This is a genomic window from Ornatilinea apprima (assembly GCF_001306115.1).
Classification (GTDB): domain Bacteria; phylum Chloroflexota; class Anaerolineae; order Anaerolineales; family Anaerolineaceae; genus Ornatilinea; species Ornatilinea apprima.
This window is the reverse complement of the sequence record NZ_LGCL01000015.1, coordinates 57,672-115,342: the sequence shown is the minus strand read 5'-3', so window position 1 is coordinate 115,342 and position 57,671 is coordinate 57,672. Positions and strand designations below refer to the sequence as shown.

At 57.6% G+C, this 57,671-nt stretch carries 48 protein-coding genes and 1 pseudogene (1 of these 49 only partly in view); 36 read left to right on the top strand and 13 right to left on the bottom strand.

Annotation, left to right across the window (positions count from 1 at the left end; translation table 11 throughout):
• Together ADN00_RS03760 and ADN00_RS03755 are read right to left on the bottom strand one after the other, a co-directional pair.
• Positions 1–1,614, bottom strand: partial view of a heavy metal translocating P-type ATPase gene (locus ADN00_RS03760; RefSeq protein ID WP_075061619.1) — the 5' portion only. The gene continues 501 nt to the left of window position 1, outside the view; 1,614 of the gene's 2,115 nt are visible here — the first part of the coding sequence; its start codon is at positions 1,612–1,614; its stop codon lies off the left edge, out of view.
• Positions 1,615–1,892: 278 nt separating this feature from the next.
• Positions 1,893–3,872: an alpha-amylase family protein gene (locus tag ADN00_RS03755; RefSeq protein WP_075061618.1), complete on the bottom strand. Its 1,980-nt coding sequence runs from the start codon at positions 3,870–3,872 to the stop codon at positions 1,893–1,895.
• Between the two features lie 143 nt (positions 3,873–4,015).
• On the opposite strand from ADN00_RS03755, the gene ADN00_RS03750 reads away from it, so the two are divergent.
• Positions 4,016–4,978, top strand: a complete 963-nt coding sequence (locus ADN00_RS03750; RefSeq protein ID WP_075061617.1) for a tetratricopeptide repeat protein — start codon at positions 4,016–4,018, stop codon at positions 4,976–4,978.
• 67 nt (positions 4,979–5,045) lie between these two features.
• On the opposite strand, the gene panC is transcribed toward ADN00_RS03750, so the two are convergent.
• The 4 genes from panC to ADN00_RS03730 all read right to left on the bottom strand — a co-directional run bounded on the left by panC (position 5,046) and on the right by ADN00_RS03730 (position 9,121).
• Positions 5,046–5,879 (bottom strand): pantoate--beta-alanine ligase, encoded by an 834-nt coding sequence (panC, locus tag ADN00_RS03745; protein WP_075061616.1) that lies wholly within the window; start codon positions 5,877–5,879, stop codon positions 5,046–5,048.
• Positions 5,880–5,891: 12 nt separating this feature from the next.
• The gene (locus ADN00_RS03740) at positions 5,892–6,851 is read right to left on the bottom strand and encodes a ketopantoate reductase family protein (protein ID WP_152966246.1); all 960 of its coding nucleotides are present in this window, start codon (positions 6,849–6,851) and stop codon (positions 5,892–5,894) included.
• Positions 6,820–7,698, bottom strand: coding sequence for a 3-methyl-2-oxobutanoate hydroxymethyltransferase (gene panB / locus ADN00_RS03735; RefSeq protein ID WP_075061615.1), 879 nt, complete (start codon positions 7,696–7,698; stop codon positions 6,820–6,822). The genes ADN00_RS03740 and panB overlap by 32 nt, the downstream gene beginning before the upstream one ends.
• Positions 7,699–7,795: 97 nt before the next feature.
• Positions 7,796–9,121 (bottom strand): UDP-glucose dehydrogenase family protein, encoded by a 1,326-nt coding sequence (locus ADN00_RS03730; protein WP_075061614.1) that lies wholly within the window; start codon positions 9,119–9,121, stop codon positions 7,796–7,798.
• 251 nt (positions 9,122–9,372) lie between these two features.
• On the opposite strand from ADN00_RS03730, the gene folD reads away from it, so the two are divergent.
• The 13 genes from folD (at position 9,373) to ADN00_RS03665 (ending at position 24,698) form a co-directional block, all read left to right on the top strand.
• Positions 9,373–10,254, top strand: a complete 882-nt coding sequence (gene folD / locus ADN00_RS03725) for a bifunctional methylenetetrahydrofolate dehydrogenase/methenyltetrahydrofolate cyclohydrolase FolD (RefSeq protein ID WP_075061613.1) — start codon at positions 9,373–9,375, stop codon at positions 10,252–10,254.
• A 143-nt stretch (positions 10,255–10,397) separates the two neighbouring features.
• Positions 10,398–11,786 carry an 8-oxoguanine deaminase gene (locus ADN00_RS03720; protein WP_075061612.1) on the top strand — a complete coding sequence of 463 codons (1,389 nt, stop codon included), beginning with the start codon at positions 10,398–10,400 and terminating at the stop codon, positions 11,784–11,786.
• A gap of 29 nt (positions 11,787–11,815) precedes the next feature.
• The gene (locus ADN00_RS03715) at positions 11,816–12,553 is read left to right on the top strand and encodes a GntR family transcriptional regulator (RefSeq protein WP_075061611.1); all 738 of its coding nucleotides are present in this window, start codon (positions 11,816–11,818) and stop codon (positions 12,551–12,553) included.
• A gap of 91 nt (positions 12,554–12,644) precedes the next feature.
• Positions 12,645–13,595 carry an aspartate carbamoyltransferase gene (pyrB, locus tag ADN00_RS03710; RefSeq protein WP_075061610.1) on the top strand — a complete coding sequence of 317 codons (951 nt, stop codon included), beginning with the start codon at positions 12,645–12,647 and terminating at the stop codon, positions 13,593–13,595.
• Between the two features lie 112 nt (positions 13,596–13,707).
• The gene (locus ADN00_RS03705; protein WP_075061880.1) at positions 13,708–14,688 is read left to right on the top strand and encodes an ornithine carbamoyltransferase; all 981 of its coding nucleotides are present in this window, start codon (positions 13,708–13,710) and stop codon (positions 14,686–14,688) included.
• Between the two features lie 29 nt (positions 14,689–14,717).
• Positions 14,718–15,677 carry a carbamate kinase gene (arcC, locus tag ADN00_RS03700; RefSeq protein ID WP_075061609.1) on the top strand — a complete coding sequence of 320 codons (960 nt, stop codon included), beginning with the start codon at positions 14,718–14,720 and terminating at the stop codon, positions 15,675–15,677.
• Positions 15,678–16,067: 390 nt separating this feature from the next.
• A complete protein-coding gene (locus ADN00_RS03695; RefSeq protein ID WP_075061608.1) occupies positions 16,068–17,375 on the top strand; it encodes a BMP family lipoprotein in 1,308 nt (435 codons plus the stop codon).
• Positions 17,376–17,444: 69 nt separating this feature from the next.
• Positions 17,445–18,914 carry an ABC transporter ATP-binding protein gene (locus tag ADN00_RS03690; RefSeq protein WP_075061607.1) on the top strand — a complete coding sequence of 490 codons (1,470 nt, stop codon included), beginning with the start codon at positions 17,445–17,447 and terminating at the stop codon, positions 18,912–18,914.
• Between the two features lie 11 nt (positions 18,915–18,925).
• Positions 18,926–19,987, top strand: a complete 1,062-nt coding sequence (locus ADN00_RS03685) for an ABC transporter permease (RefSeq protein ID WP_075061606.1) — start codon at positions 18,926–18,928, stop codon at positions 19,985–19,987.
• Positions 19,977–20,975 carry an ABC transporter permease gene (locus ADN00_RS03680; protein ID WP_075061605.1) on the top strand — a complete coding sequence of 333 codons (999 nt, stop codon included), beginning with the start codon at positions 19,977–19,979 and terminating at the stop codon, positions 20,973–20,975. The genes ADN00_RS03685 and ADN00_RS03680 overlap by 11 nt, the downstream gene beginning before the upstream one ends.
• On the top strand, positions 20,968–22,233 hold the full coding sequence (thrC, locus tag ADN00_RS03675) for a threonine synthase (RefSeq protein ID WP_075061604.1): 1,266 nt from the start codon (positions 20,968–20,970) through the stop codon (positions 22,231–22,233). The genes ADN00_RS03680 and thrC overlap by 8 nt, the downstream gene beginning before the upstream one ends.
• A gap of 34 nt (positions 22,234–22,267) precedes the next feature.
• Positions 22,268–23,221, top strand: coding sequence for a glycosyltransferase family 2 protein (locus ADN00_RS03670; RefSeq protein WP_082389899.1), 954 nt, complete (start codon positions 22,268–22,270; stop codon positions 23,219–23,221).
• Positions 23,222–23,228: 7 nt separating this feature from the next.
• The gene (locus ADN00_RS03665; RefSeq protein WP_075061602.1) at positions 23,229–24,698 is read left to right on the top strand and encodes a pyridoxal-phosphate dependent enzyme; all 1,470 of its coding nucleotides are present in this window, start codon (positions 23,229–23,231) and stop codon (positions 24,696–24,698) included.
• A 59-nt stretch (positions 24,699–24,757) separates the two neighbouring features.
• On the opposite strand, the gene ADN00_RS03660 is transcribed toward ADN00_RS03665, so the two are convergent.
• Positions 24,758–27,016: a xanthine dehydrogenase family protein molybdopterin-binding subunit gene (locus tag ADN00_RS03660; protein ID WP_075061601.1), complete on the bottom strand. Its 2,259-nt coding sequence runs from the start codon at positions 27,014–27,016 to the stop codon at positions 24,758–24,760.
• A 206-nt stretch (positions 27,017–27,222) separates the two neighbouring features.
• Between ADN00_RS03660 and ADN00_RS03655 the strand changes: the two genes are divergently transcribed.
• From ADN00_RS03655 to ADN00_RS03590, 15 genes and pseudogenes are all read left to right on the top strand, one after another.
• Complete coding sequence (locus ADN00_RS03655; RefSeq protein ID WP_075061600.1) at positions 27,223–27,810, top strand: hypothetical protein; 588 nt, start codon at positions 27,223–27,225, stop codon at positions 27,808–27,810.
• Between the two features lie 41 nt (positions 27,811–27,851).
• Positions 27,852–29,273: a dihydropyrimidinase gene (hydA, locus tag ADN00_RS03650; protein WP_075061599.1), complete on the top strand. Its 1,422-nt coding sequence runs from the start codon at positions 27,852–27,854 to the stop codon at positions 29,271–29,273.
• Between the two features lie 20 nt (positions 29,274–29,293).
• Entirely contained in the window at positions 29,294–30,886 is a 1,593-nt protein-coding gene (locus ADN00_RS03645) for a hypothetical protein (protein ID WP_075061598.1), read from the top strand.
• Entirely contained in the window at positions 30,887–31,471 is a 585-nt protein-coding gene (locus ADN00_RS03640) for a hypothetical protein (protein WP_075061597.1), read from the top strand.
• The gene (locus ADN00_RS03635; protein WP_075061596.1) at positions 31,468–32,859 is read left to right on the top strand and encodes a proton-conducting transporter transmembrane domain-containing protein; all 1,392 of its coding nucleotides are present in this window, start codon (positions 31,468–31,470) and stop codon (positions 32,857–32,859) included. The genes ADN00_RS03640 and ADN00_RS03635 overlap by 4 nt, the downstream gene beginning before the upstream one ends.
• A 98-nt stretch (positions 32,860–32,957) precedes the next feature.
• The gene (locus ADN00_RS03630; protein ID WP_075061595.1) at positions 32,958–34,130 is read left to right on the top strand and encodes a coiled-coil domain-containing protein; all 1,173 of its coding nucleotides are present in this window, start codon (positions 32,958–32,960) and stop codon (positions 34,128–34,130) included.
• A gap of 16 nt (positions 34,131–34,146) precedes the next feature.
• A complete protein-coding gene (gene selB / locus ADN00_RS03625; RefSeq protein WP_160317457.1) occupies positions 34,147–36,042 on the top strand; it encodes a selenocysteine-specific translation elongation factor in 1,896 nt (631 codons plus the stop codon).
• 166 nt (positions 36,043–36,208) lie between these two features.
• Positions 36,209–36,526, top strand: a complete 318-nt coding sequence (rplU, locus tag ADN00_RS03620) for a 50S ribosomal protein L21 (protein WP_075061593.1) — start codon at positions 36,209–36,211, stop codon at positions 36,524–36,526.
• 5 nt (positions 36,527–36,531) lie between these two features.
• Complete coding sequence (rpmA, locus tag ADN00_RS03615; RefSeq protein ID WP_075061592.1) at positions 36,532–36,795, top strand: 50S ribosomal protein L27; 264 nt, start codon at positions 36,532–36,534, stop codon at positions 36,793–36,795.
• A 77-nt stretch (positions 36,796–36,872) separates the two neighbouring features.
• Positions 36,873–37,097: pseudogene (gene rpmE / locus ADN00_RS20235) on the top strand (50S ribosomal protein L31); the annotation flags it as partial.
• Positions 37,086–37,349 carry a DNA-directed RNA polymerase subunit alpha C-terminal domain-containing protein gene (locus ADN00_RS20230; RefSeq protein WP_236691479.1) on the top strand — a complete coding sequence of 88 codons (264 nt, stop codon included), beginning with the start codon at positions 37,086–37,088 and terminating at the stop codon, positions 37,347–37,349. The pseudogene rpmE and the gene ADN00_RS20230, both read left to right, overlap by 12 nt.
• A gap of 173 nt (positions 37,350–37,522) precedes the next feature.
• On the top strand, positions 37,523–38,095 hold the full coding sequence (locus ADN00_RS03605; protein ID WP_075061590.1) for a thymidine kinase: 573 nt from the start codon (positions 37,523–37,525) through the stop codon (positions 38,093–38,095).
• 19 nt (positions 38,096–38,114) lie between these two features.
• Complete coding sequence (gene hpt / locus ADN00_RS03600) at positions 38,115–38,678, top strand: hypoxanthine phosphoribosyltransferase (RefSeq protein WP_075061589.1); 564 nt, start codon at positions 38,115–38,117, stop codon at positions 38,676–38,678.
• Positions 38,668–40,206, top strand: a complete 1,539-nt coding sequence (locus tag ADN00_RS03595) for a CCA tRNA nucleotidyltransferase (protein ID WP_075061588.1) — start codon at positions 38,668–38,670, stop codon at positions 40,204–40,206. Before hpt ends, ADN00_RS03595 begins: the two co-directional genes overlap by 11 nt.
• Complete coding sequence (locus tag ADN00_RS03590; RefSeq protein WP_075061587.1) at positions 40,196–40,963, top strand: alpha/beta fold hydrolase; 768 nt, start codon at positions 40,196–40,198, stop codon at positions 40,961–40,963. The genes ADN00_RS03595 and ADN00_RS03590 overlap by 11 nt, the downstream gene beginning before the upstream one ends.
• A gap of 44 nt (positions 40,964–41,007) precedes the next feature.
• Here the strand turns inward: ADN00_RS03590 and ADN00_RS03585 are convergent, their stop codons facing one another.
• The gene (locus tag ADN00_RS03585; RefSeq protein WP_075061586.1) at positions 41,008–41,439 is read right to left on the bottom strand and encodes a response regulator transcription factor; all 432 of its coding nucleotides are present in this window, start codon (positions 41,437–41,439) and stop codon (positions 41,008–41,010) included.
• A gap of 276 nt (positions 41,440–41,715) precedes the next feature.
• Here ADN00_RS03585 and ppdK point away from each other — a divergent pair, with 276 nt between their 5' ends.
• The 4 genes from ppdK (at position 41,716) to ADN00_RS03565 (ending at position 47,953) form a co-directional block, all read left to right on the top strand.
• The gene (gene ppdK, locus ADN00_RS03580) at positions 41,716–44,463 is read left to right on the top strand and encodes a pyruvate, phosphate dikinase (protein ID WP_075061585.1); all 2,748 of its coding nucleotides are present in this window, start codon (positions 41,716–41,718) and stop codon (positions 44,461–44,463) included.
• Positions 44,464–44,743: 280 nt separating this feature from the next.
• Positions 44,744–45,715 carry a pyruvate dehydrogenase (acetyl-transferring) E1 component subunit alpha gene (pdhA, locus tag ADN00_RS03575; RefSeq protein ID WP_075061879.1) on the top strand — a complete coding sequence of 324 codons (972 nt, stop codon included), beginning with the start codon at positions 44,744–44,746 and terminating at the stop codon, positions 45,713–45,715.
• Positions 45,716–45,719: 4 nt separating this feature from the next.
• Positions 45,720–46,691: an alpha-ketoacid dehydrogenase subunit beta gene (locus ADN00_RS03570; protein ID WP_075061584.1), complete on the top strand. Its 972-nt coding sequence runs from the start codon at positions 45,720–45,722 to the stop codon at positions 46,689–46,691.
• A complete protein-coding gene (locus ADN00_RS03565) occupies positions 46,691–47,953 on the top strand; it encodes a dihydrolipoamide acetyltransferase family protein (RefSeq protein ID WP_075061583.1) in 1,263 nt (420 codons plus the stop codon). The genes ADN00_RS03570 and ADN00_RS03565 overlap by 1 nt, the downstream gene beginning before the upstream one ends.
• A gap of 95 nt (positions 47,954–48,048) precedes the next feature.
• Here the strand turns inward: ADN00_RS03565 and ADN00_RS03560 are convergent, their stop codons facing one another.
• Complete coding sequence (locus ADN00_RS03560; RefSeq protein ID WP_075061582.1) at positions 48,049–48,591, bottom strand: 2'-5' RNA ligase family protein; 543 nt, start codon at positions 48,589–48,591, stop codon at positions 48,049–48,051.
• Positions 48,592–48,602: 11 nt separating this feature from the next.
• Positions 48,603–51,017 carry a lytic transglycosylase domain-containing protein gene (locus tag ADN00_RS03555; protein WP_075061581.1) on the bottom strand — a complete coding sequence of 805 codons (2,415 nt, stop codon included), beginning with the start codon at positions 51,015–51,017 and terminating at the stop codon, positions 48,603–48,605.
• Positions 51,018–51,160: 143 nt separating this feature from the next.
• Between ADN00_RS03555 and mtnA the strand changes: the two genes are divergently transcribed.
• From mtnA to ahcY, 3 genes are read left to right on the top strand one after another with little or no spacing between them, the layout of a single operon-like run.
• A complete protein-coding gene (gene mtnA / locus ADN00_RS03550; protein WP_075061580.1) occupies positions 51,161–52,210 on the top strand; it encodes an S-methyl-5-thioribose-1-phosphate isomerase in 1,050 nt (349 codons plus the stop codon).
• A gap of 21 nt (positions 52,211–52,231) precedes the next feature.
• Positions 52,232–53,197 (top strand): carbohydrate kinase family protein, encoded by a 966-nt coding sequence (locus tag ADN00_RS03545; protein ID WP_075061579.1) that lies wholly within the window; start codon positions 52,232–52,234, stop codon positions 53,195–53,197.
• A gap of 22 nt (positions 53,198–53,219) precedes the next feature.
• Positions 53,220–54,479: an adenosylhomocysteinase gene (gene ahcY / locus ADN00_RS03540; RefSeq protein ID WP_075061578.1), complete on the top strand. Its 1,260-nt coding sequence runs from the start codon at positions 53,220–53,222 to the stop codon at positions 54,477–54,479.
• A gap of 169 nt (positions 54,480–54,648) precedes the next feature.
• Here the strand turns inward: ahcY and ADN00_RS19950 are convergent, their stop codons facing one another.
• The 3 genes from ADN00_RS19950 to recA form a co-directional block, all read right to left on the bottom strand.
• A complete protein-coding gene (locus ADN00_RS19950; RefSeq protein ID WP_075061577.1) occupies positions 54,649–55,527 on the bottom strand; it encodes a C39 family peptidase in 879 nt (292 codons plus the stop codon).
• Positions 55,528–55,532: 5 nt separating this feature from the next.
• Positions 55,533–56,096, bottom strand: a complete 564-nt coding sequence (locus tag ADN00_RS03530) for an NBR1-Ig-like domain-containing protein (RefSeq protein ID WP_082389853.1) — start codon at positions 56,094–56,096, stop codon at positions 55,533–55,535.
• A 107-nt stretch (positions 56,097–56,203) separates the two neighbouring features.
• Entirely contained in the window at positions 56,204–57,304 is a 1,101-nt protein-coding gene (recA, locus tag ADN00_RS03525; protein ID WP_075061575.1) for a recombinase RecA, read from the bottom strand.
• Positions 57,305–57,671: the final 367 nt, after the last annotated feature.

The following is a 57,671-nucleotide window of genomic DNA, read 5'->3' as shown; positions in this document are numbered from 1 at the left end:
AACGCCGAGCGCGCGCACGCGCTTGAGGGCAGCCGATATTTCGGGACGCAGGGTGTCGGCGGCGGCCATCAGTCCCAGCAAATCTTCGCCTTCAAAGACGTAGAGCAGGCTCTTGCCCTGGCCGGCCAGGTCAAGGGCAGCCTGCGGCGGATCACCGGCCAGCAGGCGCGGCCCGCCGACGCGGATGGAACGGTCCTCCACCAGGGCATTAACCCCCACCCCGGCTTGAGCGGAGAAGTCGCGCGGTTCGGCCAGAGGGATGCCGCGGCGCAGGGCTTCCTGGCGCACGGCCTGCGCCAGCGGATGCTCGGAATAGCGCTCGGCGCTGGCAGCCAGGCGCAGCAGTTCCTCTGGGCTTCCGCGCAGGGCGATCACGTCGCTGATCTGCGGCTGGCCAAAGGTAAGCGTTCCAGTTTTATCCACCAGCAGAGTATCGACGCGGTCGAGCAGTTCCAGGTAGCGCCCGCCTTTCACCAGCAGCCCGCCGCGGGCGGCGCTGCCGATGGAGGCCAGCATGGCGATGGGCGTAGCCAGGGCGAAGGAACACGAGCAGGCTACCACCAGCACAGCGGCAGTGGCGAGCGGGTCGCGGCGCAAGAGAAAAGTGAGCAGGGCGATGGCGGCCACCACAGGCAGGTAATAGCCGGCGAAGCGGTCGGCGGTACGCTGTACCTGGGCTTTGTTGCCTTCGGCTTCTTCCACCAGGCGAATTACTTTCCCAAAGGTTGAGTCTCGCCCCACGGCGGTGGCTTCAACGCGCAGGCTGCCGGAAAGGATGACGGAAGCAGCGTAGACCCGGCTGCCGGCTTCCAGCTCAAGCGGCATGGCCTCGCCGGTGATGGCTGCCTGGTTGACGGTGGCGCTGCCGGCGACAACGCGCCCGTCCACGGGGATCTTCTCGCCGGGGCGTACAATTACGATATCGCCGGGGTGCACGTTTTCAATTGCCACTTCCAATTCGCTCTCGTCTTTCCACAAGCGGGCGGTCTGCGGGGCGAGATCGTGCAGGCGGCGCAGTGATTGGCGCGCCCGATCAGTGGTGAAATGCTCGGTCAGGTCGCCAACGCGCATGAAAAACACCACCACGGCGGCGGTGACCCATTCTCCAACGGCAATGGCGGCGATCACACCCAGGGTCATCAGGGTGTGCGAAATCACCTTGCCTTGCAGGGCGCTGCGCAACACATTTTTGAAGACCGGGAAACCGGCGATGAGAATGATGGGCAGGGCCGCGTACCAGGGGATTTGGCGGGTGATCTTTTCAAACAGGCCCAGCCATTCGCCCACCACCAGAATGAACAGCACGCTGCCAAAGACGAGCGCCACCAGCCAGGTAACACGCTGGGTGGCTGCCTGCAGTGTCTGCTGGCGGGTGGGGGGCTGGCCGGCGGCGGGGTCGAGGATTTCGTAACCGGCGCCGGCAACGGCTTTTTTAATCGCGGCAAGAGAAGGCTCAACCCCGGCAGTGGTTTCAATGACGGCTTTCTCGGTGGCCAGGTAAACCTGCACGCGCGAGACGCCCGGCACGGCGGCGATGGCGTGCTCGACGTGCAATGCGCAGTCGGCGCAATCCATACCTTTGACCGATAATTCAACTTTGGTTAAAGACGACATAAACACTCCTAATAGAGTGTTTCGATTATAGCTGAAAGTCAGGAAAATGGATGGAAGGAAAGCTGGACCGTTAATAGAAGGACAGGCGCTGGCTCGACCCGGATGGGATGGATGGGCGAACCAACGCCTGACGAGCTTATTATAGCGCGAATTGGGGGATGATCATATGAACAGACGTGAAAACCCGGCAGACTTTCTACAGTCTCCCGATTCGGCGGTCAGACGAGCGGGTTTGTCTTCCTGTTAGCGCTAATCGCGCTGGCAGTGCCGCAGTTGCGCTATTCTTCCACCATGCGCGAACCGTGGTAGAGGCGGAAACCCAGGTAGGGCAGGTTTTCCACCCGCAAAACGGCAGACAGGCTGGACAGCGGTGAGCCGAGCGGCGCGGAGAAGTCGAAGCAAACCCACTGGTTGGCGCCATCGGGCAGCGGAATTTCGACCGGCGGCAGGGGCTGACCTTCGGAAGCGCCTGTGTCCAATGAGACCAGCGCAACCAGCCATTCGTCCTGCGCGGAGATTTGCCACCAGGCGTATTGCTCATTGATGAAGCGGGACTGCATCTGCCCGGCGCTGAGCATGGGACGGAAGAAGTCGTAGATGTCTTCCAGGGTGTGGTAGGCACGGTTGTAGTCGCGGTCGCCAACCCAGGTGAGGTTGACGTCGCTGACATTGGCGCGGTACAGCCCATAGGAAAGGTCTTGCGCGCCGATGACCTCATATTTGGGACGGCGGGACAGCCCGCAGCCGAGGAAGCGCGAAAGAAAATGGCGCAGGCGCATGCGGCGGCTGCCGGAGATTTTGACCAGCGGCTCGCCCCAAATGTGCTCGTTGCCGGTGTCGTGGGTGTCCACGCAGAAGGGAACGGCAAAGCGGGCGGGACGGGCCTGGTTGATGCGCTGGAGCTGGTCGTGAATCCAGAAGGCGGTTTCAACGAGGGCGCGGTTGGGGTGCTGGAGCATGTCGGTGCCGAGGATCAGGTCGAACCCCAGGGCGGCGTAGCTGTCCAGTTCCAGGCCCATGCGTTCGGCAAAATTGCCGATATACGGCCTGCCGCCCGCGCGCGAGCGCCGCACGCACGTCTCGAGGATGGCCGGGGTGGGGCGGTCTGAGCATGGGCGGGCGGGGTCTTGCGGCTGGACGGAATCGAAGATGTGGTCAACTGAATCGTAGCGCACAAAATCGAAGCCAAACTCATCGCGCCACTTGCGGAAGATGGAGCTAAAGAAATCCACTGCGGCAGGGTTGATCTGCCCCTCGCTGCCCGAAGGGCAGCGGTTGGGCGGCAGGTCATTGTAGAGTTTGAAAGGGGTCATCACATGATAGGCGTAGCGGCCGTGATCTTCGCCGGAACGGCTGCGATAATCGAAGACGGCATAGTTGCCGGAAACGTTGTATTCTTTGAAGGCGGGCACGCCGTCACCGCTCCACACCTGCGAGGGGATGGGCCAGAAGCCCTGGCCGATCAGCTCGCCAATCAGGCGGAAGTAGAGCTGGTCTTTTTGGGCGCGCAGAGATTGAGAATCACCATCGCGGATTTCGAGCGAATCCAGGTTTTGCTGGCGCAGGGCGGTTTGAACGATGTGCTCCACCTGCCCAGTGATGCGAGCCTGCTGGCTTTCTTGAAGCATCTCTTTGCTGGAGAGGCCGCCAGCCAGAGAGGCGCGGTCCGCGGAGAGCTGGTACCAGCGGAAGAGAGCGGGGCGCATGAAGACCAGGCGCGCGTACTGGGCGACGTGCGGCTCAAGATCAAAGCCGACTGTTTTCCGCAAAATGTGGGCGGCCTCAATGAAGGCGCGCAGTTGATCGGCGGGAGAAAAACCGAGCGACAGCCATTTAGGCGAAACCACGTTGGGTGAAATGGTTTCCACGCTGCGTACGGCATAAATATTCTCAAAATCGTAGTCGGTGAAGGGGCCAAGGTGGATGGCGCTGGCGCGCACAATGGGCAGGAGTTTGGCTGCGTCAATGAAGTTTCCCATGCTGGTTCCGCTGCCGGTGGCGCGAATGTTGAAGAAACAAAAATCGCTGTCAGCCATCCAGGCGGAGTTGTCGCGGGCGGCAGCCGGGCTGTCGCAGCCGTTGGCGGCGGCCAGGCGGGCAAAAAAGTGCACCAGGGCTTCGTCGGAAATTTGCAGCGCCTGCGGGCAGGTAAAGGCCAGGTACCCGTGAAGCTGGTAGGTCTCGAAAAGACGTTGGGTTTCTTCCGGCTCTATTGAAGAATCCGGCAGAGCGGCGCGCATTTGGTTCCAAATGGTCATCTTCATCCCTCCTGCAGTTGGTTCCGCGATTCTAATGCAAGAATTATAATTCGTAGATACCGTTAAGCACAGAAGCGCGGCAGGTTTGTGAAAGACAGGCCAAGGGCAGCCGCCGCATGATTGAATGGAAGAAGGAAAAAACCATGACGAACACAGGCAACTCGACCGGCTCACCGCGGTCCATTAACGCAAAGCTCGATCAACTGGAAGGGGCGATTGGTTCCCTGTCTTTTGGGACGGATGAACAGGCCCTGGAAATTTTGGAAGGGATGGATGAAATCAACGCGCTGCTCGCCCACGGGCAGCAGGCCGGTGACCAGCTGGACGCGGAATGGGTACAGTGGGATTACATTTGCCAGCAGGTCAAAAAGAATGCAAATCTGCTGGTAAAGAAGATTGGCGGCCCGGCGGGTCTGATGAAGCGGCGCAGCGAGCTGCAGGCGGATGAAACCGCCTGGTGGTGGAATCTGGACGAATACCTGGCGCATAAACGCAAAGCAGCCTGGCGGAAAACGCTGATTGGGTTGGGCGGCGGCCTGCTACTGCTGGCGCTGCTGGCGGGCGCGTATCAACTCTTTTTGGCTCCACCGCCCGAAGTGGCGGCGAGCTACCGGCACCGCACCAGCGCCGAGTCGGCGATGCAAAACGGCGACTTAACCGCCGCGCTGGCGGAAATTGACCTGGCGCTGAGCTACACACCGGACGATTACGAACTGCTGACCATCCGCAGCGTGCTGCTGGAAAAAAACGGAGACTTGCAGTCCGCGGAGGAGGCGCTGGCGCAGGCGCGGGCATTGGCCCCGGCTGAAGTGAATGTGCTGATGGCGCAGGGACAAACCAGCCTGTATTTGCAAGACGCGGCGGGCATGCGCGCGGCCGGAGAGCGGCTGGAAGAAGGCTACCCCGCTTCGCCGTACGGGCCGATCTTTTTGGGATCGGCGGCGGAACTGGAGGGGGACTATCCCAGCGCGCTGCAGTATTTGCAGGAGGCGGCGGCGCGCGCCGAAGCGCAGGGCGATGCCAACCTTTCGGGTAATCTGCGCGTGCGCGTTGCCATGCTGACACAGAAGTCGCTGGCGCCGGTTGACCCGACGCTGACCCCTTGAGATGTTGAAACGGGAATCGAAAAGCAGGCCGTCCCTCACATGGAACGGCCTGCTTTTTTGGGACTGTTTATTGGAGGATGATATTGTCGATCAGACGGGTTTTGCCAACGTAGACCGCCATTGAGATCAGGGTCTGGCTGATGACGCCGCTTTGCTCTGCGAGGGTGGAGGGATCGGCGCAGGAGACGTACTGCACGCGGGCAAGCGGTTCGGCTGCGAGGACGGAGAGAACGGTCTGGCGCAGGGCGTCTGCGTTGCGCTGGCCCTGCTCAAAAGCGGCGCGGGCGGTCTGCAACGAGCGTGAGAGTACCAGCGCGGCCTGGCGCTCAGCAGGGGAGAGGTAGGTGTTGCGGCTGGACATGGCCAGGCCGTCGGGTTCGCGCACGATGGGGCAAATGTGCAGCTCAACCGGCATGTTGAGGTCTTGCACCATGCGGGTGATGACCACGGCCTGCTGGGCGTCTTTTTGACCGAAAAAGGCATGCTGGGGTTGGACGGCATTAAAGAGCTTGGCCACCACCGTGGTTACCCCTTTGAAATGGCCGGGGCGCATTTTTCCTTCGAGGAATTGGGTTACGTCGGTTACCTCCACCCAGGTCTGGTAGCCGGCCGGGTACATCACCTCTGGAGTGGGGGCCCAAACCAGGTCTACGCCTTCGGCTTCCAGCAGGGCCAGATCGTGCTCCAGGTCGCGGGGGTAGGCGGCCAGGTCTTCGGTGGGGCCAAACTGGGTGGGGTTAACAAAGATGCTGACGGCAACACTGGGGCAGGCGGCTTTGGCGGCGCGCACCAGCGAGAGATGACCCTCGTGCAGGAAGCCCATGGTGGGCACAAAGCCGAGGGGGTTGGCCAGGGCCTGGCGGTGCTGGCGAAGGTCTTCAAGGGTGGATACGAGTTTCATAATCAAGTTCCTTTAAGCATGGTTTGGAAGGGTATCAGCGAGGCGGCCGGCATCCACTTTGGCGCGGACGAGGTGGTAGAGCGTTTCGTGGGTAGGCAGCCAGAGCTGGTTCTGGCGCGCTGAATGCAGCAGCGCGCCGGTGATGGCGTCGATTTCAGTGGGCGCGCCGCGGCGGATATCCTGCAGCATGGAGGACTGGTTGGTGGCGGTGCGCCGCAAGACCGATTCCACTTCGGCGAGCGGATCAGTGTAGGGCAGCTCGACGGCGGCGGCGCGGGCGGCCTGCGCGGCTTCTTCCACGGCCATTGCCAGCAGGCGGCGGGCGTGGGGTAGCTCGAGGATCTGGCCGTTGGGCACTTCCAGCAGGGCGGTGAGGGGGTTAATGGCGGCGTTGATGAGCAGTTTGCCCCACAGCAAGCCGGTGAGCTGCTGGGTAAAGGCCAGTTGAAAACCAGCCGCCCGCAGTGCAGCGCACAGCCGTGTGGATTCAAAACTAGCGGGCAGGGTGAGGTTGCCTTCTCCGCCGGGGCGGAAGCAGCCGGGCGCTAGCAGAGTGGCGCCGCTGGTGGTGGAGCCAGCCGCGACACGCTCCGCGCCAAGCGCCCCGGCCAAAATTTCGGCGTTGCCCAAGCCGTTCTGCAGGGTGAGAACCCTTGCGGAAGGGGCCAGGCAGGCGGCCAGGTCGGCGGCGGCCTGGGCGGTTTGCCAGGACTTGACCAGCACAATGGCGGCAGGAACGTTGGAGAGATCCTGTGCGGACGAGGTGGCCGGGACGGGCTGGCAAGAGACGGCGAGATCGCCGGTCTGCTGGCAGATGCCTTTGGCCTGAATGGCGCGCACGCCCTCTTCCCAATGGTCAAGGATGCCAACGCGCTGCCCGGCCCGCGCCAGGCGAAAGGCGAACAGGCAGGCTAAAGCGCCGCTGCCATAAATGAGCAGGTCAATCGAGCCGGGCATTGGTGAGCCATTCACTAAAGGCCTGCCACTCCTCCGGCTGCATGGCAGTGCTGTTCTCCGGCGTGGGGAAGGCGCGGGAGTCGATTTCTTCGCGGAACTGGGTGAGGGCGGTATGAATCTGCTGGTTGAGGTTGGCATACTGGCGGGCGAAGCGCGGCACAAAGCGGTCGAAGAGGCCGAGCACGTCGTGGTAGACGAGCACCTGCCCGTCGCAGTTTGCGCCGGCGCCAATACCGATGGTGGGAATTTCCAGACGCTGGGTGATGGCGGCTGCCAGTTGTTCGGGGATGGATTCGAGCACGAGGGTAAAGCAGCCCGCTTCCTGCAAGGCCAGGGCATCCTGGAGGAGTTTTTGGGCGGTGAGGGCGGTTTTGCCCTGCATTTTGAAGCCGCCAAAGACCTGAACGCTCTGCGGGGTGAGGCCAATGTGCCCGCACACAGGAATGCCAGCCTGAACTATGCGGCGGATAGCCTCGGCCCGTTCCTGGCCGCCTTCCAGCTTGACTGCGTCCATGCTGGCTTCCTGTAAAAAGCGCCCGGCGTTGCGCACGGCTTCATCGATGCTGGCCTGATAAGACATGAACGGCATATCACCGATCAGAAGGGCTTTGGAGGCTCCCCGGGCGACGGCTTTGCAGTGGTGGAGCATATCCTGCATGGTGACGGGCAGGGTGTTTTCATAGCCCAGCACAACCATGCCCAACGAGTCGCCAACCAGAATCGAATCGAACCTGGCAGCGTCGGCGGCCAGAGCGGAGGGGTAATCGTAGGCGGTCAGCATGCTGATCGGCTGGCCTTTTTTCTTCTTTTGAAGGAAAGTGGTGGTGGTTACCTTCTTGCGGTCGGCGGGCAGGGTGGACATAAATACGAAATCTCCTGGATCTTACAAGCAACCATCCTGTGTCCCGCGGGCGGCGATGACACAGGATGTGGTTGTGTGTGATTGAAACGGCGCGAGCTTAATCGTGGTTGTTGTTGGTCATGTGGGTGCCACGGCCAACGCCAAAATAGACAAAGCCCATTTCTTTTAACTGATTGGGGTCCCACAAGTTACGGCCATCCATGATGATGGGCTGGCGCATGGCTTTGTGCAGGCGCTCAAAGTCGATCTGGCGGAACTCGTTCCACTCGGTGGCCAGGATGATGGCGTCGGCGCCTTCGGCAACCTGATAGGGATTATCACACAAGACGATGTTTTTCATCATCGCGCTGGCATTTTCCATGGCCTGCGGGTCGTACGCTTTCACTACCGCGCCTTCGTTCTGTAGCAGGTGAACGATCTCCAGCGAGGGGGCTTCGCGGATATCGTCGGTGTTGGGCTTGAAGGAAAGGCCAAGCACGCCGATGACTTTTTCGTTGAGGTTGCCCAGGGCTTTGCGCAGTTTGAAGATGATGCGGCGGCGCTGGTTGCGGTTGATATCCATCACGGCCTGCAGCAGCTGTGGCTGGGTTCCGTGCAGCACGGCCATGTGGGCCAGGGCTTTCACGTCTTTGGGGAAGCAACTTCCACCCCAGCCGAGGCCGGCATCCAAAAAAGCGCGGCCGATGCGGTTATCGTACCCCATGCCGGTAGCCACTTCGGTAACATCCGCTCCCAGTTCTTCGCAGATATTGGCAATTTCGTTGATGAAGGAAATGCGCGTGGCCAGAAAGGCGTTGGAGGCGTACTTGATCATTTCGGCGGTGCGCAGGTCGGTGATGAGAATGGGGCAGCGCAGGGTGTTGTAAAGTTGGGCAACCTGGTTGGCGGCATCGCGGTTGGTGGAACCCAGAACGACGCGGTCGGGTTTCATAAAGTCGTTGAGGGCCGAGCCTTCGCGCAGGAATTCGGGGTTGGAGACAACGCTGAACTCGAGGGGCTTGCCGGCGCGGCGTTTTTTGATGATGTCGGCCACCCAGTCGCCGGTGCCGACGGGCACAGTGGACTTGTTGACCACCACGATGGGGTGATTGACCAGGTCGGCAACCGCTTCGGCGGCAGAGCGCACATACTGCAGGTCAGCCTCGCCATCCACGCCAGAAGGGGTTCCAACGGCGATGAAGGCGAAATCGGCATCTTCCAGCGCTTCTTCAAAGTTGGTGGTGAAGGTCAGGCGGCCGGCTTTGCGGTTGGCACTTACAACCTGTTCCAAACCGGGCTCGTAGATGGGCATGATGTTCTGATTCAATTTCGAAATACGGGTTTCGTCTACATCCAGGCACATCACGTCATTCCCCAGATCGGCGAAACAGGTTCCGGTTACTAGGCCAACGTATCCAGTGCCGATTACACAAATTTTACTCATTTTGAAACCTCTCCATCGAGTTGGTTTTTATGAAATTTCCCCTGAAGACAGGAACAATACAATACAAGTGTTATTTTATCTCAATTTCAGATTGAAAAATGAAAAAAGGGCAATTCCAGCCAGTGTGGGGTTATTTTCTCATCTTAATCCATAGGAGCAATTGTCAGGCAAATGCTTTTCAAGGGAGGGCCAGTTTTGTATAATGGTTTAGGAAGCAGCGCTTTTTGGAAATCCCATCGAAGGAGTGACGAATGACAGCAAAGATCATTGATGGAAAAGCAGTTGCAGCAGAAGTGCGGGCAGAAGTTGCCGCGGTGGTGGCCCAACGGGTTGAGGCCGGTAAATCGCGGCCCGGCCTGGCTACGGTGCTGGTGGGCGAGAACCCGGCCTCGCAGGTATATGTGCGCATGAAGCAAAAAGCTTGCGCCGAGGCAGGGATTGAATCGTTTGGCTATAATTTGCCGGAGGATACTTCGCAGGAAGACCTGGAAAAACTGGTGCGCGAATTGAACGCCGACGAACGGGTCAACGGTATTCTGGTGCAGCTGCCTCTTCCCAAACATCTCGATGAAGAGCGCGTGCTGGCTGCCATCAGCCTGGATAAAGACGTGGATGGCTTTCACCCGGTGAATATTGGCCGCCTGGCGCAGAAAGGGCGCAAGCCGCAGTTTATCCCCTGCACGCCAGCCGGCTGCATGCTGCTGCTGCGAAAAAACCTGGACTCTCTCGAGGGAGTCAACGCGGTGGTGCTGGGCCGCTCGAACATTGTGGGCATGCCAGTGGCGCTGCTGCTGGTCGAGGCCAACGCGACGGTAACGATTTGCCATTCGCGCACCAAGAATCTGCCGGATGTGGTTCGGCAGGCGGATGTGCTGGTGGCGGCGGTGGGCCGGCCAGAGATGGTGCGCGGCGATTGGATTAAGCCGGGCGCGGTGGTGATTGATGTGGGCGTGAATCGGATTGATGACCCGAGCGCCAAAAACGGCACGCGCCTGGTGGGCGATGTGGCGTATGACGAAGCAGTGGAGGTGGCGGGCGCGATCACACCGGTGCCGGGTGGTGTGGGACCGATGACGATTGCCATGCTGCTGCAAAACACGCTCAAAGCCGCAGAGCTGTCTGACAAACAATGACATTTATCACGTTGTCAGACAATTGACAATTATTGAAAATGTTGCTACACTTCTGCTATACTCAATTGTAAGACAAATGAATTTTCCCGCTGTGGCGGAATTGTTTTGGGCGTGATCAGATTTTGAGAGCGAGCGACTAGTCTATGTCTACTCTTTTAGTCAAAAATGCGAATCTGATTGTAACCATGGACGACCACCGGAGTGAAATACTCAATGGTGGTCTTTTTTGTCGGGATGGCTTTATTGAGCAGGTGGGGGCGACCAATGACCTGCCTTCCCAGGCAGATGAAGTGCTGGATCTCAGCGGGCACATTGTCTTACCAGGGCTGATCAATACCCACCACCACTTTTATCAAACGCTGACGCGGGTTGTGCCCGCCGCGCAAGATGTAAACCTGTTCCACTGGTTGAAAACACTTTATCCGATTTGGGCGCGCATGAACCCGGAGGATATCTTCATCTCCACCAAGACGGCTCTGGCCGAGCTGGCCCTCTCTGGCTGCACCACCGCGTCTGACCATCTGTACCTGTTCCCGAATGGCTCCAGGTTGGATGATGAGATCGCTGCGGCGCAAGAGATGGGCATGCGCGTTCACGCCTCACGCGGGTCGATGAGCCTGGGCGAGAGCAAGGGCGGACTGCCGCCCGACAGTGTGGTGGATACGGAAGAACACATTCTGAAAGATTCGGTGCGGTTGATCGAGCGCTATCACGATCCCAAACCGGGTAGTATGGTGCAAATTGTGCTGGCTCCCTGCTCGCCGTTCAGCGTAACGGGCGAGCTGATGAAAGAGAGCGCCAAAGTGGCGCGGCAGTATGGTGTGCATCTGCACACGCACCTGGCTGAGACCAAAGACGAAGAAGTGTTTTGTGAAGAGAAATTTGGTTATCGCCCGGTGGCGTACATGCAGTCGGTGGATTGGGTGGGCAACGATGTGTGGTTTGCCCATTCGGTGCACATCCAGCCGGAAGAAATTCAAGTGTATGTGCGTGAAGGCTGCGGCGTGGCGCATTGCCCGTCTTCGAATATGCGCCTGGCTTCAGGAATCGCGCCGGTATGGGAGTACCTGCAGGCGGGTGTGAAGCTGGGCCTGGGCGTGGATGGATCGGCCAGTAACGACGGCTCGCACATGCTGGCCGAAGCGCGGCAGATGCTGATGCTGGCGCGGGTGCGCGCGGGGGTTATGGGCGCGTCCCTTTCGCAAGACGGCGCGCCGCCCATTCTGACGGCTCGCCAGGCGCTGGAAGCGGCCACGCTCGGCGGCGCGGCTGTGCTGGGAAGAACGGATATCGGATCGCTGCAAGCAGGCAAATGTGCTGATTTTGTGGCTTTTGATCTGCGGCAACTGGATTACGCTGGCGGCCTGCATGACCCGGTGGCAGCCCTGTTGTTCTGCAACCCCACCAAGGTGAGTTACAACTATGTGGCTGGCAAAGCGGTGGTGCGAGAAGGCCAGTTTGTAAACCTGAATCTTGAGAAGCATATCGAACGGCACAATCAGGCGGCCAAACGGCTGGTTTTGGGTGAGTGATCAGGAATAGCCAGAAAGGAACTGCGCGCATGGCAAAAGACGAACCAACCACAACTTCTCCGCAAACCTACCAACGGTTGCAGAACCAACTGGCGCAAATCATCGCTGTGACGAAACCAGGCGAGAGGCTGCTGGCTGAGCCGGAACTGGCCAAGCAGATGGGCGTTTCGCGGGCAACCCTGCGTGAAGCCATGCGCACGTTTGAAGGCCAGGGATTGATCCGCCGCCGGCAGGGTGTGGGTACGTTTGTGGTGGGCCATCCGCAGGTGATTGAAACCGGCCTGGAGGTGCTGCAGAGTATTGAGACCCTTGCCAAGCGGATTGGGCTGGAAGTTTCGATGGGCGATTTGAAAATCTCCAAAATCGAAGCCAGCGCGGAACAGGCCCGGTCGCTGCAGGTGGAAGTGGAAGCGCCGCTCTTGCAAGTGTCGCGGGTGATTTTGACCGACGACCGGCCGGTAGCTTACCTGGTGGATATTCTTCCACAGAATTTACTCTCTCAAGAAGAACTGCAAGATGGATTCAACGGTTCGGTGCTGGATTTTCTGTTGCGGCGCAAACAACCGGCGCTGACCAAATCTCTCACCGACATTCAGGCGGTAGCGGCTTCTTCGAGTATCGCGCGGGCGCTGGAAATTCAGCGCGGAGACGTGCTTCTGATGTTTGTCGCGCGGTTGTTCGCGGAGGATGGTCGAGTGATTGACTTTTCCACAAGTTATTTTCTGCCTGGTTATTTTCATTTCCAGTTGGTGCGCAGGGTGGAATAACCAGCAGATCTTTATTGGTCCAGATTGTGCAGGTTCGCCTGCCGATGGGCAAAAAATTTAACAAACCTAAATATAAACAGGAGGTTTCGGAATGCGCAGCTTTTTAGGTCGAGATATTCTCAGTTTGAAGGAATTTGAGCGAAATGAATTCTTCCACATTTTTGAGGTGGCGGATGAGATGGCGCCCATCGCGAAGAGCCGCCAGAATTCGGATATGCTCAAAGACAAAACCATGGTTACCGCTTTCTACCAACCCAGCACCCGCACTCGCTTGGCCCACGAGGCCGCGATGCACCGCCTGGGTGGTCATGTTACTGGCTTCTCAGACGCGAAAATGACCCGCGCTGGCGACTGGTACCAGGAATCGATTAAAGACACCGTAAAAATGCTGGAATTCTACGGCGATGTGATTGTGATGCGCCACTTCCAGCAAGGCGCTCCGCAAGAAGCGGCCAAATGGGCTTCTGTGCCGATCATCAACGGCGGCGACGGCTGGGGCGAGCACCCGACCCAGATCTTAACCGACCTGTACACCGTGTTGACCGAGAAGGGCCGTCTGGATGGGTTGAAATGGCTGGCGGTGGGTGATATGCGCATGCGCACCATGCACTCGCTGGGTTACGCGCTCTCGCAGTTCGACTGCCCGGTAACCTTTGTGGCCCCGCCCGATATGTCGCTGACCGATGAATTCAAAGCCGAACTGAAGCAGTACTGTGTGGACTTCAAGGAAGCCGAGCATGTTGAGCAGGCGATTGCCGACGCGGACGTTATTCTGGTTGAGCCCGTGGTGCAGCCCGATTACACCAAAGCCCGTCAGGAAGCCGGCGAGCACGGCATGACCCCCGCCAACTACAAGATTACCCGCGAACTGCTGAGCACCAAAGCCAAGTCCGACGCGATTCTGCTGCACTCGCTGCCGCGCATGGATGAGATTCCCCCCGATGTGGATATCACCCGCTGGTCACGCTACTGGCAGGAAGCCTTTAACGGCGTTGTGATGCGCATGGCTCTGCTGGGCCTGGTTTTAGGCGCGATGGAATAAGCTTCATCTAAGGTAGGGACAGGTTCATTTTTCCTGTCCCTATTCTTCTTTGTTCATCATTTTTTTCATTCTTGCCAGAATCATTTTCTACTTATTAGAAGGAGTAAAGAACATGATTAGCGATCTGCGTGGACGAGATTTCATTACTGACCTGGATTTCAGTGTTGAAGAAATTGATACCATTCTGGATGTGGCCTGGGATTTGAAACGCAAGCGCGCGCTGCGCGAACCAACCCCCTACCTGCGCGACAAAGCCCTGGCGATGTTGTTCTTCTTTGCCAGCACCCGCACCCGCGGCGCGTTTGAGACCGCTGCCATTCACCTGGGCGCGATTCCGGCCTTTATTGAGAGCCGCGTGACGCAGATTTCTCACGGCGACACCGAGCGCGAAATGGGCCAGATTTTTGGCCGCATGTACGACGGCATTGCCATTCGCCACGTTGAGTGGGGTGTGGGCAACAAGTACGTCAACCTGGTGGCCGAAGCCTCGCCGGTGCCGGTGATGAACATGCAGTGCGAATACTACCATCCCTTCCAGATTCTGACCGATCTGATGACGATCATGGAGCAGAAGGGCCGCAATCTGCGCCGCAAGAAGATGGTGATGTCTTGGGCATACGCGGATTCGTACCAGAAACCGATGTCGATCCCCAACAGCATGGTGCTGCAAATGCCGCGCTTTGGTGTGGACCTGGTGTTGGCGCACCCCAAAGAATTCAAACTGCCCGACTCGACCATTGAGTTTGCGCAGGAAACCGCGCGCAAGAACGGCTGCGGCTTTGAGATCACCGACGATATGGAAGCGGCTTTCAAAGACGCGGACATCATCTACCCGAAATCCTGGGGTCCGTGGATGACCACCACCGACAAGGACGAAGCGGGCAAGATCATTAAACAATACGAAAGCTGGATTTGCGACGAGCGCAAGATGGCCCTGGCCAAAGAAGACGCCATCTATATGCACCCGTTACCGGCTGACCGCAACATCGAAGTTACAGACGCGGTTTTGGACGGACCGCAGTCAGTTGTCTTCCCCGAAGCTGAGAACAAGATGTACATCGCCGAAGCGGTGATGGCGCTGACGATGGCGTAATCCACTACTATTATTGGAGATTGGAAACCATGTCTGAAAAGAAAGTTGCAGTTGTTGCCATTGGTGGTAACTCCCTGATTCTGGATAAGAAACGACAGAGTGTTGAAGACCAATACGCTGCCGCGCAAGAGACCGCCAAGCATATTGTGGATATGATCGAGGCCGGCTGGGACGTAGCAATTGGTCACGGAAATGGCCCGCAGGTGGGCTTCATTCTGCGCCGCTCTGAAATTGCCCACAAGGTTGAGGGCATGCATGAAGTTCCGTTGGATGTTTGCGGGGCAGACAGTCAGGGCGCGATTGGGTATGCCATTACCCAGAACATGCAGAACGAATTAAAGAAACGCGGAATCAATAAACCGGTAGCCACCATCATCACCCAGGTGCGCGTAGACGCGGATGACAAGGCTTTCGAGCATCCCTCAAAACCGATTGGCGGTTTTATGGATGAACCCGAAGCGATGAAGCGCAAAGAAGAGTTGGGCTGGTCGGTTGTGGAAGATTCTGGGCGCGGTTGGCGGCGTGTGGTTGCCTCCCCGATTCCGCAGGAAGTGGTCGAGCTGGATTCAGTAAAGACCCTGATTGACGCGGGTGTGATTGTGGTAACCGTGGGCGGCGGTGGTATTCCGGTGATTAGGAACGCGGACGGTGAGTTGAAAGGCACCGCGGCTGTGATTGACAAAGATTTCGCGAGCAGCCTGCTGGCGCGCGAGATCAACGCCGACCTGCTGCTGATCTCCACTGCGGTGGAAAAAGTGTACCTGAACTTCGGCAAACCGGATCAGAAAGCTTTAGACCGTATCACCCTGTCGGAAGCCAAGCAATACCTGGCCGAAGGCACGCACTTTGCCAAAGGTTCCATGGCGCCCAAAATTCAGGCGATCATCTGGTTCCTGGAGGCGGGTGGAAAATCGGCCCTGATCACCGACCCGGCCAATATTGGGCGCGCGCTGCGCGGAGAGACCGGCACCTGGATTATGCCAGACTAAAACTATAGCGGATAGATTGCTGCAAGCAACTTGAAGGGTTTGATCCCCTTCCTCCGGAGGATAACCGTCTGTGGAGGCACAGACGGTTATCGCCAGGGAGAAAACCTTAAAAGTTGGCAGGGTGTATAGTAACTTTGGTGGGTTTGAGTTACAATAACGAAGTTGTCTGGAACACTTGCACGGCAACAATCTATCCCACTCATCTTTTAACAATTATTGCGGTCCGTTCTTATCACGTCTTTTTTGCTTTTAACCGGCATTATTCAAAAGGTGTAAGAATCGGAAAAGGAGGTGCAGACAGAAGAATTGAAGGAGCCTTTAGGTTGGTTTCTGAAGGTCGTAACTGTTCTATCGTAGTCGCCAATTAGTTGATGAACTGGAGGAGTTCAAATGAAAAAACACTTGTTATGGCGCAGTCTGTCTTTGCTGATGGTGGTTGCATTTATGTTGAGCGCGTGCGCGCCGGCTGCCACCGAAGCTCCCGCCGAAGCCCCTGTCGTTGAACAACCGACAGCGGCGCCCGCTGCCACCGAAGCCCCGACTGAAGCTCCAACCGAAGCCGCGGCTGAAGCCCCGGCAGCACCGGAAGAACTGGTGTTCGGCTTGCTGATGGTTGGCCCGTACAACGATCGCGGCTGGAGCCAGGCGCATTACGACGCGGCTGAATACGTAACCGAAAAGATGGAAGGCGTGAGCTTTGTGTATGTGGACAAAGTCAACACCGCTGACCGCCCCGGCACCACGGGTGTTCAACTGGCCGAAAGCCTGTTAGACCAGGGCGCCAAAGTAATCATCTTCAACTCGGATGACATGAAAGTCGACGCGGTTGAATTTGCAAAAGGGCACCCCGACATTCCGGTGATCCATGCCTCCGGCGATACCGTCTGGAAAGATGGCATGAATTACGAAGAAATCCCCAACATGTCCAACATCATGGGTCAAATGGAATACGGTAAAGCAATGGCTGGCTGTGCGGCTGCTTTGACCACCAAGACCGGCCAAATTGGCTACCTTGGTCCATTAATCAACGATGAGACCCGCCGCCTGGCCGCTTCGGTGTACCTTGGCGCGCGATACTGCTGGGAGAACTACCTGGGCAAGGATCCGGCTGACCTGACCTTCAAGGTTACCTGGATTGGTTTTTGGTTCAACATCCCCGGTTTTACGGCCGACCCGACTCAGGTTGCGGACGATTTCTACAACAGCGGGTTTGATGTGGTTGTTTCCGGTATTGACACGACGGAAGCGCTGACCGAAGCGAAGAAGATGGTCGAATCGGGTAAAGAAGTTTGGGCGATCCCCTACGATTACAAGGATGCCTGCGCGGAAGCTACCGAAGTCTGCCTGGGCGTTCCGTACTTCAACTGGGGCCCCAGCTATGTCAAAGCACTGCAGTCGATCCAAGACGGCAGCTACGCTTCCTTCTTTGAGAATTCTGCCCCCGATTGGGCGGACATCAACAACCCCGATACGTCTATGATCGGGTTCAAGAAGGGCGACGCGCTGAGTGAAGAGGCCGCCACGAATTTGGATGCGTTCATTGCTGAACTTGCCGGCGGTTTGAACCTGTGGACCGGTCCGTTGAATTACCAGGACGGTTCGGTGTTCCTGGCTGAAGGCGAGACCGCGACCATGCAGCAGATTTGGTACTTGGGCCAGCTGCTGGAGGGCATGCAAGGCCAGAGCGTTGCTGAGTAGATCAGCTTAATTGGATGGGAGAAGGCATTTTGCCTTCTCCCTCCTTATCAAAGAAACCGCGAGCAAACCATGAAAGTTGAACTTCGGAATATTCATAAATCCTTTGGCCCGGTGCATGCGAATAATGGGATCACGTTAGACGTGCCCGCGGGTACGATCCAGGGAATTTTGGGAGAGAATGGCGCGGGTAAAAGCACGCTGATGAAGATTCTCTCCGGCTTTATTCGCGAAGACGCAGGCGAAATTGTTCTGGATGGGAAAACTGTGCGGATCAACACGCCTTCTGATGCGATTAAGTACGGAATTGGAATGCTTCATCAGGATCCGCTCGATTTTCTGCCGATGCGCGTGCTGGATAATTTCATCATTGGCGCTGAGGGAGGAGTGTTCCCCAACAAGGCACAGGCACGCAAAGAGTTCACCGATCTGCAAGCGCAGTTTCATTTCAATATTGATCCAGACGCGTATGTTGACTCGCTCACTGTGGGCGAGCGGCAGCAGCTGGAGATTTTACGCCTGTTATGGTTGGGCGCGCGGGTGCTGATTCTGGATGAACCGACCACGGGCATCAGTTCATCACAGCGCGAAAAATTGTTCGCGACCCTGCAAATTTTATCCGAACAGGGCAAGACATTGTTCTTTGTTTCGCATAAATTGGAAGAAGTTGAAGGCCTGTGCCACCGCATCGCGGTGTTCCGACAGGGCGAGGTAGTGGGTGAAGTTTCGCCGCCTTACAACACCGATGATCTGGTACGGCTGATGTTTGGCAAGGAAGTTAAATTAAATGAGCGCGAGGAAATCGCGCGTGACGGGACCGGCATCCAGTTTCAAAATATAACCATAGAAGACTCACGCATGCGGATCAGTAACATTGATCTGGATATCCGCCCGGGAGAAGTCATTGGTCTGGCGGGGATGGCCGGTTCGGGCCAGCGCCAGTTCTTGAAGGCCTGCTGCGGGCTGTTGAAACCGGTAGCCGGCAAAGTCCATTTGCATGAAAAAGACCTCACCGGTAAGCCTTACCATGAATTCCTGGCGAATGGGGTTGCCTATGTTCCGGCTTCGCGGTTGGAGGAAGGGCTTATCGAGGGGCTGACTCTGAATGAGCATTTCATCCTGGCTGAAAAGCAGGAAGGCTTCATCATCAACAGAGATAAGTACAAATCGATTACTCAGGAGCGAATTCGCGAGTTCAACATAAAAGGACGGCCGGGGAGCCCGGTAGAGGCACTCTCGGGTGGAAATCAGCAGCGGGCTTTGCTGGCGCTGATGAAGACGCCGTTGGATTTTTTATTGGTAGAGCACCCCACGCGCGGTCTGGATGTTGAGTCTTCCATTTATATCTGGGGAAAACTGAAGGAACGCTGCCGGCAGGGTACGTCGATTGTGTTTATCTCGGCAGACCTTGAAGAAATATTGCATTACAGCGACCGCGTGCTGGTCTTCTTTGGCGGCAAGGTTTCGCGGCCGCTGGACGCGCGCAGCACATCGGTAGACCAATTGGGCCAGTTGATTGGCGGTAAAGGCTTTGAGGCCTGAGAGGAGCGCACATGGAAAAGAGCAAAACACGCATAACAGACATCGCCTTTCGGGTAGGGGCTGTGCTGCTGGCGCTGGTCTTCACCACCATCGTGTTGATTGTGGCAAAAGCGCCGCCGTTGAAAGCCTACAGCGAAATCATTAATGGTTCGCTGGGCTCAATGGTGAAAATGGCGGACGTGCTGGTGGCCTTTGTGCCGCTGCTGCTGGTAACATCGGGACTGCTTTTTACCTTCACCGCCGGTTTGTATAACCTGGGCATTGAAGGCCAGATTGTGCTGGGCGCCATCTTCACCACCGGGGCGCTGCGCATGATGCTGAACAGCACCCTGCCGCCCGCGCTGATTATTCTGCTGGCGGTGCTGGCGGGCGCGCTGGGCGGGGCGTTGTGGGCGGCCCTGGTGGGCGCGTTGAAAACCTTTGGCGGTGTCAATGAGATCTTCGGTGGTTTGGGCTTGAATTTTGTGTCCACCGCGCTGACCATCTGGCTGATTTTTGGCCCGTGGAAACAGCCGGGCGTTGGCTCGATGAGCGGCACCAAACCTTTCCCGGAGACAATGTGGCTGCCCATGGTGTCTGGTTTCCGTTTGAGCTGGTGGTCGGTAGGGCTGGCCATAGTGGGTATTCTGGTGGTCTACGGGCTGCTAAACGGCACTTATTTTGGCTTGAAGATGAAGGCGGTAGGCAAGAACTTCCACGCTTCGTATATTATGGGCATTCCCCATACCCGCTACATGATGATGGCATTCATCTTGTGCGGTGTTTTCGCGGGTCTGGCCGGGGCTGTTCAGGTGGTGGGTGTGTATCACCGTCTGATCCCTTCCATTTCTTCGGGTTACGGCTTCCTGGGGCTGTTGGTGGCGATGCTGATCAATTACCAGGCATTGTTTGCCATTCCGGTGGCGCTGTTTTTTGCTGGTTTGAATATCGGCTCGATCCAACTGCCGATTGTGCTCAAGCTGGACTCGGCTCTTTCCGGTGTGCTGCAAGGTTCGCTGGTGTTGTTTGTGGTCCTCATGGAAGGTGTGCGGCAGCGCTTCACGCGAAAGGAGACGGGCAAAGATGGAAACTAACCTGATACTTGTTGGCCTGGCCGGGGTTCTGGCGGCAGCCGGTCCGATTGTTTTCGCGACGATTGGCGAGACCATTACGGAGCGCGCCGGGGTGATTAATCTGTCGGCAAACGGCACCATTCTGCTAACGGCGATGGCCGGGTTCGCGGTGTCGGTGCAAACCGGCAGCCTGGCGCTGGGCTTTCTGGTCGGCGCGGTAATTGGCGCGCTGGTGGCGCTGGTGGTGGCATTTTCCAGCATCACCCTCAAACAGTCTCAAATTGCGGTTGGGTTCATTCTGGCGCTGCTGTGCCGCGATCTGGCCTATTTTCTGGGCAATCCTTTCATGGGGCTGCCCGGCAAGCGCGTCCCGTTTTTGCCCATCCCGGTGCTGAAAGATATCCCGATTCTTGGAAAGCTGTTTTTTGAGCAAGATATTCTGGTCTATTCCAGCTTTTTGCTGATCGTGCTGGCGTATGTGTACGTTTTCAAAACCCGCCCCGGCCTGACGCTGCAAGGAATTGGCGAACGCCCGGCAGCGGCGTTTGTGCGCGGCGCGGATGTGAACCGCCTGCGCTATCTGTACACGGTTATCGGCGGCGCGTTAATTGGCCTGGCCGGCCCGATGTATTCGTTGAGCGTGAAAGCGGGCTGGAAGGGCACCATCTCCGGGTTGGATGGGATTGGCTGGATTGCTCTGGCGCTGACCATTTTCGGCGGCTGGAATCCGCTGCGCGCAGCGCTGGGCGCGTATTTGTTCGCGCTGCTGCAGTGGTTGGGCCTGGTGCTGCAGCCCAGCCTGCCGGGCATTCCTTCGCAGGTGCTGCAGGTGGCGCCCTTCCCGTTGATGATTTTGACGCTGCTGCTGGTGAATATTGGAAATGCTGAATGGGTTGAACGCACGCTGGCGGGTATGCCCGAGGCTTCTCGCCGTGTGTTCGCGAAAATATTACGCGCAATGAGAACATCCCCCCCCGATTCATTAGGAGTTCCTTTTGAAAATGAATAAACAAACCATATTTCGATTTGCTGGTTATAAGTGTTCGCTATGCGGCCATGAATTTGGGCCAGGTGAAGTAACTTATGTTTGCCCGCATGACGGTGGCAACCTGGACGTGGTGCTTGATTACCAGGCCATTCGCGCCAGTGTGCAGATATCGGACATCACCAGCCAGACGGAGCCTTCTTTGTGGCGCTATCTGCCCTTGCTGCCGGTTTCGGACCCCGGATTCAGCGGCACGCCGCTGCACATGGCCGGTTGGACTCCGCTTTACCAGCCCGAGCGGCTGGCAAAAGAGCTGGGGCTGCAGCAGTTGTGGGTGAAAGATGAAGGCCGCAACCCGACCGCCTCTTTCAAAGACCGCGCCAGTTCGGTAGTGGTGGCTCGCGCGCGGGAGATTGGCGCCGAGGTGGTGGTAACAGCCTCCACCGGCAATGCCGGGGCAGCCCTGGCGGGCATGTCTGCGGCGGTCGGGCAAAAAGCGGTGATTTTTGCCCCGAAGACCGCGCCGCCGGCCAAAGTGGCGCAGCTTCTCATCTACGGCTCGCGGGTGATTCTGGTGGACGGAAATTATGACAGCGCCTTTGACCTGACCATTCAGGCAGCCAACGAGTTTGGCTGGTATTGCCGCAACACTGGCTACAACCCCTTCACCGCCGAAGGGAAAAAGACCGCCGCGCTGGAAGTTTGGGAGCAGGTGCTGTTGAAGATGAAAGGCGCGAAGAAACCGCTGGCGCTGTTTGTGTCGGTGGGTGATGGCAACATCATCTCGGGTATTCACAAAGGCTTCAAAGATCTGCAGGCGCTGGGCTGGCTGGAGCAGATGCCGCGCATTTTTGGCATTCAATCTGAAAATTCGGCGGCGGTGGCCAATGCCTACTTCGCCGGAACCGAAGTGATTACACCCGTCTCAGCGACCACCATCGCGGACAGCATTTCGGTGGACCTGCCGCGCGATGGCGTGCGGGCGGTGCGCGCGGCCACGCAGACGAACGGCGCGTACATCACCGTTTCGGACGAAGAAATTTTGAGCGCGATCCCCGAATTGGGTAAAGTGGGTATCTTTGCCGAACCGGCTGGTTCCACGGCGTACGCGGGCCTGGTCAAGGCCATCCGAACCGGCCAGATTGGGCCGGATGACCCGGTGCTGGTGCTGAACACTGGGAACGGATTGAAGGATGTGAAATCGGCGATGAAGGCCGCCGGTGAAGCGCCGGTGATTGAACCAAGCATGAAGGCGCTGAACGCGTTTTTGGCAAAAGGATAAGGCTGCCTTTGGCAGCGCGAAAGAGGTAAGGATGATGCAGCCTACATTCAGCATTATTGCCCCGGTTTTCAACGAGCGGGAAAATCTACCCGCTTTGCGAGAGCGTGTGAGCGAGGTGATGAACCAGACGGGGGAGCCGTGGGAACTGATTCTGGTGGATGACGGCTCGAAGGATGGTTCTACGGATATCATCCGGCAGATGGGCAAAGAGGATGAGCACGTGCGCCCGGTGATCTTTGCCCGCAATTTTGGGCACCAACTCGCCGTAACGGCGGGGTTGGATTACAGCCGGGGCAAGGCTGTGGTGATCATTGACTCAGACCTTCAGGACCCGCCGGAAGTGATTTTGGATTTGATTGCCAAGTGGCGCGAAGGCTATGAGGTGGTATACGCAGTGCGGGCAGAGCGGGAAGGCGAAACGTGGTTCAAGATGTTCACCGCTTCGTTGTTTTACCGCATTATCTACCGCATTACCGATGTCGATATTCCGCTGGATACGGGAGATTTTCGCCTGCTTGACCGCCAGGTGGTCAATGTGATGAATTCGATGCGCGAGCGCCACCGCTTTTTGCGCGGGATGAGCGCGTGGGTGGGCTTCCGGCAAGTTGGGGTGGCCTATAAGCGCCGCGCGCGGATGGCGGGCGAGACGAAGTATCCGTTCAAGAAGATGCTGCGGCTGGCGCTGAACGCGATTACCGGCTTCTCGTATTTTCCCTTGCAGGTGGCTACTTATATGGGGTTTATCAGCGCGGGGGTCAGCATTCTGGCGATCCCGGTGGTGATTATCATGCGCCTGATGGGCGACCAGGCATTTCTGGGCCAGGCGAGCACGTTGATCTCGGTGTTGTTTTTAGGCGGGGTTCAACTGATCTCGTTAGGGATCCTGGGTGAGTATATTGGCCGCATTTATGATGAAGTGAAGGGGCGTCCCCTCTATATTGTGCACGACGCGCCCACGAACGATTCTCAACCTAACCAACAGGAGTGATGAAGGAATGGCAAAAATTGATTTAACTGTTTTTGAAGACCGACGCAAGAAGGCGGTTCGCCGGGCGAAAGAGCGCAATATCATTATCCCGACTTTCGCGCAGATGAAAAATCCGGATTTAATCCCGGATACGATTAAAGCTGAATTGGCAAACATTGGCCTGTGGGATGTTACTGCCCGCAACTTGTTCCGCATTACCTGGAAGAATGAGCCGAAATCGTTTGGCGGTCAGTTTGGCGGCGTGAATTACTTGGAGCTGCCCAGCAGCCTCACCGGCGTTCCCGCCCGCATCGTTGTTTTGGTTGGAAAATGGTTCCCCACCGGCGCGCACAAAGTGGGCGCCACCTTTGGCTGCCTGGTGCCGCGCCTGGTAACCGGCCAGTTTGACCCCGAAACGCAAAAAGCGGTCTGGCCTTCCACCGGCAACTACTGCCGCGGCGGCGCGTATGACTCGACCTTGCTGGCCTGCGAATCGATCGCGATTCTCCCCGAAGGCATGAGCCGCGAGCGCTTCGACTGGCTGAAGACGGTTGCGGGTGAGATTATCGCCACCCCCGGCACCGAATCGAATGTGAAAGAAATCTTCGATAAATGCTGGGAACTGCGCCGCAGCGGTGAAGATTTGATGATCTTCAACCAGTTTGAGGAGTTTGGCAATTACCTGTGGCACTATGAAGTAACCGGCCACGCGATGGAAGAAGTATTGAAGCAGGTAATGGGCCCCAAAGACAATTACGCAGGTATGGCGCTGACCACCGGTTCGGCGGGCACGATTGGCTGCGGCGATTTTATCAAGCAGCTTTACCCCACCTCGAAGATCGCCGCCAGTGAAGCGCTGCAGTGCCCCACCCTGCTGGAGAACGGCTTTGGCGCGCACCGCATCGAGGGGATTGGCGACAAGCACGTGCCGTGGATTCACAACGTCAAGAACACCGACATGGTGATGGCGATTGATGACGCCGCGGTGGTGAACATTTCGCGCCTGTTCAACGAGCCGGCCGGGCGCGCCTATCTTGTGAAGAAAGGCGTCCCCGAAGCATTGGTGCCGCAGTTAGACCTGCTCGGTTTCTCTGGTATTGCCAATGTGCTTTCCAGCATCAAGATGGCTAAATACTATGAGTGGGGCGAGAACGACGTTGTTCTGACTGTGTTGACCGACTCGATGGAACTGTACGGCAGCCGCTTAAAGGAAATGCACGAAGAATACGGCCAATACACGGAAGCTGACGCTGCCGAACACTACGCCCGCTACCTGCACGGCGAGCGCATCGACAACCTGCTTGAGCTGACCTACGCGGACCGCCGCCGGGTGCACAACCTGAAGTATTACACCTGGGTGGAACAGCAGGGCAAGACCTATGAAGAGATTCTTGATCAATGGTACGCTCCCGATTACTGGACTGAATTCCAGTCTCAGACCGAGGAAATCGACGAGCTGATCAACGAATTTAACGCCATGACCGGCCTGTTGAAGTAACCGCTGCGAGACAACAAAAGAACGAAAAAGGACGCCCGCGCGATGGGCGTCCTTTGTTGTTAAGCCAGGGAGATGACGTCTTGGGGGGTGATAGGCAGGCGCGCGGGCGGTGTGCCGGTGGCGGCGCGCACCGCGCTGGCAGCGGCCGGGGCGGTGGGCACCATAGCAATTTCGCCAATGCCTTTGGCGCCAAAGGGGCCGCTTTCTTCGGGAAATTCGAGCAGAACGGTCTTTAATTCCGGCGGCGCGTCCAACACAGTGGGAATGAGGTACTCTGAGAAGCGGTCTACCCAACGGTTGGGCGCGGCCAGGCACATATCTTCACTGAAGGCGTAGCCAAGGCCCTGCAGCACGCCGCCGGTGATCTGCCCTTCGACCCCGGCTCGGTTGATGATTCTGCCCAGGTCGTGAATGGCGGTAACGTGGGTGGGAGATACCTGGCCGGTCTGCGGATCGATTTCAACGCGGATGACGTTGGCGCCAAACACAAATTTAACGTGCGGCATGCCAAACGGTAAATCGGGTGGGGTGTTGGGGCTGTAGGGGAATGAAAATGTGGCCATGCCCTGAATGGGGCTTTCCGTTTCGGCGATGATCCTTCCGGCGAGAAGGTTGAATGGGATGGCCGTGGCTGAGGGCGCGTCAACGCGCTGAATGCGGCCGCCGGAATAGATCAGAGAGGATTTTTCCACCCCCAGGTAGCCAGCCGCGGCGGAAAGCAGGGCGTCTACTGCATGGTCGGCGGCGAGAAGAATGGCGTTGCCCACGTTGTAGGTCATGCGCGAGGCGCAGGTAACCCCGCTGTTGGGGACGTTGAAGGTGTCCAGTTCCGATACATCCACCATGTCCATCGAAAGGCCGAGCGCCTGGGCGGTCATTTGGGCGGCCACGGTGGCAAGCCCCTGGCCGAGGTCAGCAGCGCCCAGGAAGACTTTGACGCGCCCATCGCTTTGCCACTCCAGGCAAATGGAGGTGTCATCGGGAACACGGAACCCCAGCCCCATCGTTTGAAGACCGAGGGCGAACCCCACCCCGGCCTTGCACCCTTCCGCAGCGGGGATGGCCGCGAGGCGGTTCATTTCGGTTTCGGCCTGATCCAGAATGGCGGGCAGGGCTTCGGGCTGGTTGACGGGCACGCCGGTGTAGGCCAGGTCGCCGGGCTGCCAGATGTTGCGGCGGCGGACTTCGATGGGAGAGAGCGAAAGCGTCGCGGCGATGCGGTCCAGGAGCGATTCAATGCCAAAGGCGGCCTGGGGCGCGCCAAAACCGCGGAACGCGCCGCAGATGGGGGCGTTGGTGTAAACCAGGCGTGAGGTTACGCTGACGTTGGGAATGTGGTAAGGCCCCGGAACCGTTTCGGTGAAGAGCTGCATTACCGCCGGGCCGTAAGAGGCGTAAGCGCCTGTGTCCAGGTCGGCGTGGACTTCCAGGGCTGTCAGGCGGCCGTCGGCGCGGAAACCGGCGCGGTAGCGCAGGCTGGCCGGGTGACGGCGCGGGTGCGCCAGAAATGAGTCGGAGCGGGTGTTGACCAGGCGCAGGTTTTTGCGCGTTTTCCAAGCGGCCAGGGCGGCCAGAATGGCGAGAGACGAGTCTTCTTTGGCGCCGAAAGCCCCGCCCACCGCGGCACTGATGACCTGTACCTGGTCTTCAGGCAAGGCCAGCACTTTGCAGATGGCGTCGCGGTCAGAGAACGGCTTCTGCGAGGTGACCCACACGGTGAGCATACCGTTGGGGTCGACGCGCACGGTGCAGGCTTCCGGCTCGAGGTAGGCCTGGTAAACGCGCTGAAGGGTAAATTCGGCTTCGAGGGTGTGGTCGGCCAGGCGAAAACCCTGCTCCAGGTCGCCGGTGGAAACAGAGACCCTATCGAGCAGGTTGCCGGGCTGGTGCACCGCTGGGGCGTTGGGAGCCAGGGCGGCGGGGATATCCAGCGCGGCGGGAAGCGGCTCGTAGGAAACGGAGATGGCCTGGCAAGCGGACTGGGCGGCGGCTTGCGTTTCGGCAACGACGATGGCCACCGGTTCGCCAAGAAAGCGGACTTTGCCGGAGGCCAGTACAGGGCGGTCGGGGATGATGTCTCCGAAGGTTTTTTCTCCGGGCACATCTTCGATAGTGATGACCGAATAGACGCCGGGCATGGCCTGCGCGGCGGTCGTGTTGACTTCCAGAATGCGTGCATGGTGGTGGGGACTGCGCAGCACCACCGCCCAGGCGGGGTGTTCAAGGGGGATGTCCGCGGCGTAGGCGGCACGGCCGGTTACCTTTTCGCGGGCGTCAATGCGGGGAACGGACTGTCCGATGAGGGAATTCGGCTGCATTTTTTATCTCCTGAACGGGGATATGGAAGGCGCTTTGAATTGATTATACGGGGGGGATGAGGGCGGGCGCAACCCGGAGTTGAACGGATTTTTAGCGGGCGCGGGGAGAAAGGAAAGAGAACGGCCGGGCTTAGACAAAATATCGAAGTTGTGAAAGTGGTACACTATAATTAATTTTGCAGCAACCGCGTTGGAGCAGGCAAAGTATGGCGAATTTTGGTTTGCAAGTGCATCCCTCTTCCCTTATTCTTGTGGCGGTCATGCCGTCTGCGCGTGATTTGGAAATTGCCAGAGTGCTGGGCTGGTACCGCATTCCGCTGCGCTCGGCGCCCAAGGTGGTGGATGTCGATTACCTGGCGTTTTACCAGACGGCGGCGTTTGGAGCGGATCACCGCTGGAAGATTGAGTGGCTGGCGCCGGTGCGCGGCCACGAACTGGTAACGCGCGCGCAGTTATTTCGAGACGAGCCGGATCACCCGCGAGCCAAAGAAGAGTATTACAAAATCCAGGTTGGCGGTCTGCTGCCGCTGAGCGTTCCCATTGTGGCCAGCTACTGGAAGCGCTTCACGTTCCTGTATTCCACGGGCGAAATGCTGCTGCAAGCGCGCGAGTTGAAAGATCTGGTGGTGAAGACGGAAGAGCGCGAGCTGCTGTGGAAGGCGCTGCGCGAGCGGGCCGAAAAGTCTCAACATTACCAGCCTGACGTACCAGGCGGCATGGAGATTGACGCGGCGCTGCTGGCGATGCTGGGGGCGTTGGACAAGATTTCTGAAGATTCAGCCGTTGAGTGGTAGTTTTCTCTCGGAATATCCATATTTGTATTCAGGAGGATGTGATGACAACAATCATTAAAAACGGCACCTTAATTACCGCCGCAGATACATTTGAGGCTGATATTTTAATCGAGGGCGAGAAGATTTCGCTGGTGGGTAAAAACCTGCAGCCCCCGGCGGGCGCCGAGGTGATCGATGCCAGCGGCAAGCTGGTGATGCCGGGCGGTGTGGACCCGCATGTGCACCTCAACCTGCCCATGTTTGGTACGGTCAGCTCGGACGATCACTACACGGGGCACAAGGCGGCCGCGTTTGGGGGCACCACCACGGCGCTTGATTTCATTCCACACGGGCCTGGCAGTTTCCGCGAGAATATTGACGGCTGGCACGCGCGCGCCGATGATCTGGCGGCGATTGACTTCGGCTTTCACATGAATGTGGAACGGGTGAATGATGACGTGCGCAAAGAATTTCATGTGCTGGGCGAAGAGGGAATTTCATCGATCAAAGTGTTTTCAGCCTACAACAATCGCATGCGCCTGCAAGATGGCGATATCTTCCGGGTGCTGCGCATGGCCGGTGAGCGGGGATATTTAACCATGATGCATGCCGAGAACGGTGATGTGATTGAACAGTTAGTGGCAGAGGCGCTGGCCAATGGCAACATATCAACGGAATGGCACGCGCACACGCGGCCGGCCTGGGGGGCGGTGGAAGCCGCCCTGCGCGGTTTCGCGATGGCCGAACAGGCCGGTGCGCCGCTTTACCTGGTGCACATGAATACCGGCGGCGAAACCGATATGCTGCAGTACGCGCGCGAACGCGGTCTGCCGGTGATGGGCGAAACTTGCCCGCAGTACATGTTCTTTACGCTGGAAGATTTACAGCGCCCGGACGGCGCGAAGTGGATTTGCTCGCCGCCCATGCGCAGCAAGGCCGATAATGAGCGTATCTGGAAAGGCGTGATGGAAGGGACGATCCAGACGATTGGAACTGATCACTGCCCGTTCTTTTATGACGGCACCAAGCCGATCCTCTATGAAGGCAAGGAAGTGGCCATTCCGGGCAAGGAACTGGGGAAGAACAATTTCACAGAAATTCCCAACGGTCTGCCGGGCATTGGCGATCGTCTGCCAATTTTATGGACATACGGGGTGGGCAGCGGTAAGATCACGGCCAACCAGTTTGTGGCGCTGTGCAGCACCAACCCCGCTAAGATTTTTGGCATGTATCCGCGCAAGGGGTCGTTAATGCCCGGCGCTGATGCGGATATTGCCATTTGGGACCCGGAGAAAACACTGGAATATGGGGTAAAGGTGGCGCATCACCGCACCGATTACAACCTGTTTGAGGGCTGGAAGCTGAAAGGCTACCCGGAGAAAGTGTTCTTGCGCGGCAAGCTGATCGTGGACGGCCAGAAATGGATGGGCAAAGCCGGCATGGGACGCTACCTGCACCGAGACGCATCGGCAGAGGTGTTATAATCTAGCACCTGTTTTCGCTTATGCTTGTACTCCTGCCCGTTTTGCTGCTGTTCCTGTTTGCCCTGGCGATTTTGGTGTGGTCCCAATTTCGTCCGAGTATTTCGTATTTGTGGCTGGCGGCTGCGGGTGGCTCCATTTTGGCCTGGGGGTTGGTGCTGGGTGCCCACTGGTTCAACCCCGACCCCTTCGCGCTACCGGTCTGGCAGACGGGGCTGGAAGCTCCGTTTGAACTGGCCTGGGAGTTGGACGAATTCTCCTGGCCATACGCCTTTGCGTTGAGCAGCCTGTTGCTGGCCGTGATGCTGACGGAATCGGCGCGGTTGCAAGAACCGGCCACACCTTTGCTGTGGGTGGGGTCGCTGGCGGTGAACGGGGCCGCGCTGCTGGGGGTGATGGCGAACAACCCCATCACGATGATCCTGGCCTGGACGGCGATAGATTTAATGGAAGGCTGGGTGGTTTTTTCGAACGCGCGCAGCGCGCAAAAAATTGAGCGCGTGGCAACTGCTTTCATTGTGCGCGTGTTTGGCACGCTGATGGTGATCTGGTCCATGTCTTACAGCGCGTCTCGCGGGGCCGAACTGGACTTTGCTAATATTTTCCCGGATAGCGCCATCTTTCTGCTGATTGCGGTGGGCTTGCGCATGGGGGTGATTCCGCTGCATGTGCCGTTCACCGAAGAATTGGAAGTGCGGCGGGGGTTGGGCACGCTGATCCGCTTTGCATCGCCGGCCTCGAGCCTGGTTTTGCTGGGCCATTTGCCGGTTAGCATTCAACTGGCCGGCAGCACGCCGCTGCTGCTCTCGCTGGCAGCCATCACCGCGTTGTACGCGGCCATCATGTGGGCCTCGGCCAATGACGCAATTAGCGGCCGGCCGTTCTGGCTGATCTCGATGGCATCTGTGGCGGTCAGCCTGGTCTTGAATGGCAGCCCGCAGCAATCGGTGATTCCGGGTATGACGCTGGTCTTGTTGGGGGGCGTGATTTTCTTATTCACGCAGCGCCGGCAGTGGATGGTGTATTTGCCGCTGGCAGCGGGCTTGAGCATGGCGGGCCTGCCGTTCACTCCTGCCGCGGGTCTTTATGAAATATTGGCGGCCCGGCCGTTGAGCCTGGCGAATGGACTGATCCTGCTGGCCTACGCGCTGCTCCTCTTTGGATACTTGCGTCACACGCGGAAACTGGGCCGCGAACCGGAGATACTGGAGCGATGGCTGGTGGTGGTCTATCCGGCCGGACTGCTGGTTCTGATTCTGGGTTTTTGGGCTTTAATGCTGATCTTGCCCGCGAGTTTCTTCACCGCCGGTGTGTGGTGGGCCGCTGCGATGGGGCTGGGGTTGGCGGTTGGGGGTGTTGTGCTGCAGGAGCGCTACGGCGCAACTCTGGCGCAACGCAGTCCGTGGGTGGTGGCGGTGTTGCGGCGCGCCGGGCGGTTTTCGGCTGACCTCTTACGCCTGGATTGGGTTTATCGCATTGGTAACTGGGTCTTTCGTGTAATTCAGCGGATTCTGCAGTTTGGCGTGACCATGCTGGAAGGAGATGGCGGCGTTTTGTGGGCGATGGTATTGCTGGTGCTGTTGGTCTCTTTCCTGTACCGGGGAGGCACACCATAGATGCTAACGATCCACGTTTTGCCGGTTTTCTTCTTAATCGCCAGTTCTATTTTAATTCTGCTGGCCCATCGCTGGCGCAATTTTTTAATCGGCCTGGCGGTGCAGTACATAGGGATTTTCTGGCTGGTGGCGCTGGAATGGCCGGTTGGCCTGGCCGCGGTCAAGCTGGTGGTGGGTTGGATGGCCGGCGCGATGCTGGCGGCTAATCATTTGGAAGAAGAAGTTGTGGAAAGCGATCCGCTTTCCAATGTATCCGGGAAAATCTTCCGTGTTCTGGCGGCGGTGATTGTGTGGGTGTTGATGTTTTCCATCGCTCCAGAGATTCAGCGCTGGATACCGGGACGCGACGAAATGTTGTGGGGCGGCCTGGTGTTGGTGGGAACAGGGCTGCTGCAATTGGGCTTATTTAATACCCCTTTGCGTGTCAGCCTGGGCTTATTAACCGTGTTGGGCGGGTTTGAGGTGCTATACGCTGTGGTGGAAACATCGATTCTAGTAACCGGTCTGCTGGCGATGGCAAACTTGGGAATCGCGCTGGTGGGGGCCTATCTGATCTCGGTGCCGGAGCTGGAGGTTAGCGAATGAGCGCGCCTTTGATCTGGGTCGTGTTCCCGCTGGGGGTGTCGGTTGGGCTTTGGTTCCTTAACCGGCAGCGCGCGTGGACGGCGGCGATTGCCACGGTTGTCTCTGCGCTGCTGGGTCTGCTGGCGCTGGTGCTGCCGATTGACCAATCCATTCGCATCGGCCGCAACCTGTTTCAGATCCAATCCACATTGAATCTGTTGGGGCGCCGCCTGGTGCTGGATCAGGCGGACACAACCTTTTTGGTGCTGGTGTTTTCGATTGGCATGCTGTGGTTCATTGGTGGGTGGATCATCCGCGCGCACGCGTATTTTGCGCCATTGGGATTGGCAGTTCTATCGCTGCTGGTAGCGGCCTATGCGGTGCAGCCGTTTCTGTACGCGGCGCTGGTGATAGAGGTGGTGGTGCTGTTATGTGTTCCTTTGCTGCTGCCCCCCGGCTGGAAAGCCAAAAAAGGGGTGATGCGGTTTCTCATCTTTCAAACCCTGGCGATGCCGTTTATTCTGCTGGCAGGGTGGGCCAGCTCGGGCGTAGAAGCCAACCCCGCCAATCAGTCTCTGACCTTGCAGGCTGTGGTGCTGCTGGGATTGGGGTTCGCATTTTTGCTGGCGAGTTTCCCCTTTTATACCTGGCTGCCGCAAATGGCTTCGGAGGCAGACCCCTTTTCGGCGGGTTTTGTGTTGAGTTTTCTTCCGACCATTGCTCTGGTGTTATTTTTGGAATTTTTGAACAGTTACGCTTGGCTGGCTGATTACCCGCAGCTTTCGACGGCGGTGAGGCTGGTTGGCATTGTGATGGTGGTGACCAGCGGGTTGTGGGCGGCATTTGAGAAGAACTTAAGGCGCATGTTTGGGTACGCGGTGATCTTTGAGAATGGACTGGCGCTGCTGGCGATCAGCCTGATGCGAGAAGCCGGATTTGCTTTGTTCGCCACGCTGCTGATCCCGCGTATGTTCTCGTTGGGCTTGTGGACGTACAGCATGACTTTGATGGCAAGGCGCGGCGATATGCAGCTTTCGGCGTTGCGCGGGGTGATCTACCGCCAGCCGGTGGCAGGCAGTGGGCTGCTGATTGCGATCTATACCGCCTTTGGGCTGCCACTGCTGGCTGGTTTCTACGGGCAAACATCGCTGCTGCTTAACCTGGCGGCTGATTCGCTGGTGGTGGTCGCCTGGTTCCTGATTGGTCAGGCGGGGATTCTGGCGGCGGCTTTTCGGGTGCTGGTAACCGTTCTTCAGAAGGATCAGGAAGAAGAAAAGGTCGAAGAGCGCTGGGTGGACACGTGGATGGTGATCATCGGCAGCGCGGGCACAATTTTGTTTGGCCTGGCCCCGGCCTGGCTGGCCGAACCGATTCAGAACATGCTGCGGGCGTTCCCCCGCCTTCCTTAAACGATCTGGCGAATTGGGCGGGTCTGGTATACAATCCTGCTAACCCGATTCACCCCGCTCGCTTTCCAAAAATATTATTCGGGCAAAGAGGTAATAAAATGGACTTCGAACAAATTGCCAAACGATTGGAATGGTTGGATGATGAACGCCGCAAAGATAAAACCACCATTGCCACGCTTGAGAAGCGTATCAGCGCGTTGGAAAGCGCGATCCCTGAGTCGCGGGACCAGATTAAAGAGATCAACACGCAGGTAGCGCGAATAGAAGCCGCTCTGAGCCGCATTGATCAGCTTGAAGAAAGCCTGGCAAAGATCAAAGTGGAACACAGCCGAGCCATTGAAGTGATCGAGAAGCAACGCGTTGAGCGTGAACGTGAGGCAGACAAAGTGCGCCGCGAAGACCTGGAATCGCTGCATAAGGCGATTGGCGAAACGCGCAAAGAGCTGGAGGTGCTGCCCGATATGCGCACCAAGATCCAGGCGCGAATCGAAGAAGATTACCGCCTGGGGCGGTTGATTTCTGAGCTGGAGAAGAAGTTTGACGAGAATGTGCGTTCGGATGAAGAATACCGCCGCTCCATCAAGCTGCTGGAGGAAGGCCGCCGCCAGGACACCAAGCGGCTGACGGATTTGCAGGCGGAAACTTCGGTGCTGCGCAAGCGGCAGGATGAACAGCGCGGCAAGGTGGATGTGGCCGCCGATTCGGTGCGCAAACTGGAACTGCGTGTGAGCGAGTTCGCCGCCATGGAATCGGAACGCAAACAGGCGCAGGTGGCTTTCATTGAAAAGCAAAGCATGCAAAACCTGGAGCGCGAGCGGATGTGGAAAGAATGGCAGGCGCAGTTTGAGACGATTACCCGCCAGACGTTGGACCTCGAAAGCCAGATGCAGGCGTTGGACGCCACGCACCGCACCGTGAAGCGCGCGCAGGAATCATTTGAAGAAACGCGCCAGCGCTTTGAGCGGCGGTTAAACGAAATTACTGAAATGCAGCGTCTGGTGGAAGAACGATTCCGCAATGAATGGGTGAATTTCAAGTCGGATGACCAGAAGCGTTGGACGAATTACACGATATCGCAAGAAGAGATGCAGCGCGAAGCCAACCGCAAAATTGAGAAGCAGACCGAGCGCCTGGTGAAAGTCGAGGATATGACTCAGGAAATGCACGACACACTCGAGTCTGTACTCAATGATACACGCGCGCGCCTGCAAAAGCTGCTTGCCTTCTCGCAAGAATTAATGGAAAGCAACCAGCAAACGTTCTCCAGTTAATCAAGGGAGCATGGCAATGCGTGTAATTGGAACCGCCGGACATGTTGACCACGGTAAATCGACCCTGGTGGCCACGCTCACCGGAACCCACCCCGACCGGCTCAAAGAAGAGCAGGAACGGGAGATGACGATAGACCTGGGTTTTGCCTGGCTGACCCTGCCGGACGGTGAAGAGGTAGGGATTGTAGACGTTCCCGGTCACCGTGACTTTATTGAAAATATGCTCGCCGGGGTGGGGGGGATTGACCTGGCGCTGTTTGTGGTGGCGGCAGACGAAGGCGTTATGCCGCAAACCCGCGAGCACCTGGCGATTCTGGATATTTTGAAAATTCCGGCCGGGGTGGTGGCCCTGACCAAAATTGACCTGGCCCCCGACGCGGAATGGCTGGACCTGATTGAGATGGACGTGCGTGAGACCCTGGCGGGCAGCGTGCTGGACGGCGCCCCCGTGGTGCGGGTTTCGGCGCGCAGCGGCGCGGGAATTACGGAATTGAAGCAAACCCTGGCTGCCAGCCTGGCCGGCCAGCCACGGCGACTTAACCGCGGTAAAGCGCGCCTGCCGGTAGACCGGGTATTCAGCGTGGCCGGATTCGGCACGGTGGTTACCGGTACGCTGTTGGACGGTGATTTGAAGGTGGGGGATGAAGTGGAAATTTTGCCGCCGGGCATCCGCGGGCGGGTAAGAGGCCTGCAAAGCCATAAACAAAAAGAAAACCAGGCGCAGCCAGGCAGCCGCACGGCGGTTAACCTGTCGGGGGTGGATACCCAGCAGGTGCGTCGCGGGCTGGTGGTTTGCAAACCGGGTTTTTACCGCGCCACACAGCGCTTTGACGCTCAATTTGATCTGCGGAAAGAAAGCAGCATTGCCTTGAAGCACGATACGCAGGTGAAGCTGTTCATTGGCGCGGAAGAAGTGGTGGCGCGTGTGCGGGTGATGGGGGTAGAGGAGATTGCGCCCGGCGAATCTGGCTGGCTGCAAATTGAGACCAGCGAGCCGGTGGTGGTGGCGAGAGGTGACCGCTACCTTCTGCGGCGGCCTTCGCCAAGCGAGACGCTGGGCGGCGGCATGGTGGTGGAGGCCCACCCCGAGAGGCGCTATAAACGGTTTTCGGCCAGCGTGCTGGAACGGTTTGCGGTGCTGGCGCAGGGCAATCCACAGGAGATTCTGCTGCAGACCAGCTCGGCCGCCGGAATGGTAACCGGCACCCAACTGATTAAGCTGGCCAATTTGCCGGCTGAAGAAGGCAAAGCCGCCCTGGCAGGCCTGGTGGGTGAGGGCGCGCTGGCGCTGCTCGAGCCGCAGCGCGGCGCTGAGGAGGGGCTGGTGATGGCGCAGGCAGCCTGGCAGGCGTTGAGCGAGAATATGGCAATCATACTGGAGCGATATCACCAGAGTTTTCCGCTGCGGGCCGGGATGCTGCGCGAAGAGTTAAAAAGCCGCCTGGGGCTGGAGGCGCGCGAATATAACGCCGCGCTGCAAAGCTGGGCCGCCGAAGACCGCCTGCGCGAGACGAACCGGCTGGTAGGCCTGAGCAGTCACAAAATTTGCTTTACACCCGCTCAACAATCCCAGGTGAACACCCTGTTGAAGAAATTCGCGGACGCGCCAACGTCTCCGCCGGGGGTAAAGGAATGCGTAGACGAGGTAGGGGAGGAGATTTATAACGCATTGACCGGCCAGGGACTGCTGCTGGCGGTGTCGAAAGAGGTGGTTTTTCGCAAAGAGGATTTTGATCGGATGTTGGAAATGATCCGGGAAGAATGGGGGAATGGAACAACCTTCACAATGGCGCAGGCGCGCGACCGGCTGCAGACCAGCCGGAAATACGCCGTGGCGCTGCTGGAGTATCTGGACGAACAGAAGATCACCGTCCGTGAGGGTGACGCGCGCCGGATAACCAACCTGGTTTGAATCGTTGACAGACTCGCCGCTGGCATTTATAATACTGCATGCTCTACCCGGCGAAATCGCTGGGGACATTTTATGCTGTACCCAAATCATCCCCAACTTACCCGCACTCTGGCGTTGCCTGCGTGCCGCGAGACCTGCGGAGAAGTGAAGATTGGAGAAAAAAGGAATGAAATTCGCGATTGTTGAGAGTGGTGGCAAGCAGTTCCGCGCCGTCGAAGGAAAGACGATTGACGTGGACCGCCTGTCCGTGGAAGCTGGCGACAAGCTGACGCTTGACACCGTGCTTCTTTATGTAAATGAAGACCGAGTTGCGGTGGGAACGCCGGTGGTGTCTGGCGCGAAAGTCAGCGCGACCGTGGTTGATCACGTCAAGGGTCCCAAGCTGATTGTGTTTCGCTATCGCCCCAAAAAACGCCGTCGCGTTAAAACCGGCCATCGCCAGCAGTATACCCGGCTACTGATCGATTCTATTGATATGGAGTAGGAACAATGGCACATAAAAAAGGTGGCGGGTCCAGCCGTAACGGACGAGACAGTAATTCACAACGCCTGGGCGTGAAGAAATTTGGCGGCGAGCAGGTTATTTCTGGCAACATTTTGGTGCGGCAGCGCGGCACCAAGATCAAACCCGGAAAGAACGTAGGCCGCGGTAAAGATGATACGCTGTTCGCAGTCGCGGACGGTGTGGTGGTCTTTGAGACGCTCCCGACGGGCCAGAAGCGGGTTCATGTTGAACCGGCCGAGGCCGCTTAACTAACGATTCTTCCTGCAGCGTGACGGCGCATAAGGCTGTTACGGATGCAGGGGACTCCTTGTGAAAGGAATACATCATGAAGAAGGATATCCATCCGAAATATTACACTGAGGCGACGGTAACCTGCGCTTGCGGCAATACCTGGAAAACCGGTTCGACCCAGGAGAAAATCCAGACTGAGGTTTGCTCCAAATGCCACCCGTTCTTTACCGGTCAGATGCAGCGCATTTTGGATAAAGAAGGTCAGGTAGACCGCTTCTACCGCCGTTTGCAAGCCGCTCAAGACCACATGGAAGAGAAGAAAACCCGCGAAACTGCGCGCACTTCCCCCGACCGCCCGGTTTCCGATTTCAACCTTTCCAAACGCGCCGTCGAGGCTCTGGCTGCCGCTGGTATTACCAATGCCGGACAGGTGTTGGAGAAACTGGCTGCTGGTGAACAGGCCTTGCTGGATGTTGAAGGTTTTGGCCGCAAGAGTTTGATTGACATGAAGAAAGCCATGCGCCAGTTCGGTTACGACCTGCCGGCCGCGGCTGAAGACGTGGTTGTCTAATCTCTGGCGATGCTCCGCCGTTGGGTGGGCTCGTAAAAGAACGCTGAATCACCCCGTTCGCAAGGACGGGGTGATTTTCTATCCGCCAACCTTAAAGATCGCTGCCGGATGTTTTTCCGCGGCTGATTTAGAGTAGAATCGATACATCCTATCATGTGCAAAGGGTCGTTTTCATGAAGCATGAAACTGGTTCATTGGAAGTTATTTGCGGTTCAATGTTTTGCGGAAAAACCGAAGAGCTGATTCGGCGCCTACGCCGGGCTGTGATCGCGCGCCAAAAAGTGCAGGTGTTTAAGCCCGCGATTGACCGGCGCTACGCCGAGGAAAAGGTAGCCTCTCACGCCGGAATGGTGTTTGATGCCATCCCGGTCGGTCATTCAAGTGAAGTGCTGGCTCATCTATTACCGGAGACGACTGTAGTGGGCGTTGACGAGGCGCAGTTCTTTGACGAGGGAATTGTCGATGTAGTCAGCCAATTGGCGGACCAGGGTGTGCGTGTCATCGCCGCCGGGCTGGATCTGGACTTCCGCGGCGAGCCGTTTGGCTGTATGCCGGTCTTGATGGCTAAAGCTGAGCGGGTGGATAAACTGCACGCGATCTGCATGGTTTGCGGTGAATCGGCCACGCGAACCCAGCGTTTGGTGAATGGAGAGCCGGCGCGTTATGATGACCCGGTGGTGATTGTGGGCGCGTCTGAAATGTATGAGGCGCGCTGCCGGCTGCATCACATTGTGCCGCGATCTTAACGAGAAAGGTCATTGAGCCATGGTGCGAGATTATCACGAATTTTTAGGGGAAGTGCTGGTCAGCGAAGAGGATTTGCAAGCGCGGGTGGCTGAGCTGGGGCGCGAGATCAGCCGCGATTTTGAGGGCAAAGAGCTGCTGCTGGTGTGCATTTTGCGCGGCGGCGTGCTGTTTCTGACGGACTTGATGCGGCATATCAGCGTTCCGCACGCGATTGAGTTTATGGCGGTGTCTTCTTACGGCACCGGCGCGCGCGAATCGACCGGTCAGGCGCGTATCACCCTGGATGTGAACACCGATATCCGCGACCGGCATGTGATTCTGGTGGAAGATATTGTCGACTCGGGGCACACCCTGGCCTCGGTACTGGAGCTGCTCTCGATGCGCAAACCGGCCAGCCTGGCGGTGTGTACCCTGCTGGACAAAGCGGAACGCCGTGAGGTGGAGGTGCCGATTCTCTACCGGGGGTTTGAAATCCCGAATAAGTTTGTGTTTGGTTACGGTCTGGATATTGATGAGTTCTACCGCAATCTACCGTTTATTGGCGTGGTAGACCTGCAAAAGTATGACGGGAATGCAGAATAATTTGCCGCGCGGCGCGTTCGAATTGCCCCAAATCATACGGGAATGGAAGCCGGTGGAGCATCTACGCCAACTGGTGCGGGAGAGCGAGCCGGTTTTTTTGGTGGGTGGGGCTGTGCGCGATTTATTCTTAAGCCGCGGGCAGCCGCATGACCTCGACGTGGTGATGCTGTGTGATGTCCGCCCCCTGGCGCGCCGGTTGGCCAGCGCGCTGGAGGGCGATTTTTATATGCTGGACGATGAGCGCAACACAGCGCGCGTGCTGTATCGCGACGAGCAGCAAGGCGTGGGGGTGATCGACTTTGCGCGGGCGCGCGGCGGCAGCCTGGAAGAAGATTTGCTGGAACGAGACTTTACGGTGAATGCGCTGGCGCTGGGCCTAAAAGACCTGGACGCGCCGCAGATCATTGACCCGTGTGGCGGGGTGAAAGACCTCCACGCTAAAGTGTTGCGGCCGTGCCGCGAGGATGCTTTTGAAGCCGACCCGATCCGGGTGCTGCGGGGTGTGCGCCTTGCGCTGAACCTGGGCTTCCGGCTGGCGCCCGAGGCCTGGCAGGCGATGAAGGCCGCCGCTCCCCGCCTGGCGATCCCTTCGGCGGAGCGGCGCAGAGACGAAATCTTTCGCATTTTTGAGGGCCAGCATGTGAGCAGCGCGTTGCGCCTGCTGGATCAGGCCGGCGCGTTGGATGTTGTTTTCCCTGAGCTGACGCAGCTTAAAGGGGTGCGGCAGACGGCCCCGCACCATGAAGATGTGTGGAATCACACCCTTTCCACGCTGGACGAGCTGGAGAAGGTGCTGGCCGCGCTGGCGGGGCGTTATAACGAGTCGCTGGTGAGCAATCTGCGCATGGGGCTGGCGGTTCTGCACCTGGGGGCCTACCGCGAGGAATTGACGCGCCATTTCCAGGAGGAGATTACCCAGGGCCGCCGCGCGCGGGAGCTGTTATTCCTATCGGCGCTGTATCACGATACAGGCAAGCCTGCGGTAGTTCAACAGGTGGGTGAGCGCATGCGCTTTTTTGAGCATGAGATCGCCAGCGCTGAGCTGGCCGCGTTGCGCGGCAAAGAACTGGCGTTAAGTCAGCATGAACTCGCCCGTGTTCGAAACGTAGTGCGGGCGCACATGCGCGTGCATCACCTGGCCCAGAGCGGGGGCAGGCCAAGTCCCCGGGCTGTTTACCGCTTCTTCCGCGATACCGGCAGCGCGGGCGTAGATGTTTGCCTGCTCTCGCTGGTTGATACGCTGGCCACTCACCGACCGGATGTCCCCCCGGCGGTGTGGAAGGCCGAGCTAGAGGTGTGCCAGACGCTGCTGGAGGCGTGGTGGCAGAAGAAGGACGAGGTGATTTCTCCGCCGCGGCTGATTAACGGGCAGGATGTGCTGGCAGCGGGTGTGCCGGCCGGGCCGGTGGTGGGCAGCATTTTAGAGGCTGCCACTGAAGCGCAGGTGGAAGGCCGGCTGCAAACACGCGAAGAGGCGCTGCAGTTCATCTGCGACTGGTTGGGAAAAGGAAGTAAAGATGAAGAGTGAAACGGTAAACCTGGATTTTGAGGCACGCGGCAGCGGAACGCCGGTGGTGCTGCTGCACGGTTTTCCGTTCAATCGGCGAATCTGGGAGGATGTGAATGCGCTGCTGGATGAGGATCTGCGCTTGATTCTGCCCGATCTGCGCGGGCACGGACGCTCACCGGTGGGGGAGCGGACAAACACGATGGGGGCGATGGCGCGGGATGTGGCCGCCCTGCTGGATAGGCTGGGCATTGAGCAGGTGGTGGTGGCCGGACATTCAATGGGCGGATACGCGGCTCTGGCTTTCGCGAGGCTCTTTCCGCGGCGGCTGCTGGGCCTGGGGCTGATCGCTTCTCATCCGTTGGCCGACAGCGCGGAGAAAGCCGCCAGCCGGCAGGCCAGTGCAGAACGGCTGGAACGCGAAGGGTTGGGCTTTCTGGCTGAGAGCATGCCCGCCCAGTTAAGTGACATCGCGCATCTTTATCCCCGCATGAAGGAGATAATCCTCGAAAATTCCAGCGCGGGCGCGGCTGCTGCGCAGCTTGGCATGGCTGCGCGCGGAGATGAAACCGCGACACTGCAGGGTTTGAAAGCCCCAGCCCTGATCATTGCGGGCAGGCGGGACCGGGTTGTGAGCCTGGAAACGGCGGAAGCGGCCAGCCGGATGCTTGTAAACGGCCGCCTGGTGGTATTGGATGACGCCGGGCATATGCCGATGCTGGAATGCCCCCAGGAGACAGCGCGGGCAATTCTGGAACTGGCACGGCGGGTGCAATGAAAAACGCAGGCCAGATGCCTGCGTTGTAGACGATGGTATCAGCTTCAGGGAGATTTGGAGGTAAACCATTCAGAAAAGGGGGTGGGAGGAATGGCCTTATCCGCCACGGGTGCACGGCTTGTCATGCGGCGAATTTGAGAAACGAGGATGTCTTCCGAAACTGGCTTGCGCAGGAAGTTATCCGCGCCGTTATCCAGCGCGCTGGCAACCAACTGCGGGTGATTGATGGCGCTGAGGATGAGGATGGGTACGGAGCTGAACTTGCGAATTTCCGCGGCGACCTCCGCTCCGGTCATATCGGGCATCATTAAATCGAGCACGATAAAGTCGGGTTCAAATTCGCGGGCAAGATCAACCCCTTCACCGCCTGAGTTCGCGATAATTACTTCGGAAGTAACCGGCATTAGTAAAAGACTCAATAAATCGGTTGTGGCGGGGTCGTCATCGATTACAAGTACGGATAATTGTTGTTTCATGTCTGGGTTGGCTCCATCTCTATTATGCAATAAAGGGATAATCTATGACCTTGCAGGTGGTTTACAAAAGAAGGGCGCGCGCGCTATGAACGGTGAGAAATTCTTTAGAGAGAGGCGGTGTATTCGGTGCAAAGAATCACAGCAGTGCGCGCGGTGGTGTTGAATTGGTAGCAGAAACAAAAAAAATTAGGGCGGGTTGTGGTAAAATCTTTTATTAGTGAGTTCAGATAATTTGCCCGAACCTAAGCGGGCGATTGAAAACCAAGGAGGATTTTGATGTCAGATAAGAAATGGGTATATCTTTACAGCGAAGTCAAACAGGCAGAAGCCTACGCTGGTGATTGGGAAGGCGTAAGAGGCCTTCTCGGCGGTAAAGGCGCGAACCTGGCAGAAATGGCGCGCATCGGCCTGCCCGTGCCCCCAGGATTCACCGTAACCACCGAAGCATGTAATGCCTATATTGCCGCTGGCAACCAACTGTCGGATGAAATGTGGAACCAGATGCTGGCTGCTCTCGCCGAAGTGGAAAAACAGGCCGGCAAGAAATTTGGCGATCCCAAGAATCCGCTTTTGGTTTCCTGCCGCTCTGGCGCCAAGTTCTCAATGCCGGGTATGATGGATACCGTGCTCAATATCGGTTTGAATGACGACACTGCCAAAGGCATGGTTGAACTGACCGGCAATGAGCGGTTTGTGTATGACTCATACCGCCGCCTGGTTTCCATGTTTGGCTCGGTTGTGCTGGAGATCCCGGACGAGGCGTTTGAAGAAGTTCTCGACCACATGAAGGAAGAAAAAGGCGTCAAGCTGGATACCCAACTGACCGCCGCTGACCTGAAAACGCTGGTTGAGCAGTTCAAAGCCGTGGTGAAACGCGAGAAGGGTTTTGAATTCCCGCAGAATCCACTGGATCAGATGCGCCTGGCGAGTGAAGCCGTGTTCCGCTCGTGGAACGGCAAGCGCGCCATTGACTACCGCCGCGCTTCCGACATCCCCGATGACCTGGGCACCGCCGTTAATATCGTAACCATGGTGTTTGGTAACATGGGCGACGATTCCGGCACGGGTGTGGCCTTTACCCGCAACCCCGCCACTGGCGAAAACAAACTGTACGGTGAGTATCTGCTCAACGCGCAGGGTGAAGATGTGGTGGCCGGTATTCGCAACACGGAAAAAATTGAGCACATGGCCAAAGATCTGCCCGAAGCCTACGAGCAATTTTTGAAGATTTGCGACCTGCTGGAAAAACACTACAAAGACATGCAGGACATGGAATTCACCGTGGAACGCGGCCGCCTGTGGATGCTGCAGACCCGCAACGGCAAGCGCACTGCCCAGTCCGCGGTGAAAATTGCGGTGGATATGGCCAAAGAAGGCCTGATCTCCAAAAAAGACGCCGTTCAGCGCGTGACCCCCACCCAGGTGGACACCCTGCTGCACCCGCAGTTCGACCCCGATGCCGTGAAGAAAGCCCGCAAAGAAGGCGGCGTGTATGCCACCGGCGTGAACGCCTCTCCGGGCGCGGCGATTGGCCAGATCTACTTTGACGCGGATACCGCCGAGAAGATGGCCAAAGAACACAAGCAAGAAGTGATCATGGTGCGCCCCTTTACCAAGCCGGATGATGTGCATGGTATGCTGGCCGCCAATGGTATTCTGACCAGCGAAGGCGGCGCGACCTCCCACGCCGCGGTGGTGGCCCGCCAGTTTGGTGTGCCCTGCGTGGTTGGCGCCAGCTCGATTAAGATCGACCTGAACAAACGCCAGATGACCGCCAATGGTGTGGTTGTCAAAGAAGGCGATTGGATCTCGGTTGACGGCACGAGCGGCGAAGTTTACCTGGGTAAGATGGACGTGAAAGCCCCCAAACTGGAAGAGCAGGTTGAACTGCTGACCCTGCTGGAATGGGCCGATGAAATTTGCGCCACCGAAGGCATTCGCACCAGCGTGAACGGCTCGCCGAGCCGCGGTTTGCAGGTATGGGCCAACGGTGACAGCCCCGAAGATGCCCGCCGCGCGCGCTCTTACGGCGCCAAGGGTATTGGCCTGTGCCGCACCGAGCACATGTTCTTCGACCCTGCCCGTCTGCCGATTGTGCAGCGCATGATCCTGGCCAAGACCAGCGAAGCCCGTGTGGAAGCCCTGAACGAGCTGCTACCCTTCCAGCGCGGCGACTTTGAAGGCTTGTTCGAGGCGATGGACGGCTACCCTGTGATCATCCGCCTGATCGACCCGCCGCTGCATGAGTTCATGCCCGACGAAGAGAGCCTGCTGGAAGAAGTGATTACAATGCGGGTGAAGAAAGAAACTGCCGGCCTGGAAGAGAAAGAAACTCTGCTGGCGAACATCCGCTCGATGCACGAGTCGAACCCGATGATGGGTTTGCGCGGTATCCGCTTGGGTATCGTGATGCCCGAAATCGTTGAGATGCAGGTGCGCGCGATCTTCGAAGCGGCCGCCAACATGACCAAGAAGGGCGTGCATGTGAAACCGGAAGTGATGATCCCGCTGACCGGCCATGTGAATGAGCTGAAGCTGATCCAGCCGCGCCTGGAGAAAATTGCCAAAGACGTGATGGACGAGAAGGGTGTGCAATTCCCCTACAAATTCGGCACCATGATCGAAATCCCGCGCGCGGCTTTGACCGCCGGCGAAATCGCCTCGGTGGCCGAGTTCTTCTCCTTTGGCACCAACGACCTGACCCAGATGACCTATGGGTACAGCCGCGACGACGCCGAGCGCGCCTTCCTGGCCAAGTATGTGGAAGAGGGCATTCTGCCCAAGAACCCGTTCCAGGTCATCGACCGCGATGGTGTTGGCCGTCTGATGGACCTGGCGATTGGCGAAGGCCGCAAAGCCCGCCCCGAACTGGAAGTGGGTATCTGCGGTGAACACGGTGGTGAGCCTTCTTCCATCGAGTTCTGCCACCTGGTTGGTAACAACTACGTGAGCTGCTCGCCGTTCCGCGTGCCGGTAGCCCGCCTGTCTGCGGCTCTGGCCGCGCTGAAGCACGCTGCGAAGTAAACAGCTTCCCGGCTGAAGTTCGAATCTTGTACAACCCCGCAAAGGCTGACCCCTTTGCGGGGTTTTTTGTGTAAAATGGTAATTAAGTAACTTTTTGAGATCAAAATAATCTAACTTTACGGTTGGGGTTTTTCTCAAAAAGGAGATAAAAATCATACAAATATTATCCAATAAGGCTGTATATTTGCTATAATTACGGCGAGTAAGCGTAAGGGAAAAGCGCCAGATCACAATGCAGCTTGCGCGTTACAGCAAAATCTTCCGGGAGGAGCTTTTTATTATGGAAAAACAAGAGTATCTAGACCTTTATCATCAAATGGTCGTCATTCGCAAAGTAGAAGAAAGCGCAGCCGAGCTTTATCAGCAGGGGAAAATTGGCGGATTTTTGCATCTCTATATCGGGCAGGAAGCCGTCAGCACCGGCCTGGTGGGGGCGCGAAAACCGCAAGACCGGTTGATCACGGCTTACCGCGATCACGGTTTGGCAATCAATGCCGGCCTGAGCGCCAAAGAAGTGCTGGCAGAGCTGCTGGGTAAGGCAACAGGCTGCTCAAAAGGCAAAGGTGGTTCAATGCATATGGCCTCGGTGGAAAAAAACTTCTGGGGCGGGCACGCGATTGTGGGCGCGCATCTTCCGCTGGCGGCTGGCCTGGCTTTGGGCGATCAATACAGCAAAACCGACGGCGTAACGATTTGCATGTTTGGTGATGGCGCCACCAATATTGGCTTTTTCCACGAGGCGCTCAACATGTCGAAAGTGTGGAAGCTGCCGGTGCTATGGGTGTGCGAGAACAACCGCTACGGCATGGGTACCGCGGTGGAACGCGCTTCAGCTGTTTCCGAAATCCGCCAGAAGGCCGAGGGTTACGGCATGAAGAATGACGTGGTGGACGGCATGGATGTAATGAAGGTCTACGAAAAATCGAAAGAGATGATCGATGACATCCGGGCGGGCAATGGGCCGCAGTTCTTAGAGATTGAGACCTACCGCTTCCGTGGGCATTCGATGGGCGACCCGGAACGCTACCGAAAAAGCGAAGAAGTGCACCAATGGCAGGAAAACGACCCGATTGGTGTTTATCGCAAATATTTGATGGATCGCGGTATTTTCACAGAAGAAGAATTGAACCGGCAGGATGAACTTGCCAGTGAAGAAGTGCGCGAAGCTGTGGCGTTTGCCGAGTCTTCTCCTGACCCGGATCCTGAAGAACTCTTTACCGATATCTACGTGGAAAATTCAGTGGAGGGATAATTACATGGCCAGAATAACAATGCGCGAGGCCATCTCACAGGCTTTGTGGGAGGAAATGGAACGAGATCCCAAGGTGTTTATTATGGGAGAAGAAGTGGGCGTGTGGGGCGGCACCTATGCGGTAACCAAAGGGTTCTACGATCACTTTGGTCCTGATCGCGTTCGCGATACCCCCATCGCTGAGGCCGCAATTATTGGCGCGGGGATTGGCGCGGCGCTGACCGGTTTGCGGCCGGTAACCGAATTGATGACGATTAACTTCGCGTTCTCGGCCATGGACCATATTGTCAATGAGGCCGCCAAGCTACACTATATGTTTGGTGGGCAGTTTGTGCTCCCCATGGTGATCCGCACTGTGGGCGGCGGTGGCCGGCAGTTGGGCGCTACCCATTCGCAAACCCCGGACGCGATTTTTGCCCATTTCCCGGGGCTGAAGGTTGTGGCCCCCGGAACCCCGGCCGATGCGAAAGGCCTGCTGAAGGCGGCCATCCGCAGCGATGACCCGGTGTTCTTTATTGAGCACGCCACGCTGTATCAAACGCGCGGTGAAGTGCCAGAGGGCGATTACATCGTGCCGATTGGCAAATCCACCGTGCAGAGGCCCGGCAAAGATGTAACCATCGTTACCTACAGCAAGATGCTACAGGTATCCATGCAGGCAGCCGATGAGCTTTCTAAAGAAGGCATTGAAGTCGAGATTGTGGATTTGCGCAGCCTGCGCCCGCTGGATATGGACCCGGTGCTGGAATCGTTCAAGAAGACCAATCGCGCGGTGGTGGTGGAAGAAGGCTGGCGCTCCTTTGGCGTTGGGTCAGAAATTGCCAGCCGGATCTACGAAGAGGCATTTGATTATGTGGACGCGCCGATCAAGCGCGTTGCGCAGGCAGAGGTGCCGTTGCCGTATAACCGCAAACTGGAGCAAATGGCACTGCCGCAGGTCGCCGATGTGGTGAAAGCAGTCAAGGAGGTGCTCTAATGGCTGATATTGTAAGCATGCCCAAACTTGGCTTCGACATGGCGGAAGGCACGCTGGTACACTGGGTGAAAAAGGTCGGTGAGAGCGTTGCCAAAGGCGATGTGCTGGCTGAGATTGAAACCGATAAAGCTACCGTTGAGGTTGAATCTTCCTTTGAAGGCGTGATGGCGCGGCAATTGGTCGAAGAAAAAGAAATTGTGCCTGTCGGCACGCCCATCGCGGTGATTGCAGCGCCCGGCGAAGAAGTGGCGGATGTTCCCGCGCCACAGGCTGAAAAACCGGGCGCGCCGAAAGAAGAAAGTGCCCCGGCAGCTGCGCTTGCCCCGGAGGTGGCCCCCGCGGTGGCTGAAGCGCAAGCCGGTAGCGGGATGGTGAAGGCCTCCCCGTTGGCCAAACGGATGGCGAAAGACCACCAGTTGAACCTGGCCGAGCTGGAGGGCAGTGGTCCGGGCGGCCGGGTCGTCAAAAAAGATGTTGAACAAGCCCTGGCCAGCCCCAAGGCTGCCGCGCCATTGGCAGCGGCTGTGGAGACGAGAGCCGCCCTGCCGCCAGCCGCATGGAGCGCGGCTGGGGCGCCTGCCGACGAGCGGGTGAGCTTGAACAAGCTGCGCCAGGCAATTGGGCGGCGCATGGTCGAATCGAAACAGACGGTTCCACATTTCTACCTGACGTACGACGTGGATGCCGCGCCGCTGCTGGAACTGCGCAAACAGGTCAATGAACTGCTACCGGAGGAGGAGAAGACCTCGGTCAACGATTTCCTCATCAAGGCCGCGGCTGTGGCGCTGCGACGCTTCCCCAACCTCAACGCGTCGTTACAAGGGACTGAGGTTGTTCGGCACGGGCATGTCAATATTGGCGTGGCCGTGGCGGTGGAAGGTGGTCTGCTGACAGTTGTAACTCGCGACGCGGATCAAAAGCCCGTGCGCGTGATTTCTGGCGAGGTGAAATCGCTGGTGAAGCGCGCCAGAGACGGCAAGGTGCGCCCAGAGGATATTGAAGGTTCTACCTTCTCCATCAGCAATTTGGGTATGTACCAGGTGGAAGAATTTGGCGCGATCATCAACCCGCCTGAAGCGGCGATCCTGGCCGTTGGCGCGGCGCGTGAGACCCCGGTAGTGGTGAATGGAGAGGTGAAAGCGGGCTTGCGGATGAAGCTGACCCTTTCTGTGGACCACCGCGTATCGGATGGCGCGGAAGGCGCGCAGTTTATGCAGTGGCTAAAGCAGATCATTGAGCAGCCATTGCATCTCATGATCTGAAACGGCGCAGGGGAAAACCCTGAACAATGGAACGTATTGCGGGCGCGTTGGCATGAACGCGCCCGCTTTTCTATGTGAATGCAAGTTGGAGTGGGTTATGACTGGAAGCGCTGGACGAACTTCATTTCGGCGCTGGTTCCTGGGCGATGAAGAATGAAGGCCAGGTTGTCGATTTGCATTTTCCAATGCAAATCCCGGCCGGCCAGCATGCGCACAACTGCCGCCAGATTTTCCTCGCTAACATCCTCGTAGGCGAGGGTAATGTGCGGAACCCAAACATCCGGTTCGTAGAGCGGGCTAAGCGTGCCACCCAGCGGTTCGCGGACGGCGGCAAGGATGGTCTCATGCAGGCTGAACAGCGCCGGGCTTTTGACCACCCGGATAAAAACCACCGGTTTTTCGCCGGGGAAGATGCCAACCCCGGCGGTGCTGATGGCAAAGGGCTTTATCTGACGGGCAAGTCGGTTGAGCTTGGCCTGCAGCGCGCTTTCGCTGACGCTCTCAGAGGCCGTCCACGAGAAATGCGGAAACGGCGTCTGGCGCACACCAACCAGGCCGCATTCTCGTTCCAATTCGTCCCAAAGCAACTCCACCTCGTGGTAGAAAGGCTGTGGGAGCAGGGAAACCAGACCGTGCATGTTCAACATCCTCAAGTAGAAGGTTGCGTTTCGTAAAGACGGCGGTAAATCGAATAGAACTCGTAGATCTGCGTAATGTAGGTGCGGGTTTCTTTGAAGCGAATGGTCTCCAGGTAAAGGTCAGGATCATCGCTCACCAGGGCGGCCCACTGCTGGGCGTTGCCTGGCCCGGCATTATAAGCGGCCAACGACAGGTAGAGGTTGGCATTGAAATAGGTGCGCTGGCGCGCAAGGTAGGCGGAGCCAAGGCGCACATTCACAAACGGGCGATCCAGGTCCGCATCCGTATAACCCACTGGCCAGTTGAGGATGGAGGCTATTTCCTGGCCGGTTGAGGGAATGATCTGCATCAGTCCGCGCGCGCCGGCGGTGGATTGAACCAGCCCGTCAAACAGGCTTTCCTGGCGGATGACGCTGAGCAGGAAGAGCGGGTGAAAATTGTATTCCTGGGCGGCAGAAAGAACGTAATCGGGGTAATAGACGCCGAAACGTATATGGTTGAAGTAGGGCGGGGCGGTAAACGTGGCGGCGTCATCCATGCCAGCCAGGTCAAGGATGTGGCGGCTGAGGATGATCGCCTGGCGGTAGAAACCCCGCTCCATCAGGTATTTAAGCAGCCGGAAGCAGTGCGCCGGGTCTGACGCGATTTCATCTTTCAGGTCTTGCAGTTCGTTGTTAGCCAATTCAAACAGTCCCAATTCCCAATAGGCGTTGGCGCGCTGAAAACGCGGGTTAGCTTCCAGGTCCGCCAGGTTATTCAGGTCGATATCGGCCTCCAGGTTAAAGGTGGAACGCATCCATGTTTCGGCAATGGAGCGCTCTTTTTGAAGGTCGTAGTCCAGGTTGTAAAAAGCGGGGGGAGAAAAAGGCTCGCGGCCCTGCAGAAGATCTCTGGCACGCTCGCTGTAATAACCGGTGGGGTCGCGCTGGGCGGCCTGTTCCCACGACTGGCGCGCGCCTTCACTGTCACCCAGGGCAGATTTGGCCTTGCCGATCCAGAAGTAGGCGGCGGCAATATCGCGCGGCGCGGAGACGATGGCAAGGTAACGCTGGAAGTTCGCTTGCGCGTTGAAAAAATCTTGCTGGCGGTAGCGCAGCAAGCCGGATTGGAAAAGGCAGGCGGGCGCTTCGGCGCTGGTGGGATAGTTGTTGGCTACGCCTTCCCAGGTTTCAATCGCCTCATTGAGCAGCCCGCCGCGTTCGTAAATGCGGCCGGCTTCCAGCAGCAGCTCCGCGGCTTGCGCGGCAGCCGGAAAACGCGCCACAAACTGCTCAAGGGTGGCGGCCGCAGCGCTGTAATCGGTGAAATACACCCACTGCGTGTAGGCTTTCTCCTTCCAGGCGTCCATCCAAAAACGATCGGTCTCATACTGGCTGATGATCAGTTCCCAGTCTCGCATTTCGGCGCCGTACTGCCCCAGCGAGCGGTGGCTCATTGCACGGTAGTAAAGCGGGGTGGCGTCGTGCTGGGGATTGGCCTGCATATACCGCGTGAAAGCTTCAATGGCCAGGCCGTACTGCCCGGCAAAATAATCAACCAGGCCGCGGTCGAGGTCGCTGACGGCAATACCGTTGTTGATCAGCACTACCAACCCGGAATAGGTGTCGTAGGCCAGGGGATAGTTGGAGACAGATTCTTGAAAGCGGGCGTAGGCCTGATCGGGCAGCCCGATGGCCAGATAGGCCTGGCCAAGCAGAAAATTGGTTTGGGCTTTAACAAAGTCATTGGTGGTGGCCTGGTTTATTTCCCAATAACGGCTGATGGCCTGTTCGTATTCGCCCATGCTGGCGTAGGTCTGGGCGATTTTGATTTTGAGCGGGGTGGGGTCGCTGCGGCGGGGAGCGGCGGCGGCCGCTTCGAAGGCGGCAATCGCGTCTGTAAACTGCCCGGCGGCGAGCAGCTCATTGCCGCGCAGTTCCTGAATATAGGCGTCAATCACACCGGGACGCAGGGCCAGATACTGTCCAAACGCGTCTGCCGCGACCTGATGGTTGTTCATGGCCGCGTAGCTTTTTCCCAAAAAGAATTGGGCTTCGGCCAGGTGCTGGCTGTTGGGATAATTTTGAATGACGGTCAGAAATGCCTGAGTGGCGGTGGTGTATTGCTGCTGTAAAAGCTGCATCCGCCCCAGGCCGATCATGGCGGCAACCTGGATTTCTGGATCGGCGGCCTGGTTGATAGCGGTTTCATATTCCTGCCGGGCGCTGGCGTAATCACCCAGCAGCAGAAGATGGTCGCCCTGATCAACCCGGGCCTGCGGCTGGGGCGTGGGGGTGGCAGTGGGTGTTGGAGAGGGCAGGGGAATCGATGTGGACTGCTGGCTGCCAGCAGAACCCTGTGGGGATTGCGGGGCCGGACCGGCGCAGGCAGACAGGGTTGCCAGGATCAAAAACCACGCGGCCAGGGGAAGAAGTTTCATTTTCATACAATTGTCTTTCTGAATTCTGTAAAGCAGTGAAGACTTTGACATCCGATGGATTGCATGTTAAACTAGATTGGTTATTCAATTGCTGAATGTCCAGCTTTCCAACCGCCTTTTAGTCCTCCAATCAAAAGGAAGAACGCACAATGGTACGATCACTCGAATGGGATGATTCCTCCTGCACGCTGCAATTGCTTGATCAGCGGCTTCTCCCCGCCCAAGTGGAAATGGTTACCTGTGAGAATTATACCAAAGTGTCAACTGCGATACAGAATATGACCGTGCGCGGCGCGCCGGTGATTGGCGCGGCTGCCGCGTTTGGCATGGCCCTGGCGGCCTGTCAGAGCGCACAGACGACAACCGAGGGGCTGCGGGCAGACCTGAAAAAAGCTGCCGACGTTTTGATTGCCTCGCGGCCGACCGCCGTGAACCTGGCGTGGGCAGTGCAGCGCATGTTAAAAAAAGCTTCTGTGCCGGCTTCTACAGCCGACGATCTGACGCAGTTGATGATTGCGGAAGCCAAGCTGATTGCCCAGGAAGACGTGGAAACCAACCGCCGCATGGCGGAGTTTGGCGCGGCTCTGATTGAAGATGGCGACACCATTATCCATCATTGCAACACCGGCTCGCTGGCAACGGTGGATTGGGGCACCGCGCTGGGCGCGATCCGCATGGCGCACGAGCAGGGGAAGAAAATTCATGTTCTGGTGGATGAAACCCGCCCGCGCCTGCAGGGCGCGCGCCTGACCGCCTGGGAGTTGGATCAGTATCAAATTCCCTATCACATCATTACCGACAACATGTCAGGCCATTTTCTGCGCAGCGGGATGGTGAAGAAGGTTTTCTATGGAGCGGACCGGGTGGCTGCCAATGGCGATGTGTGCAACAAGATTGGCACCTATATGCTGTCGCTGGCTGCCAAAACCAATGGCGTGCCGGTTTATGCGGTTTTCCCCACCACCACGGTAGACCTGAATCTGAAATCGGGCGATCTGATTCCGATTGAGGAGCGCGACCAGGAAGAAGTACTTGGGATTGAGGTGAACGGCCAGCGGGTAACCCCCCAGGGCGCGAAGGCCTTCAACCCGGCTTTTGATGTAACACCCAACGACCTGATCACGGCTTTAGTGACCGAAAATGGGGTGATTTACCCGCCGTTCGATATCAACCTGCCGCGCGCGGTTGAAGATTTTTAACGAAGATTGGATTTTTTGCTCATGTCTGTTGTTTGCACGGGTTCGATTGCGTTTGATTATCTGATGTCTTTCCCCGGTCACTTCCGGGAACACATTCTGTCCGACCATTTGGATACGATCAGCCTCTCCTTTCTGGTGGATGAGATGGTGCGCCAGCCAGGCGGAACCGCGACCAATATTGCCTATAACCTGGCATTATTGGGCGAGCACCCGCGATTAATGGCTACGGCTGGGGTGGATTTTGAAGAGTACCGGCGCTGGCTGGAAAGCAAAGCAGTCGATACCTCGCTGGTCAAAATCATCCCCGATAAATTCACGGCATCTTTCTTTGTGAATACCGACCTGGACAACAATCAGATTGCCACTTTTTATGCCGGCGCGATGGCGCACGCCTGCGAGCTTTCGCTGCATGACCTGAAAGCGGGTTTGCCTGACCTGCTGATCATCTCGGCCAACGACCCCGGCGCGATGCGCTGTTACGCGCGCGAATGCAAAGAGCTGGGCGTACCGTACCTTTATGATCCCAGCCAGCAGATTGTGCGTATTTGCGCGGATGAGCTGCGCGAGGGTGTGGAAGGCGCGTACGCTTTGTTTGTGAATGAGTACGAGTTTGAGTTGCTGCAAAAACATACCGGCCTGAAACCCGAAGAAATCCTCAGCAAAGTGGGTTTTATGGTGGTAACGCTGGGTGAAGACGGCGCGGATATTTATGCCGAGGGCAAGAAATATCATGTGCCGGTGGTGCCCCCCACCCAGATTGCCGAACCGACCGGTGTAGGCGACGCCTTCCGCGGCGGGTTTGTGCGCGGGCTGCGCCTGGGCCTGGGTTGGGAGACCTGTGGAAAGATGGGCGCGCTCTCGGCCACCTACTGCCTGGAACAGAAAGGCACTCAAAACCATACGTACACAATTGCTGAATACATCGCGCGCTATCGCCAGCATTTTGACGACCAGGGCGCATTAGACGTATTATTGAAAAACAGTTAGATCAATTCTGCGGAGGAACTTCATGTCGAATAATGATGTAAAAGATTTAAACCTGGCTGAGGGCGGCCGACGCCGGATCGAATGGGCAGAGCGGGAAATGCCGGTTCTGCGCCTGATCCGCGAGCGGTTTGCCAAAGAGCGCCCGCTGGAAGGCGTGCGCGTTTCGGCGTGCCTGCATGTAACCACTGAAACAGCCAATCTGATGCGCACCCTGCAGGCCGGCGGGGCGGATGTGGTGCTGACGGCTTCCAACCCGCTCTCGACGCAAGATGACGTGGCTGCGTCTCTGGTGGTGCACAATGAAATTCCGGTGTACGCGATTAAGGGCGAAGACAATGTAACGTATTACAAACATCTGAGCGCGGCTTTAGACCACAAACCGATGATCACGATGGACGACGGCGCCGACCTGGTGACGGTGATGCACAAAGAACGCCGCGAGCTGATCCCCAATGTGATCGGTTCGATGGAAGAGACCACCACTGGTGTGATCCGCATGCGCGCGATGGCCAAAGACGGCATGTTGAGCTTCCCGGTTGTGGCAGTGAATGACGCGATGACCAAGCATTTCTTTGACAATCGCTACGGCACCGGCCAATCCACGATCGACGGTATCATCCGCGCCACCAATATTCTGCTGGCTGGCAAGAATTTTGTGGTGGCGGGGTATGGTTGGTGTGGCCGCGGTTTGGCGATGCGCGCGCGCGGCATGGGCGCGAATGTAATTGTTACCGAGGTGGACCCCATGCCGGCTTTGGAAGCGGTGATGGATGGTTTCCGTGTGATGCCGATGGAAGAAGCCGCCCAGATTGGCGATATCTTCTGCACCCTGACTGGCGACTTGAACGTGATCGACCGCAAGCATTTTGAGGTGATGAAAGACGGCGCGATTGTGGCCAATTCTGGTCACTTCAATGTGGAAATCAATATCCCGGCTTTGGAAGAGATGTCGGTTGCCAAGCGCCTGGTACGCCCGTTTGTTGACCAGTATGAATTAAAGGACGGCCGTCAGATCCACATTTTGGGCGAAGGCCGCCTGATCAACCTGGCTTCGGCGGAGGGCCACCCGGCCAGCGTGATGGATATGTCGTTTGCCAACCAGGCGTTAGCCACGGAGTATATCTTCAAGCACGGCCGCGAGCTGGAGAAGAAAGTCTACAGCGTGCCGGAAGAGATTGACCGCGAGATTGCTCGCCTGAAACTGGACGCGATGAAGGTAAAGATCGACACGCTCACCCCCGAGCAGGTGCATTACCTGAACTCGTGGCAGGAAGGGACTTAATCGTTAGCGGTTAAGGGTTAAAAACAGGCGAAGGCGCTATTGCAGCGCTTTCGCTTTTTAATTGGCTGTAGAATCTTTACAATGGTTTATCGAGATGGGGTGCATTACAGTATGCAGTCCCTACACGATTGACAAAAATTCAGATTGCCTTTTTTGAGATGCAGAGGTTTTATTCTTGCTCTACGACGATGGCCATGTTGCCCAGCACGCTCCAGGAGGAGAGAAACTGGTCAATGCTGCGGTAATACAGCATATCGGCGTCGAGAATGGTGACGGTGTTGGAATCGTAACCAATGACCAAGACAGTATGCTCCAGATAGGCAACGGTGGCCGTGGAACCAGAAGACGCGGTATATGAGACGGGAGAACCGGGGAAGACGGAGCCGACCACCCAGACCATCACAGGCCGTCCCGCGGAGATTTCAACTTTGACGTCATCGAAGGACATACCGCGCCGCTCCCAGGCGTTTAGCCCGTAAGAGCGCAGCAAGGACGCCACCGGCCCGGAATGCACGCCGTATCCATAGGGCGGCAGCGAAGCCGGACCCCAGACACTTCCCACAAAACCGGTTTCCGGGTCATCGCTGACGGGCAAACCGTTGAAGAATTCAAGCTCATCAATATTCACGGCAAAATAGCGGGCGAAGTCGGTGGCAGAGTTGGATTCGCAATCGAGCGGAAGCTGCTGAGAGGTGCCGTAAATGTTGGAGAGGCTGGCAGATTCAGGAATCTCTGGGGCGGGCTGCGGCGTTTCGGTTGGCGGCACGCTGGTGGGGGTGGGGGTGATGGTTGCGGTGGGCAGCGGCTGAAACGGTGTGGGGGTGATGGTGAAGGTGGTTGTGGGCGTGGGTGTGGGGTCAGCCGTGGGCGCGGCGGTTAAGGTTGGTGTGGAGAACCAGGTGATTTTGGCGGGGTCGAGGCCGGCAAAGACCACTTCAGCGGATTCAAGGCCGCGTGAAAAGTCCATCTGACCGCAGGCGCTGGTCGTGAGCAGGAGAGCGGCAGCCAACAAGCTGGCGCGAATTTGTGGAAAGTGAGGGGTAGGCATCGCGATCAGGGCTCTTCGACTACGATATCAATATAAATCGGGTCGCCAAACGGCTCGCCCTGAGGCGAGTAAGCCTGCCAGGCGCTGCGGTGATTGCCGGCTTGCGCGGGGGCAACCAGATTGAGCTGGATGATGACCTGCGACCCGCTGCGGGCCGGGTAGAGCGCCTGTTCCACGGGGTTACCCATCTCTGGCCCGGCGATGAGGCGCAGGGTGTAATTCTTGCCCCAGTTGCAAGTGCCGCTGTTTTCTACGCGCCACTGCTTATCAATTTTCTCGGCTGGGGCGAAGGCGGAGCCGTCTGGAACGGTGATGTCTTCCAGGTAGGTGAGCGCGTTGACGCAGTTTGGACTGGAAGTGGGCATCACCTCGGTGGGAACCGGGGTGGGAGACGGTATTTGGGTGGGTGAAAAGGTGGGGGGAATAAACGCCGGGTTGACTGCGTTGGGCGCGGGGCGCGTGGGAGTAAACGAGCAGCCTGCGCTGGTGATGACCAGCACAACAGCCGCGAGCAGGATGCGCGAAAAACGCAAAACAGAAACAGTTGTAGGGCGCGTACTCTTCTTCATTGATCAGCCTTCAGGCCATCCCTTCTCCCGCAGCAACAGGAGAAGGGACGGAGATGTTGTGAATCTATGCAAGAAAGCTGCCAGAAGCCGGAAGAAAAGCGTAAAAATTATACTTCTTCTTCGCCGCCGCTGTACTCATCGTCGCCCTCTTCAGTGAAGGTGGGCAACAAATTTCCATTGACGGTCTGCTGGCGAATGGAAAGCTCAATTTCGTCCGCCAGATCGGTGTTTTGTCGCAGGAATTCTTTGGCGTTTTCGCGGCCCTGACCCAGGCGAATATCCCCGAAGGAGTAAAACGCGCCGCGTTTCGCAATGATCTCCAACTGCGTGCCGAGATCGAGAATATCGCCCGCTTTCGAGATACCCTCATTATACATGATGTCGAACTCGGCGGTGCGGAAGGGCGGAGCGACTTTGTTCTTCACCACACGCACGCGCACGCGATTGCCGATCACCTCGGCGCCCATTTTGATGGACTGGATGCGGCGAATATCCATGCGGACAGAGGCGTAGAATTTGAGCGCCATGCCGCCGGTGGTGGTTTCGGGGTTGCCAAACATTACGCCGATTTTCTGGCGCAGCTGGTTGGTGAAGATGACCGCGGTATTGGTTTGTTTGATGACGCCGGAGAGTTTGCGCAGCGCTTGAGACATAAGGCGGGCCTGCATACCCATGGTGGCGTCGCCCATGTCACCTTCGATTTCAGAGCGGGGCACCAGGGCGGCCACCGAGTCGACCACCACCACGTCTATCGCGCCAGAGCGCACCAGGGTTTCGGCGATCTCCAGGGCCTGCTCGCCAGTGTCGGGTTGAGAGACCAGCAGGCTGTCGACATTCACACCCAGGCGGGCAGCGTAAGCCGGGTCGAGGGCGTGTTCCATATCGATATAGGCGGCGGTGCCGCCGGATTTTTGCGATTCGGCCACAATATGCAGACAAAGGGTGGTTTTCCCCGAAGACTCGGGGCCGTAAATCTCGCAAATGCGCCCGCGGGGAATGCCGCCCACGCCCAGGGCGATATCCACGGAGAGGGAGCCGGTGGGAATGGCTTCCACGTTGAGGTGATGAGCTTCACCCATGCGCATGATCGCGCCTTCACCGTAGCGCTTGATGATGTCGCCCAGCGCCTTGTCTAAAACGGCCTGGCGCGCCTGATCTACAACCGGAGATTCTTCGTTTGTCTTTTTGGGAGTGCTTTTTCGAGCCATGCGGTTCTGCTCCTGATCGGTTATATTCATTATACTGAAAGGATAGCGATGATACCATTCTTATTATAGTACATTTGTTCTTTAGGTCAAGGGATTGGTGGTTGTTAACAAAACCTTAAACAAAGGAATCGAGAGAAGGGCTTGACTTGAACTGCCGCCTTTGGTAATATCTTTTCATTATTAAGATTTCATTGACGCAAAAAAACCTTTACAACATTATATATTTGGGAAATAGCGGCTGAGTCTCGATCGATACGGCGGAAGCCAATCGAGATGACGAGGTGGAGGTTCCTCTCCGCGAGGAGAGAGCTAACTTTGGGTAACTCCAAAGGAAAATCGAAAGATCAGCGGGTGCCTCTGAAGCCTG

Bases quoted from the DNA above. Each gene is read 5' to 3' on its own strand.
- ADN00_RS03720 (WP_075061612.1), top strand. From the start codon at position 10,398: ATGTCTACTCTTTTAGTCAAAAATGCGAATCTGATTGTAACCATGGAC.
- ADN00_RS03690 (WP_075061607.1), top strand. From the start codon at position 17,445: ATGAAAGTTGAACTTCGGAATATTCATAAATCCTTTGGCCCGGTGCAT.
- ADN00_RS03670 (WP_082389899.1), top strand. From the start codon at position 22,268: ATGCAGCCTACATTCAGCATTATTGCCCCGGTTTTCAACGAGCGGGAA.
- ADN00_RS03560 (WP_075061582.1), bottom strand. From the start codon at position 48,591: ATGCACGGTCTGGTTTCCCTGCTCCCACAGCCTTTCTACCACGAGGTG.
- ADN00_RS03645 (WP_075061598.1), top strand. From the start codon at position 29,294: ATGCTTGTACTCCTGCCCGTTTTGCTGCTGTTCCTGTTTGCCCTGGCG.
- panC (WP_075061616.1), bottom strand. From the start codon at position 5,879: ATGAAACTCGTATCCACCCTTGAAGACCTTCGCCAGCACCGCCAGGCC.
- mtnA (WP_075061580.1), top strand. From the start codon at position 51,161: ATGGTACGATCACTCGAATGGGATGATTCCTCCTGCACGCTGCAATTG.
- recA (WP_075061575.1), bottom strand. From the start codon at position 57,304: ATGGCTCGAAAAAGCACTCCCAAAAAGACAAACGAAGAATCTCCGGTT.
- ADN00_RS03590 (WP_075061587.1), top strand. From the start codon at position 40,196: ATGAAGAGTGAAACGGTAAACCTGGATTTTGAGGCACGCGGCAGCGGA.
- thrC (WP_075061604.1), top strand. From the start codon at position 20,968: ATGAATAAACAAACCATATTTCGATTTGCTGGTTATAAGTGTTCGCTA.
- ADN00_RS03665 (WP_075061602.1), top strand. From the start codon at position 23,229: ATGGCAAAAATTGATTTAACTGTTTTTGAAGACCGACGCAAGAAGGCG.
- ahcY (WP_075061578.1), top strand. From the start codon at position 53,220: ATGTCGAATAATGATGTAAAAGATTTAAACCTGGCTGAGGGCGGCCGA.
- hydA (WP_075061599.1), top strand. From the start codon at position 27,852: ATGACAACAATCATTAAAAACGGCACCTTAATTACCGCCGCAGATACA.
- pdhA (WP_075061879.1), top strand. From the start codon at position 44,744: ATGGAAAAACAAGAGTATCTAGACCTTTATCATCAAATGGTCGTCATT.
- ADN00_RS03530 (WP_082389853.1), bottom strand. From the start codon at position 56,096: ATGAAGAAGAGTACGCGCCCTACAACTGTTTCTGTTTTGCGTTTTTCG.
- ADN00_RS03755 (WP_075061618.1), bottom strand. From the start codon at position 3,872: ATGACCATTTGGAACCAAATGCGCGCCGCTCTGCCGGATTCTTCAATA.
- pyrB (WP_075061610.1), top strand. From the start codon at position 12,645: ATGCGCAGCTTTTTAGGTCGAGATATTCTCAGTTTGAAGGAATTTGAG.
- ppdK (WP_075061585.1), top strand. From the start codon at position 41,716: ATGTCAGATAAGAAATGGGTATATCTTTACAGCGAAGTCAAACAGGCA.
- ADN00_RS03635 (WP_075061596.1), top strand. From the start codon at position 31,468: ATGAGCGCGCCTTTGATCTGGGTCGTGTTCCCGCTGGGGGTGTCGGTT.
- arcC (WP_075061609.1), top strand. From the start codon at position 14,718: ATGTCTGAAAAGAAAGTTGCAGTTGTTGCCATTGGTGGTAACTCCCTG.
- folD (WP_075061613.1), top strand. From the start codon at position 9,373: ATGACAGCAAAGATCATTGATGGAAAAGCAGTTGCAGCAGAAGTGCGG.
- hpt (WP_075061589.1), top strand. From the start codon at position 38,115: ATGGTGCGAGATTATCACGAATTTTTAGGGGAAGTGCTGGTCAGCGAA.
- ADN00_RS19950 (WP_075061577.1), bottom strand. From the start codon at position 55,527: ATGCCTACCCCTCACTTTCCACAAATTCGCGCCAGCTTGTTGGCTGCC.
- ADN00_RS20230 (WP_236691479.1), top strand. From the start codon at position 37,086: ATGGAAGAGAAGAAAACCCGCGAAACTGCGCGCACTTCCCCCGACCGC.
- ADN00_RS03680 (WP_075061605.1), top strand. From the start codon at position 19,977: ATGGAAACTAACCTGATACTTGTTGGCCTGGCCGGGGTTCTGGCGGCA.
- ADN00_RS03555 (WP_075061581.1), bottom strand. From the start codon at position 51,017: ATGAAAATGAAACTTCTTCCCCTGGCCGCGTGGTTTTTGATCCTGGCA.
- ADN00_RS03605 (WP_075061590.1), top strand. From the start codon at position 37,523: ATGAAGCATGAAACTGGTTCATTGGAAGTTATTTGCGGTTCAATGTTT.
- ADN00_RS03570 (WP_075061584.1), top strand. From the start codon at position 45,720: ATGGCCAGAATAACAATGCGCGAGGCCATCTCACAGGCTTTGTGGGAG.
- ADN00_RS03705 (WP_075061880.1), top strand. From the start codon at position 13,708: ATGATTAGCGATCTGCGTGGACGAGATTTCATTACTGACCTGGATTTC.
- ADN00_RS03630 (WP_075061595.1), top strand. From the start codon at position 32,958: ATGGACTTCGAACAAATTGCCAAACGATTGGAATGGTTGGATGATGAA.
- ADN00_RS03685 (WP_075061606.1), top strand. From the start codon at position 18,926: ATGGAAAAGAGCAAAACACGCATAACAGACATCGCCTTTCGGGTAGGG.
- ADN00_RS03695 (WP_075061608.1), top strand. From the start codon at position 16,068: ATGAAAAAACACTTGTTATGGCGCAGTCTGTCTTTGCTGATGGTGGTT.
- selB (WP_160317457.1), top strand. From the start codon at position 34,147: ATGCGTGTAATTGGAACCGCCGGACATGTTGACCACGGTAAATCGACC.
- panB (WP_075061615.1), bottom strand. From the start codon at position 7,698: ATGTCCACCCTGCCCGCCGACCGCAAGAAGGTAACCACCACCACTTTC.
- ADN00_RS03640 (WP_075061597.1), top strand. From the start codon at position 30,887: ATGCTAACGATCCACGTTTTGCCGGTTTTCTTCTTAATCGCCAGTTCT.
- ADN00_RS03660 (WP_075061601.1), bottom strand. From the start codon at position 27,016: ATGCAGCCGAATTCCCTCATCGGACAGTCCGTTCCCCGCATTGACGCC.
- ADN00_RS03545 (WP_075061579.1), top strand. From the start codon at position 52,232: ATGTCTGTTGTTTGCACGGGTTCGATTGCGTTTGATTATCTGATGTCT.
- ADN00_RS03585 (WP_075061586.1), bottom strand. From the start codon at position 41,439: ATGAAACAACAATTATCCGTACTTGTAATCGATGACGACCCCGCCACA.
- ADN00_RS03750 (WP_075061617.1), top strand. From the start codon at position 4,016: ATGACGAACACAGGCAACTCGACCGGCTCACCGCGGTCCATTAACGCA.
- ADN00_RS03655 (WP_075061600.1), top strand. From the start codon at position 27,223: ATGGCGAATTTTGGTTTGCAAGTGCATCCCTCTTCCCTTATTCTTGTG.
- rpmA (WP_075061592.1), top strand. From the start codon at position 36,532: ATGGCACATAAAAAAGGTGGCGGGTCCAGCCGTAACGGACGAGACAGT.
- rplU (WP_075061593.1), top strand. From the start codon at position 36,209: ATGAAATTCGCGATTGTTGAGAGTGGTGGCAAGCAGTTCCGCGCCGTC.
- ADN00_RS03730 (WP_075061614.1), bottom strand. From the start codon at position 9,121: ATGAGTAAAATTTGTGTAATCGGCACTGGATACGTTGGCCTAGTAACC.
- ADN00_RS03715 (WP_075061611.1), top strand. From the start codon at position 11,816: ATGGCAAAAGACGAACCAACCACAACTTCTCCGCAAACCTACCAACGG.
- ADN00_RS03565 (WP_075061583.1), top strand. From the start codon at position 46,691: ATGGCTGATATTGTAAGCATGCCCAAACTTGGCTTCGACATGGCGGAA.
- ADN00_RS03595 (WP_075061588.1), top strand. From the start codon at position 38,668: ATGCAGAATAATTTGCCGCGCGGCGCGTTCGAATTGCCCCAAATCATA.